We start from the raw sequence: 57,671 nt of genomic DNA, 5'->3' as shown, positions 1-57,671 counted from the left end.
TGTTAGAAAATTATAATTCGGACCCAGACATTAAACAAATAGTTGATAATACAGAACTATATTTTATACCTGTATTAAATCCCGATGGATATCTATATAACCAAGTCACCAATCCAAATGGTGGCGGACTTTGGAGAAAAAACAGGTTTAATACACATGGAGTTGATAACAATCGTAACTATGATCACTATCCTAACGGAAATGCTGCTAATGCAACTTGGGGTGGTCCTGGTTCATCGAGCAGTACAAATGATCAAACATATCACGGGACCAGCGCTTTTTCTGAAGTAGAAAATCAAGCAATGAAATGGTTTATAGAACAACATAATTTTGTTATTGCATTAAACAATCACACTTTTGGTGAGTTGTTATATTTCCCATACTCTTATGCTAACAATACTCCTACTCCTGATGAAGATATCTTTGTAGCAATTGGAGCTGAGCTCACATCTCAAAATGGATATAATCCTCTAAGAGATGCACCTTTTGCAGGTGACAGTGACGATTTTATGTACGGAGGAACTACACAACCTCATAACAAAATATTTTCCTTCACTCCTGAGGTTGGCACTGCATTCTGGCCAGCTTCCAATCAAATAGATGGAATTTGCAAAGGTATGATGTACTTAAACCTTACTGCAGCAAAAATGACTAATAATTATGCTCAAGTGGGAAGTTTGGGTAATTTGTTTATCGGAAATAATCTATCTTTTAATGCAGATTACGCTTTAAAGAGATTAGGTGTAACAGGAACAGGTAACTTTACCGTAAGTATCGTGCCTATATCTCCAAATATTACAAGTGTAGGAACTCCAAAAACCTATATGAATACTCAAATAGGAACTGATGTATCTGATAATATTGTTATAAACCTTAATAATTCTGTACAGATAGGTGATGATATCTCTTATACAATTCAAGTAGATGGAGGTGAAATCACCGAGTCCATTAACGTAACTAAAAAATATGGATCTCTTCAAAGCATAGTAGCCAATAATGCCAATAGTATATCTGGCTATACTCAATCAGGTTGGTCCACAACAACATCCACATTTGTATCATCAACAGCCTCTATTACAGAATCGCCTACAGGAAATTACGGCGCGAATCAAAATAAAACTATTGAATTAACGCAAAGCATAGATTTAAGCACCGCCGCATTCGCAAATGTTCAATTCTATGCAAAATGGGATATAGAAAACAACTGGGATTATGCACAATTTGAAGTTTCTATAAATAATGGCGCATCTTGGATTCCACAATGCGGGAATTTCACAAATGCTGGAAGCGCAAATGCAGGTCAACCTACTGGAGAACCATTATTTGATGGAACACAAACAGATTGGGTATTAGAAGTAATTGACCTTAGTGATTATTTAGGAGAAACGATTAAGATTCGCTTTCAATTCGTCTCGGATGGTAATACACAAGCTGATGGCTTCTATTTTGACGATATAACAATAAATGCTATTAGTCAAACGGTATTAGACATCCAAGACAATATATTTTCAGAATTTAACGTTTTTCCTAATCCCGTTAAAGATATTATAACAATATCACCTTCTTCTTCTCAAATTTTTAATTTAAGTATAAGAAATGTTATTGGTAAAGAAATCTATATAAAAAACAACATCTCTGGTATTCAAGAATTTAACATCTCACAGTTTAATTCGGGCTTATATTTTCTTACCGTAGAAATAGATGGAAACACCAAAACTTTTAAAATTTTGAAACAATAAATATTCAATTTTATTCCATAAATCTTGAGGAGTTATTAAAAGATAGCTCGTTTTTTTATATATTAGGGTTGTGTATTGTGAGATTTTTTATAATTTGCGAAACTATGCATGCATAGTAATTTTTTAAAACTCTCCAATAGCTAAAAAAGTTGGTGAGATTTAATAAAGCTAATTAAGTTTTTACTATGCAGTATTAAGACAATATTTAAGGATTATGTTTCTAAAACAGAATACTTAACTTGAAGGTTTTTAAAAACAGAGAAAAATATCTGAAGACAACTTATGAATACAATTACTAGATTATTTGATTTTCCACATTATCAACTAGAGAAATACAACTTAGACAAAGCTTTAATAACTAAATATGATGGTAAATGGGTAGCTACTTCTACCAAAGAATATGTAGAAAAAGCGAACCAGATTAGTCGTGGTTTATTACGATTAGGTGTAAAACCAAATGATAAAGTTGCCATAATATCTTCTAACAACAGAACAGAATGGAATATTGTTGATATCGGAGTTTTACAAATTGGAGCTCAGGATGTACCAATCTATCCAACCATTTCTCAAGAAGATTATGAGTATGTATTAAATCATTCTGAATCGGTATACTGTTTTGTTTCTGATGATGAAGTACTACAAAAAGTAAAAAATATAAAAGACAATGTTCCTTCTTTAAAAGAAGTATATTCCTTTAATGACTTAGAAGGTTGTGACAGTTGGAACAAAGTTTTAGATTTAGGTAAAGATGATAGTAATCAAGACGAGGTCGAAAAATTAATGGCTGCTGTAAAAGAAGATGATCTTGCTACGCTTATCTATACCTCAGGAACAACAGGAAGACCAAAAGGAGTAATGCTTAGTCATAAAAATGTAGTTTCAAATTCATTACACAGTTCTACTCGATTTCCTATTGTAGATGGAGAAACTAAAGCATTAAGTTTCTTACCTGTATGTCATATCTATGAGAGAATGTTGATGTACTTATATCAATATAGAGGTGTAAGTATTTATTTTGCAGAATCCTTAGAAACAATAAGTGATAATCTAAAAGAGGTACATCCAGATGTTATGACGGCTGTTCCTAGATTGTTAGAAAAAGTATATGATAAGATTATTGCAAAAGGAACAGACCTTACTGGAATAAAAAAGAAATTATTTTTCTGGGCTGTTGAACTTGGATTACAATATGAACCATACGGCGCTAATGGATGGTGGTATGAGAAAAAATTAGGAATCGCTAGAAAATTAATTTTTAGCAAATGGCAAGAAGCATTAGGTGGTAACCTAAAGGTAATTGCTTCGGGAAGTGCTGCACTGCAATCCAGACTAGCAAGAGTATTTAATGCTGCTGGAATTAATGTAATGGAAGGATACGGACTTACTGAAACCTCACCTGTAGTTTCTGTAAATGATATTAGAGATAAAGGATTTAAAATCGGCACAGTAGGTAAGATGATTCCTGACACTGAAGTAAAAATTGCAGAAGATGGAGAAATTCTTGTAAAAGGTCCTCAAGTAATGATAGGATACTATAAGGATGAAGAAAAAAGTAAAGAAGTATTAAAAAATGGATATTTCCATACAGGAGATATTGGAGAAATTGATAGTGAAGGTTTCTTACGTATTACAGATCGTAAGAAGGAAATGTTCAAAACTTCTGGAGGTAAATATGTAGCTCCTCAGGTAATAGAAAATGCAATGAAACAGTCTCGTTTTATTGAGCAAATAATGGTAATCGGAGATGGAGAAAAAATGCCAGCTGCTTTTATTCAACCAAATTTCGAATTCGTAAAGGATTGGGCAACTAGAAAAAATATTGCTATCGGAAGCTCAAATGAAGAAATTGTGAATAATCAAACTGTGATTGATCGTTTTCAGGAAGAAGTAGACGAACATAATGAAAAATTCGGAAAATGGGAACGTATTAAAAGATTCGAACTCACTTCTGACGAGTGGAGTATTGAGGCAGAGCACCTTACCCCTACTATGAAATTAAAAAGACGTGTGATCAAAGCAAAATATCAAGATTTATACAGTAAAATTTATGGCTAATTCAATTCACTGATTACAAATGTATAGTGTAAACTTTAACTTTAAATCAGTAAACTCCTCATTTTATGAGGAGTTTTTTTATTAATTCAGCAGAAAAATGTAAATTACTTTCTCTTTTCACAATTTTTTATACAATTTATTATGCACGCATAATAAATTTTTCTTACCTTTACGTCATAATAAATTTTCTGAATGAGAGAAAAAACGATTGATTATGCACTTCGTGCTACGTGGATGGCAGTTGCCAAAATGTATAATGAAGAAGCAGGAAAAAAAGGTAGCACAATGGCTACAGGATTTGCACTAATTAGTATTGATCCTGAAAACGGAACCCCATCTACCTCATTAGGCCCTAAAATGGGTATGGAGGCAACTAGTTTATCACGTACATTAAAAACCATGGAAGAAAAAGGATTGATCTTTAGAAAGAAGAATCCTCAGGATGGCCGTGGCGTATTAATATATCTAACCCCTTTCGGAGTAGAAATGAGGAATTTTTCAAAAGACGTAGTTTTTACTTTTGATCATGCCGTAAGAAAGCATGTTTCTAAAGAAAAATTAGATACTTTTTTAGAAGTATTTCAATTGATTAATGATCTCATAGCAACAAAGAAAATTTACACAAAAAAAGAATCTATAACATCTTAACAACCAGAAGTTAAAAAATGAAAAGAGTCATTAAAAAAGTTGCAGTCGTTGGTTCAGGAATTATGGGCTCCGGTATTGCATGTCATTTCGCTAACATCGGCGTCGAAGTACTATTATTAGATATAGTTCCTCGAGAATTAAACGACAAAGAAAAGGCTAAAGGCCTTACACTAGAAAGTAAAGTGGTTCGTAACAGGTTAGTAAATGATTCACTAACCGCCGCTCTTAAATCCAAACCCTCTCCTATCTATAGTCAAAAATTTGCAAATCGTATCACTACAGGAAACCTGGAAGATGATATCGCAAAAGTAGCAGACGTAGATTGGATTATCGAAGTTGTAGTAGAAAGACTGGATATTAAAAAACTAGTTTTCGAAAACTTAGAAAAGCACAGAACACCAGGAACATTAATCACTTCTAATACTTCTGGTATACCTATCAAATTTATGAATGAAGGAAGAAGCGAAGATTTCCAGAAGCATTTCTGCGGAACTCACTTCTTTAACCCTGCTAGATATCTTAAATTATTTGAAATCATACCTGGACCAAATACTTCTACAGAGGTACTTGACTTCCTTAATGGGTATGGAGAACAATTTTTAGGAAAAACTTCGGTAGTAGCTAAAGATACTCCTGCTTTCATTGGAAACAGAATAGGAATTTTTAGTATTATGAGCTTATTCCATATGGTAAAAGATATGGGCTTGACTATTGAAGAGGTTGATAAACTATCTGGTCCTGTAATCGGTCGTCCTAAATCTGCTACTTTTCGTACAGTTGATGTAGTAGGATTAGATACTTTAGTACATGTTGCTAATGGTATTGCCGATAATTGCCCTGATGATGAACGTCATGAGTTATTTAAGCTTCCTGCTTTTATTAACACAATGATGGAGAATAAATGGTTAGGAAGTAAAACAAAGCAAGGTTTTTATAAAAAGAATGTATCTGCAGAAGGGAAAAAAGAAATTCTTTCTCTTGACTTAGATACCTTAGAATATAGAGCTGGTAAAAGAGCTTCTTTTGCTACTCTAGAAATGACCAAAACTATTGATAAGGTAGTAGATCGTTTTAAAGTATTAGTTGCTGGAAAAGATAGAGCAGGTGAATTTTATCGTAAAAGTTTTGCTGCGTTATTCGCATATGTTTCGAATCGTATTCCAGAAATCACAGATGATCTCTATAAGATAGATGATGCAATGAAAGCTGGTTTTGGTTGGGAACACGGTCCTTTCCAGATTTGGGATGCTATTGGTGTAGAAAAAGGAATAGAAATGATGAAGGCAGAAGGACTTGAACCTGCTGCTTGGGTTAATGATATGATTGCTTCAGGAAGCACTTCGTTCTACACAGTAAAAAATGGAGCTACTAATTACTATGATATTCCTAAAAAAGAACAAGTAAAAGTTCCTGGACAGGATGCATTTATCATCTTAGATAACATCCGTAAATCCTCTGAAGTTTTCAAAAACAGTGGTGTTGTTGTAGAAGACCTTGGTGATGGTATCCTTAATGTAGAGTTCCAAAGTAAAATGAACACCATCGGTGGAGATGTACTTGCGGGATTAAACACAGCTATTGATATGGCTGAGAAAAATTTCCAGGGATTAGTTGTAGGTAATCAAGCCGCTAATTTCTCTGTAGGAGCAAATATCGGGATGATTTTTATGATGGCTGTAGAGCAAGAATACGATGAATTGAATATGGCTGTTAAATACTTCCAGGATTCTATGATGCGTATGCGCTATTCATCAATTCCAACTATTGTTGCACCTCACGGTATGGCATTAGGTGGTGGATGTGAAATTTCACTACACGCTGATAAAGTAGTAGCCGCAGCAGAAACATACATGGGATTAGTAGAATTCGGTGTTGGTGTAATTCCTGGTGGAGGTGGATCCAAAGAAATGGCATTAAGAGCTGCAGACCTTTTCAAAAAAGATGATGTAGAGCTTAATGTTCTTCAGGAACATTTCTTAACCATCGGTATGGCCAAAGTATCAACTTCTGCATATGAAGCATTTGATACTAATTTGTTACAGAAAGGAAAAGATATTGTTGTAGTAAACAAAGATCGCCAGATTGCTACTGCCAAAGCATATGCAAAATTAATGGCAGAACAAGGATATACGCAACCAGTAAGACGCAAAGATGTAAAAGTACTTGGTAAACAAGCACTAGGAATGTTCTTAGTAGGTACTGACTCTATGGAAGCTAGTAAGTATATCTCAGAACACGATCATAAAATAGCTAATAAGTTAGGATATGTTATGGCTGGTGGAGATTTATCAGAACCAACCTTAGTTACAGAGCAATATTTATTAGACCTAGAACGAGAAGCTTTCTTGTCTTTATGTACAGAACGCAAAACTCTAGAGCGTATTGAACATATGCTTAAGAAAGGTAAACCGTTAAGAAACTAGAAAAAGAAAAAGAAATGAAAACTGCATATATAGTAAAAGCATATAGAACAGCTGTAGGAAAAGCACCTCGCGGCGTGTTCAGATTTAAAAGAACCGATGAGTTAGCAGCTGAAACTATTCAGCATATGATGAAAGAGCTACCTCAACTTGATAAAAGTCGAATTGATGATGTTATTGTTGGTAATGCAATGCCAGAAGGATCTCAAGGTCTAAATATGGCACGTTTAATCTCATTAATGGGATTAGAGTCGATCGATGTACCTGGTGTAACTGTAAATAGGTTTTGTTCTTCAGGAATCGAAACTATAGGTATGGCTACTGCAAAAATACAAGCTGGAATGGCAGATTGTATTATTGCTGGTGGTGCAGAAAGCATGAGTTCCGTTCCTATGACAGGTTATAAAACAGAATTAAATTATGATTTAGCTAAGTCTGGTCACGAAGATTATTATTGGGGAATGGGTAATACCGCAGAAGCTGTAGCACACCAATTCAACGTATCTAGAGAAGATCAAGATGAGTTTGCTTATAATTCTCATATGAAAGCGTTAAAAGCACAAGCTGAAAATCGTTTTCAGGATCAAATCGTTCCTATTAATGTAGAACAAATTTATGTTGATGAGAACGGAAAAAAAGCTTCTAAATCCTATACTGTCACTAAAGATGAAGGTCCTCGTGCAGGAACCAGTAAACAAGTACTAGGAAAACTAAGACCTGTTTTTGAAGCTGGTGGAAGTGTAACCGCAGGTAATTCATCTCAAATGAGTGATGGTGCTGCTTTTGTAATGGTTATGAGTGAAGATATGGTAAAAGAACTAAATCTTGAACCTATTGCGCGATTAGTGAACTATGCAGCTGCTGGTGTAGAACCTAGAATTATGGGTATTGGACCCGTAAAAGCGATTCCTAAAGCACTAAAACAAGCAGGATTAAAACAAGATGATATTGAACTTATAGAGCTTAATGAAGCTTTTGCTTCTCAATCTCTGGCAGTAATGCGAGAACTAAATATCAATCAAGATATTGTAAATGTTAATGGTGGAGCCATTGCATTAGGACACCCACTAGGATGTACTGGAGCCAAACTTTCTGTTCAATTGTTTGATGAGATGCGCAAACGTGATATGAAAGGCAAGTATGGTATGGTAACCATGTGTGTAGGTACAGGTCAAGGTGCTGCTGGTATTTTTGAATTTTTGAATTAAGAAGAAACGATAGAGATAATATAAAAAAATGAGTACAGAAACTATAAACAAAGACATTCTTAGAGGAGGACAGTTCCTTGTCAAAGAAACGAAGGCTGAAGATGTGTTTACTCCAGAAGATTTTTCTGAGGAGCAAAAAATGATGCGTGATAGTACCAAAGAGTTCGTAGATCGTGAGCTTTGGGCGCATTGGGAAAAATTCGAATCAAAAGACTATGATTATACAGAAGCATGTATGAAAAAAGCTGGAGAGCTTGGATTATTAGGTGTTGCTGTACCAGAAGCTTATGATGGACTAGGAATGGGATTTGTTTCTACTATGCTAGTATGTGATTATATTTCTGGAGCAACTGGGTCTTTTAGTACTGCTTTTGGAGCTCATACAGGTATTGGTACGATGCCAATCTCTTTATATGGTAATGAAGAACAAAAGAAAAAATATGTTTCTAAATTAGCTACTGGTGAGTGGATGGGTGCATATTGTTTAACAGAACCTGGTGCTGGATCTGATGCCAATTCTGGTAAAACTAAAGCTGTTTTATCTGACGACGGAACACATTATTTGATCTCTGGTCAAAAGATGTGGATCTCTAATGCTGGATTCTGTAATGTAATGATTGTTTTTGCTCGTATCGAGGATGATAAAAATATTACAGGATTTATTGTAGAGCACGATCCTTCTAATGGTATTACTTTAGGTGATGAAGAAAAGAAATTAGGTATCCACTCCTCTTCTACTCGTCAGGTATTCTTTAGTGATACTAAAGTCCCTGTAGAAAATATGTTATCAGAAAGAGGTAACGGATTTAAGATTGCAATGAATGCATTAAATGTTGGACGTATTAAACTAGCAGCTGCTTGTTTGGATGCACAACGTAGAGTAATTGGCGAAGCTACTAAATATGCTAATGAGCGTATTCAGTTTAAAACTCCAATTATGAATTTTGGAGCTATCAAATCTAAGATTGCAGAGATGGCTACAAATACATATGCTGATGAGTCTGCAAGTTATAGAGCAGCAAAAAATATCGAAGATAGAATCGCTATCCGTCAAGCGGAAGGAAACTCTCATCAGGAAGCTGAACTTAAAGGAGTTGAAGAATACGCGATTGAGTGTTCTATCCTTAAAGTAGCTGTTTCTGAAGATGTACAAAACACTGCAGATGAAGGATTACAAATCTTTGGTGGAATGGGATTCTCTGCAGATACTCCGATGGAATCTGCTTGGAGAGATGCACGTATTTCTCGTATCTATGAAGGTACTAATGAAATCAACCGTATGTTAGCGGTAGGTATGCTTGTTAAAAAAGCAATGAAAGGTCACGTAGATCTTTTAGGTCCCGCTATGAAAGTTGCTGATGAGTTAACAGGTATCCCTTCTTTCGACACTCCTGATTACTCTGCTTTATTTGCAGAAGAAAAAGAGATCGTTGCAAAAATGAAGAAAGTATTCTTAATGGTTGCAGGAGCTGCAATGCAGAAATTTGGTCCTAAACTAGAAGAGCACCAACAATTATTAATGGCTGCTTCTGATATTTTAATAGAGATCTATATGGCAGAATCTGCGATTCTACGTACAGAAAAAAATGCGAAGCGTTTTGGAGAAGATTCTCAGGAAATTCAGATTGCTATGTCTCAATTATACTTATACAATGCTGTAGATATTGTGATCAAAAAAGGAAAAGAAGGAATCGTTTCTTTTGCTGAAGGTGATGAGCAACGTATGATGCTAATGGGACTTAAGCGTTTCACTAAATATGCAAACCAACCAAATGTTGTTGCATTAAGAAACAAGATTGCTGATAAAGTATCTGCAGAAAACGGATACTGCTTCTCATAATGATTATGCCCTTTCTATGGCATTAAACTAGAAAGTTGTTTAATTTTGATTTAAGAAACCGTCTTTCTGTTGGGGAAAGACGGTTTTTTTGGGGCAAAAAACAAATTTAGAGGTTATCTAATATATATTATTTTAAAAATCATTTCTGTATCTGTTTTACTTTATAATGCTTTTAATTGGGTATCTACTTCTAAAGGATTGTCATAAATTGTGGCAAATGCAGGTATCAAGAAATATGAGTTGATACTACTTTTAATAAAGTGAGGCTAACGTATTTAGTTCACATTATACTACCATTCCCTTACGTAAAACTTCTTCTATTTCTAAAATAGTAGGAGTTTATTTCTTTGATTACGTTTCTGTTTTCATATGCATAATATAGTTTAGTTACTTACTTTTTTTGATGTATTATATGTCTTTATGTCATGAAGTAGGACGGGCTAAAAAATTGACACTAATGAGTTATTGGTAATAGCCATTCTAAAAAAACAGGTTGTAGATTAAGCTCCATTTCCGAAAGGAAACCTAATGGTTAAAAATTAATACATCCCCTTATTTAAGTTTTTTAATTCCATAAATAACATTTTTGTGTAACGCTATTTTAGGACGGGACAATTGACTCATAAAAACCGCCTTTTCTAAAATAAATGGAAAAGACGGTTTTTTTATTCTAATATCCTAAAGAATGAAATTATTAAAAATTACAATAATCAATTCTATAAGAGGATATCTTATCCTCCATATTATTTTCATTCATACGATCATCCCAATGCACAAGATCAGCATTATGATTATAATCAAATCGATGAAAATAATGTCTACCTCTACCATCTCTATGCTCATGAAGAAACATATTAATGCGACTATGTTTACCATCATGTGGTGATGCAGCTGCTACCATGCTAGAAATTTTATCATTTAATTTTGGAATTTGACTTTTTTTATCCTCTTCACATTGTCCTTCATAAGAACTCTCTGTACGAATTACATGGTAAAACTCACCGTCCCAATCTCTTCTCTCAAATAATATTATACCAATCGCAGCTCTCTCTTTGGCTAACTTAACTTCAGGTTTTAGCAGATTTCTATAGGCAAGATTTTTATTTCTCTTAACTTTTGATCTATATGTATCTGCTTGATCGTCATCTAAAATAGTCAATACAAATTGGCTATTTCCGTTCTCATCAATTATTTCTTCATCAATGGTACCTGTAGTAGATTCATATATTTCAAATAATTTAGCATCCGTTAAAACTTCTCTCATTGTATATTCATTATCTTGATATATGACTTTCGAATATTCATCTAATAAGTAGCTGTAAGAGTTATCTATTAAATCAGCTGTTTCAGTAGTATCTAGTTCTAGATCTTCTTTACTACATGAAGTGAATACTAGTAACGAGATAAACAATATTATACCTGTTTTTTTTATAAAATTCATGACTTATTATTTTTTAGCAACTTTCTCAATTACGATTTATGTTAAATTATGTAATCAAGTAGTTTTATTATTTAATTAGATTTTAACTTTGTTAATCTATTCTATTATCCACCTATGAATGTGGGTCAGAACAGCGAGCCAACAATTTGGAACATTCTATTTGCAAAAATTGAGATTCAGATAATACAACAGCCGCTCCTACTGTGCAGGCAAAAGCTAAACCAGGACCTCCTACTGCAAAACAAACTGCATATTCCAGCCCTTCGATAGCCGCTGTAGAAACAAAAATACAACCATAATAAGCAGCTGTACACTTGCCAATAGAAGAGAAACTCCACTTACTATGTCCATACAATTCTTGTAATTGATGGTTACTAACAGATTGAAGTTTATCATTAAAGCTTTCACTTTGGTTTAGTAAGTTGCCCAATTCAATCTTTTGATCACCATTTAATTTCTCATACCAAAGCCCCTCTTCCGTTTCTAACCATGCACTATATTTTTTATATACTTCTTCATTTAATTCTTCCAGAGCGATTTCATTAACACCTAGTGCTTTTGATATGGATGACATATCATCAGAATCAGCATTTTTTTCAATTGCTTCATTTACCCTATCCGAAAGAGATGTTACATTTTTACTCGCTTCTCCATTAAATTGGGGATTTACCAACGTGAATATTGTACTTGAGTAAGCTTTTATCTCCATAAAATTTTCATTTTGGATCATTTTCGAAGCAAATTCCTGAATTTCTTCTTTACTAACTTGAGAAGTATACTCTTCTTCTTTACTACAGCTAACAGTACCTATTGCTATGCAAAAAATTACAATTAATGTTAATATGTTTTTCATTTTAAAAAATTTTAAGTTTAATTATTAAAAATATTCATGCGTTGCTACTATTTATTATTTAAGTAGTCTTTCATTTTTTTTTAATCATAAATTCACTTTTTTTAGAGTTAAACAATAGTTAATTATTACCCTCTAAAACTATAAAAAGCCCTTTGTAAGCCTTGAAAAATAAGGTTTGTAAAAGGTTTGAATCTGAAAAAAACAGGTTTGCAAAAGGTTTGTTAACATCACTAAACCACTATAAATCAAAACAATAATACATATCCTTGTTCCATAAAAATTGCTGATTCTTAATTTCCTTGTATAACTAAAAAATATTTTACTAAGAATTTCTCCGAGAATACTTCAGAAGATAAAACCGTCTTATTTTTATAACAGGAAATAGGTTATAAGAAACTGTTTAAAAAAATTAGTATTAGTGATGAGTTATGATTTCAGAAATAAGAAATTATATACACTGGATAATTATAATACTCAAGGGTAATTCGTTTAGAAAAATTATCAAAACACTTGAATCAAATATTTTCAAACCATCTCTTTCTCTTCAAAAAGTTGTTGAAGATAGTTTTTAAGAGAAAGTTCTTTAGAAAATCCAATTTTCTTTTTTATCATACTCTTTGCATGCTTTACTGTGGTAGGTGCCACATGTAATATCTCTGCAGTATCTTTTATGGATAAATTAAGCTTTGTAAGCAAGCAATACTTAATTTCGGTATCTGTTAATGTTGGATGCAATTTTCGCAACATCCTCACAATTCCTGGATATTGCTTTACTAATCGATCTCTAACTTCTTCTATATGCTCTCCTGATTTAATTAATTCATTAAGTTGTTGATTTAGATATATTATGTTAGGATCGGATGTATTTATATTAGCTACTTTGTACTTTAGTTCTTTAAGTCTGGTTATTCTATCAGCTATTTTTATGGTTACCAGTTGCAATTCATCTTCTCGTCGCTGTATTTCTTTCTTCCATTCTTCAGACTTTGTTGATATAATATCAGATGATATTAATCTTTCCTGCTTTCCCTTTTTATAAAAACAAAAACCAACTATCAACAGGATTAAAATTAAGAAAATCAAGGCGTTTTGTTTTAGGTTTTTGTTTTTGATTTGATACACTAGGGATGCATTAGATATTCTCATATCTTTTTCATTCTTTTTTAAAACAAAAAACTCTCCATTATTAAGAATATCTACTTTTGCGAACGTAGCGAATAATTCTTGTTTTTCAACTTCATACTTTTGTGCTTTTTTAAGCTGATTTAATTCCCGCAAAAAGATTATTAATTCATCAATATATCTAATTTGTTTTACCAATGATAAAGAAGAATCAATAGCTTTTTTAATAGATATGATTGCATTGATATTTTCTTTTTTTGATTTTAGATATATAAAATTATAATAATAAGCCTCTCCCAAAGTATCTTTATAAGCGATAGAATCTTGTAGGCAAATTATGGCTTCTTTTATAAGTTGTAGTGCCCTATCTTCATAACCCTTTTGAAAATAAACTTTACTTAATGAAATAATGCCTAATCCATTTCTATAACTATTAAAAGGATCTAATGATTTTAGGCCCCATTCTTCCGCCTTCTTATAGTCATTTTGGGCTAGAAAAATTCTGGACATGATTCGATACATTGTATGATGATGGATATTATCCTCCCAATGCTCCTGCATTAATAATTCTATATCTTCTAATTCTTTATTTAGCTCTTCTTTAGTTGGGTTATTTTCCAGAATCAAATCAGTTTTTCTTAACTGCGTCCAAATCATACCTCGACAGTATTTTTTTTGCAATGATAATTCATATCCTTTTTCATAAAATTCTATGACTGTTGGCGTATATCCATAATATGAACTCATAACATAAGAAAGATTAAGATACCATCTTATTCTTTTCTCGGACACACTTTCTTCTTTATTTTCTATGTCTTGAAGTTTGTTCTTAATAACACGAATGTATTTAAATACGCTGTCTCTTTCTTTTAATTCATAATAATGGAACATTAATGCTCCATTTATATCTACTTCTTGATCACTCAGTCCTGCTTTTTTAGATAATCTCGATATCATTCTGTATTTATCCGCTGTAGCATTGCTGTGATCATCTATTATGGAGTTCTTAATCTTTACAATTGAATCTTTAATTCGTTCTATTTGTTTTTTAAAAAGAGGCTCTTTCTTACTACTATTCGGTTGTTGTAAACTATCTCTTAAAATAGTATGAGATTCCAAAAAAAGTAATTTTTCCGAAGCTAGAACATCAATTGTGTTTGTCGCAATGCTCACGAATAAGAAAAAAACTCGAAGTCTTTGTATGGTAATTGTACTAATCAGAGTTTTGTTAATATACATACTACTTTTAGGGTTTTAAAAAGTATCATTAAGTTGGTTACTTCAAGGTATAAAAAAATCCTCCTCATAACACCTATCCATACTATTAGGTCTTAACAAAAAAATCGTATATATATAAATATCAATGATTTACCAAAACCCTGTATACCATTTATTAACCTAAGAAATTATATTTTGGCTAAAGAAAGGCCGTTTATTTTAAACTAAAATTTCTTCTAAATAGCCTTTAAAGGAAATACCATTTGGAATTTCCATTTTCTTTTTAATTCGGCTTCTGCTAGTTTTTACTGTATTTGCGGTTACTCCAAGGATATTAGCAGTCTCCTTGAGTGATAAGTTTAATTTCGTTAATAAACAATATTTAATTTCGGTATCAGATAACCAATCATGTCTTTCTTTAAGGTTAAAAACTGCATTAGGATATTGGGATTCTATCCGCTCTGTAATCATCGAAATGTGGTCTCCAGACGACTCTAATTTCCTTAACTTATGCCTTAAAATACCTAAGGTTTCAAGAGAACCGTTAACATTTTTAATATCTCTGTTAATATCCGTCAACATTTTTTGACGATCTGTTATGGTCATCGCAAGGGTATTCAACTCATTCTCCCTTAATCTTACCTTGTCTTCCAACAACTTCTTCTCTTTTTCCTTCAATATCTTTACTTCCCTATTGGTTTTTATATTTTTGAATAGCAGAAACATACAACAAATACCAATTAATGAAAGAACAATAGCACCGATAACGACATATTTTTGTTGCCTATTTGTAGCCTGTAATAATTCATTTTCAGTCTTTAATTTACTGCTCGTAAGTTCTTCTTCGACCAACTTATAAGCTGCCTCATTATTACTAATGATTACCTTATTACTTTGGATAGTTAAACTGTCAGTAATTTTGTAATATCGATCTTTATAGTCTATTGCTTTTTTAAACATATCCTTTGTAAGATATATCTCTGATAATTCCCAAATGGCTTCCTTTGTAATTTTAATATCATTACTATTCGCTATAGATTTAACAAATTCTATTTCAGCCTTATCCATCGTATTAAGGCCAGCATAAATTTTTCCTAAATAGAAATTTTTATTCCATTGTTTAAAATTCTCATCCACCTTATCATATATCTTTTTTGCTTCTTGATATTCTTTATTTTGTATTAAAAAATCACATAAATCCACTAACATTACATTTCCTAAACGTTTATGATTATACATATCAGCTAAATGCAATGATTTCCGAATCCATTGAATTGCTTCACTAATTTTTTCTTGTCTTTCGTAGTTCAAAGCAACACTTCTATGAATATTCGCAAAACCTTCTGTAGAGGGATTCAGATTTATCTCTTCAATAATTTCCATATAATATTGATGGGCTAACTCATAATCCCCAAGATTGCTATACACTTTGGCGATGTTAAGCATACTTGTCCTGATCATTGGAATAAACTTCTCCTGATCTTGTTTCTTACAAAACGTATATACCTTCTGGTAATAGTCCAATGCTTTTTTATATTGACGCATTTCTAAATAGATATTACCTTTTGCATTATAGTGATTATGTAATTCAATATCTTTATTATATTCTTCGGAAAGCGCTATCAAATTGATCCTGCTTTCTATAATGAATACTCAAAAAACTGTTTGCTCTACTCTGACCATACAGATAATTACTATTCACGCTTTTTTTAAGAATAGTATGCAAAGGTTTAGGGGTATCAAAATGTCTATCAACATTACGAATTAAACTATCTATCTCTTTTTTATGTTGTTCTATTGGTTTGGTTTGTGCTATAAATAGGATAGGAAACAAAAAAATAATGATAACAAGATATTTTCGTTTATAGGTTACAAAACAAGGCATAGAAGATAATGTTCTTAGTATTTTTTTTGCTAATTATTTCACTTTAGTTTTTAAAACAAGAAATCCTTTAGACTAGTAATTTTAGAATAACTAAACATTCTATTAAAAGATACAATTATAATAACAATAATTTTCAAGAACTCCTCTAAAACACATATTTCTATTAACAATAGCGTTTGTATACCTTTTGTTGACCTACAAAATCTCATTTTTAGAGTGAATTACTCGATATTGAAGAGTAATAAATACTATAAGCATATGATTAACCAAAATAAATTATTGAAAACCGTACAAGGAATTATAATTTTAGTCATTATCTTTTTGTGTTTTCTAATATTTCAGCTTATTCAAGATAATAAAGAAATACAAAAAAACATTTCGAATAGTACTGTAGATATTGAGTCTTCACTCTAAAACTCCATTATAGCCACATACTAAAAAGTTTTCGTTCATATACTTAACTAAAACGTTTTGTAGCTCACAAAAAAATCCAAATAACATTTATCTATACACTAAATAATGTCTAAAAACTATAAACAACTGTTAATTATATCCTGTTTTTCAATATATTATGTGAAATCTTAAGAATTTATCAACACGAAAACGTTGTAGTAACATCTTAAAACAGCAAAATTGAATATTTCGTAATAACTTAGTAGAAATTTAACACAGGAAACACTTTTACAAACTAAAACTTATGAATTATGAAATCAATTTCACCTCCTCCGAAAATTTCAACATTGTTTGAGCTACATTAGTTACACCTTATTTATTATGTAATCTTATCTCTTAATAGGAGAAATTAATTTTGAAACTAAATTTTCTGAAAAAATTATACACGTATTTATAGTCGTCATCACCTTATCATTGTAATCATGTAATACTAAAATCAGTACTTACAATCCGTTTACAACAAAAAATAGTCAGTTTTAATTCTTTGTCAGTAGAATTACTTCTTCATTATTATCCATGGCTTCTCATAATTTCTACACTGTTTTCTTCAGATTCTTATGATTTCTTGTAAACGAAAATTTGCGAGGACACAAACTCACTTAATACATAAAATTGTTCTTGACAGAACTAAAAATTTATCACAATGAAAAAAGAAAACTTTTTACGAATCTTAGTAAGCTTATTATTTTGTTTGCCATTTATTGGATTGCAGGCTCAAGATGAGGATGTCATGTTTCAGGCATTTGACTGGAACGTACAAAATCAACCAGCTGGGCAAACTTGGTATAACGTTGTTTCTAGTGTAAGAAACACCATAGATGATGCAGGCATAGATGTTATCTGGATGCCACCACCAAGTAATTCAGCTGCTCCACAAGGGTATTTACCTAGAGAATTAAACAATCTAAACAGTGCGTATGGTACTCAAAACCAATTGATAACATTAATTAATCAATATCACGGTTTAGGTATGAAAGTAATCAGTGATATCGTAATCAATCATAGAGTTGGTTCTAATGACGCAGTCACTTTTACAAATCCTGCCTGGCCTACATTTTATATCACTGCAGATGATGAAGGAAGAGATTTTGTTAATGGACCAGTAGAGTTTAGTATTAATGGAGATTTTGTTCCAGGTTTTGATCTTAAGTCTGATGGTTCTAGCGGAGGGTTTGCCGCTGCAAGGGATCTAGATCATAAAAATCCAGCTGTTAGAGCCGAAATCATCAATTGGATGCTCTTCTTAAAAAATGATATAGGTTTTGACGGATGGAGATACGATTTTGTTCATGGGTATGATCCTATTTACAACAAAGAATATAATGATGCTACTAATCCTTATTTTGCAGTAGGAGAATTATTAGAAAGTAGTAGAGTACAGACCAATAATTTTGTAAATAGAACACAACAATCTTCTTCTGCTTTTGATTTTAACACCAAAGTAAGTTTGCAAAATGCAATTAGAGATAATAACCTTTCATATCTAAGAGATGGACAAGGAAGACCTTCTGGAATGATCGGGATTAATCCATCTAAATCGGTTACTTTTTTAGACAATCACGATACTGGTTTTGCACAACAATGTTGTGGATCTAATTATGTATTTCCTGGTGGAGAAACCAATCTTAGAAAAGGATATGCATATATCTTAACACATCCAGGTAATCCAATGGTATTCTGGACACACTTTTTTGATGGAGGATCAGGAGTGCAAAACGCAATTAAAGATCTTATTACAGCAAGAAAAAGTGTAAGAGTACATTCTGGATCAACGATTAGTATTGCCGAAGCTCGTGGAGATTTATATGCAGCATATATAGATGGAAAATCAGGAACATTAGCCATGAAATTAGGATCTGGAAACTGGTCTCCAAATGGTAGTGGATGGACATTACAAACCTCAGGTACAGATTATGCGGTATGGACACAAGGTGGAAATACAGGTGGTGGAGAAACAGTACCTCCATATACTGTTAATTTCTTTAAACCGTCTGGTTGGGGATCCAATATCAATGCCTATGTATTTGATGCTGGAGCTAATGCAACACTTCCTGGAACTAGTGGATGGCCAGGAAACAATATGACCAATATTTCTGGAACAGATTGGTATTCATTTACTATTACTCCTTCTGCTGGTATATCTGCCAATAATCTTAGAGTTATCTTTAATGATGGAAATAATCAAACCGATGATTTATCCAGAAGCACAAATGGCTGGTATCGAAATAATACCTGGACAGATAATTGCCCTAGTGATTGTGACGGTTCTGGAACATCTAATGATGTAACACTTAATTTTCAAAAGCCTGGTGGCGGATGGGGTAATAATACAAATATGTATTTGTATAACAAATCCACCAATCAAACCCTATCAGGTACTGCAGGATGGCCTGGAGTAAGCATGAATAATTTGAGTGGTACTTCTTGGTGTAGAAAATCGTTTACATTACCTAGCGGAGTATCTGCTAACAATGTTGGTGTAGTTTTTAATAACGGAAATGGTCAACAAACGGTTGATCTAACCAGAGGTACTGATGGGTGGTTTAGAGTTACTGGCAGCAGTAACGGCAAAAGAACAGGAACCTGGTCTAACGACTGTACTAACAATTGCCCTTCGAATAGAGCAATGCAATTAGCCGATAACCTAGATAAAGAGAGTACTCCAGCAATAGAAAGTAATATCGCTATTTGGCCAAATCCGATTAAAGATCGAGGTACACTTTCTTTAACAACACCTGAAAATGGAGTCTTAGAAGTATCGATCTCTAATATTTTAGGGCAGACCAAAACCATATACAGCGAAAATACACAAGCTGGAAATCAAACTATTGATATTCAGGGGAACGATATGGGTGAACAAGGTATTTATTTTTACACGATAAAATTAAATGGAACGAAACTAAAGAGATTAAAAATTATAAAACAATAATTAATTTTTGTCCCTAATTATTTTAATTATATCATAAATTGATATGTTAGTCAACAAAAGCGGTCGTTTAGCACAAAACGACCGCTTTTATTTTTAAGCTATTTTATGTTGGTAACACTTCCTTATTAACTTTACAAAATCTTAACTTTAGCATATGGTTCAAAAAAAGGTAGTTGTTTTTAATATCTTACCAACCTTTTAGAAAGTAAAATTAATAATCCCACAAGTACCATGTGTATAAAAAATTTGATCTTAATAGCATTAGTAAGCTTCACAATTGGCTGTAAAAAAGAAGAGAAAACAAAATCTCAAAAACTAGTCGCAGATATCTCAGAACAAAAAGTTGATAAGCAACAAGAAAAAAAAGATCACCAAATCCGTGAAATAAAAAAAGCGGAAATAACACCAAACGTTGACGGAAATATGGATGATCCAATTTGGAAAGAAACTCAATGGTATCCTATGGATCAAAACTGGATTGGCGAATTTCCTGATTTTAAGGATTTTTTAGGTCGGTATAAAATGACCTGGACTCCAGAGGCGTTGTATATTCTTGTAGAAATAAAAGATGATATATTATATGACCAACATAAAGATCCTTTAAAATTATGGTGGGATGATGATTGTGTAGAAATATTTATAGATGCAGATAATTCTGGAGGTGAACATCAATACAATAACAATGCGTTTGCATATCATGTTGCTTTAGATGGTAATGTAGTCGATCTTGATGCAGAAAAGAAACCTGTGCTCTATAATAATCATGTAACCACAAAACGTATTACAAATGGAGATGTTACTGTATGGGAATTTGAGTTAATTGTATATGATGACACATATCAAGAAGGAAAAACTAATGATGCTGTGGTACTTTCTGAAAATCAAAAAATAGGATTCGCTATTGCATACAACGACAATGACACCAGTAAAGAAAGAGAAAATTTCATGGGATCTGTTTTCGTTCCTGGAGAGGATAAAAATCAAGGTTGGATCAATGCAGACATTTTTGGTACAATCGTACTAAAAGAATAACCTACACAAAATATGTCGAGGTTTTTTTTCCAAACCTAGCTTCATAGAGATTATTAAAACGAGTAACATTAGACATCCCTACGGATAAGGCTACTGCCTTAACGCTTTCATAGGTTTCATTTTCTAATAATGTTCTCGCTTTTTGAAGTACAATTTCTTGTTGAAACTTTTTAGGGCTAAGTCCTGTGATCAATTTTATTTTTCTTCTAAGTTGTCTTTCTCCCAAATACAATTCTTTAGTAAGGTCTGTTAATTTAAAATTTGGGTCCTCAATATTGGTTTCAATAATCCCTGCAATTTTTTCGATTAATTCGATATCAACTTTACTATGCTTACGACTAGTCAAAGGCGTCGATTGTATTTTTTCATCAGTATATGCTACATGCGATACTAAAACCTCATCATCAGTTATTAAAGGATCTTTTCTTAACTCCTTTCGACTATCATATCTATCCATTAAGTTATGCGCTCTTGCCAAAAGTTCTTCTGCAACAAAAGGTTTAGTAAGGTAGTCATCTGCTCCTATCGTCAATACTTTTAATTTATGATTTATTTCGGATAAGGCGGTAAGCATAATAACTGGTATATCAAAGTACACGTCCGATTGTTTAATAGTTTCTAGCAGCGTATATCCATCCATTACGGGCATCATAATATCAGATATGATCAAATCTACCTTCGTGTTTTTGAGTTTATCTAAAGCCTCTTCTCCATGATTAGCAAAAACTAAATTGTAACGTTTTTCTAAAATGGATGCGATGTATTGTTGCATACCCAAATGATCCTCTACAATTAGAATAATATGTTCTTTTTTGCTACATACTGTGGATAGTTCTAGGTGATCAAGAGATATGATTTCTTCTTCGACGGCTACGTTGGTTTCTTTTAATTGTATCTGGCTATTAACTTCTTTTACTGGTATTTTTAATTTAAAAGTGCTCCCAGCTCCTTGCCTACTTTGCACTCCAATTTCTCCTTCCATTAAATCTACTAATTCCTTAACCAGCGATAATCCTATACCCGAACCTGCATCAACTGGTTTATCAGGATCATTACTTTGAAAATAACGGTCGAAAATTTGGGATACATCTTTCTCTGAAATCCCTCTCCCAGTATCCGTAATCACAATTTTTAAAGCTTGCTTTTCTAAAGATGCATTCAGGCTAATGGATCCTTTAGCTGGTGTATACCTAAATGCATTCGATAGTATATTATTGAGTATTTTTTCTAACTTAGGAGCATCAATTGATGCTTGATATTCTTTTAATTCCCCAAAATCAACATCAAATTTTATATCATTTCGTTCGGCTAATACTGCAAATTTGTTGGAAATCTTGCTTATGAAATTTTGCAAATTAACAGGATGTACATGTAATGTTAGCTTCTTTGCCTCAAGTTTAGATAAATCTAAAATATCATTAATAAGTATTCTCAAAGAGTCTGCATTATCCTTAACTATCTGAAGTTTAGACTTGGTATCGGGATCATCAGCTATGTTAGATGTACTCAACACTTGCTCTATAGGACCGCCTATTAAGGTAAGTGGAGTTCGCAATTCGTGCGAAATATTGGCAAAAAAACGAGATTTTGCAAGATCTAATTCTTTAAGTTGTTCGTTTTTTTCCTTAATTACTGCAGCTAGGTTAATTTTTTTTCTTCTATCCCTCAGAATAAAAAATGTAGCAATAGCCGCCATTACTAAAAACAACATTGCCACACTTATAATAATGCTTTTTATATTACTTTTGGCCTGTTCTAATTCTGTTTGTTTACGTTCAAATTCAATTTTGTTGTCTCTTCTTTGAATTTCTAACAACGAACTTCTTCTAATTTCTTCATTATTAGTAATCTTTTTTTCAAGAGCTACTGTGTTTTCATATACTTCAAAAGCTTTTTCAAAATTATCCAATTTTCTATACGCTTCTGATAATAGCTTTCCTATTATAATTTGTTCTGAAGAAAACTCTCGATTTTTTAATAAATCAAAAGCTTTCTCAGCATAGAGTGCCTGTTTAGGAATATCATCATACTTAGCAGCCAGCGATGATTTAAGTCTATAATATTTAGAAAGTAAAGATGTATAGTCTGGACTACTTATGAGTATTTCATATGCATCCTCCAAAAACATTTCAGTTACTTTATATTCTCCACACTTCAATTTTATAGATGCAATTTCTAAATACGCCATAGCAGCTCTAAAAGGTAATTTATTAGTATATGCTACCTCTACTGCTTTATGAGCATATTCCAGTGCTATATCTACGTTATTGGTTTCTTTGTAGAAACTAGCTAATTTCATATACACTATAGAAGATATCTTCTTTTTGTCAATTGAATTTTTAGCAACATGTGTCAATAAGGACTGATATTTCTTAATTGCCAATTTAAAGTTTTCTTGAGCCGCATAAATAATTGCCGTTTCTGTTGTAGCCGCTTGCCTTATCTTGTAGAAATCTGAAGGATTAGACAAATTTTCGGTCATACTTAAAACCTTATTAAAATAATCCAACGCTTTAGAAATATTTCCTAAATCAGAATAAGTAGTGCCTAATCGATTTAATGCTAAAAAAAAATGTTGACGGGCTACTGTACTGGTATCATTTTTAGTTAAAGAAACAACATTGTTAGCATAATAATGTACACTATCATACCTAGGTGTAGTTAGATAATAGGATGCTTTCATATAAGTTTCGGCAATATCGTTGCTGATTTCAGCACGATCTATACGATTAGTAGCAGTATCCAATTTCTGCATATAGGTCATCAATTCTACACGATGCTTGACAGATAAACCTCTCTTTAGCTTTAATTGATTAGTATCAGAAGTATTATGTTTTTGACCAAAAACACCAGTTATAAAAAATAACATCCATATGGCTACTATCCTTTTGGTTAAAACACTATTTTCTATCATATCTAATTACTAATATAGTATACGTGGTAGGTAAAATTGAAAAAACACCTACAGCTTTATTGTTTCACTTTTCTCACAATTTAGCATTAAAATGCAAATATTTTTGTGAATTTTTCAAAAAAAACAAAGCAATCCTCTTTTTAACACAACATAAAACTACTCCCCAAATTATTTTCATATTGCTTCTAAGTAATCCTCAAACCCAATATTTGTTACAGTTAATGATTGATGCGGTTATCTAGATAATACCATTTTTGATCAAAATGTCCGATTTCGTAAACATCTGTCTGGTTTTGCATGGAACTAAAAAAAATATGAAAATCATAATAACGTTAACCCAATCATACAATAATTTAAAAAATGAAAACTATGAACAAAATGAAAATGGTTTGTCTACCATTATTAGTTACTATGATCGCAACTCTTATTATTAGTTGCGAAGAATGCGAAGAGTTAGATATCGCAAGTAATCTTACAAAGCATACCTATGAAAAAACAGAAGGTCCTGACAAGAATCCACTTAAAGGGTGGAATACTGGATGGTGGGAAGATCATGCACATGCTTCTGTTGGTTTTCAGTATCTAAAATGGAAAGATTTTGAACCAACAAATGGCACTTTTAAATTTGATGCCGTCGAAGAGGTACTAGCACGACCAGGAAGCAAAGGAAGACATCTAATTATAAGATTGTACTGTGATTGGTGGGGCATTCAAAACGATCCTAATAACGCAGGCCCAGAATGGTTATACAATCAATCAAAAGTGCCCAAATTACAAAGTGATAATGGTAAATACATGACCGATTTTAATCATCCTAATTATATAAAAGAAGCATCAGAAGCTATCAAAGCATTAGTAAATCATTATAAAAATGATCCTAGAATTTATGTATTTCAAATTGGTATGTTAGGATATTGGGGAGAATGGCATACGTTTGGGTATGAACCTTCATACGATTTTAGTGAGACAGCCACAACCAAGGTCATTGATGCTTATAAATCCAATGTTGGTGACAAAAAAATCATGGGACGTTATCCAATGCGAAATCCTTTAAAAGAAGAAATCGGAATCGGATATCATAACGATTATTTTGGTCCAGTAGATCATAGTTATGAATTTGATGAAGCAGTTTCCTCAAATGCAAAATGGTTACAAGGTCCAATTGGAGGAGAACTCCCTCCAGATGTTGAAAACAATCAACCGTTTCTTGATAAAATGTACACTACATCTAGTGGTATTGATATCATTGCGAATGGGCATTATTCTACAATGAAAGCTTCAGATAACCCTTGTGATAGTAATCCCAACAGTACCAATTGCAAAGGTTTTATGAAGATGCATCGAAAAATGGGATATAATTATCAAATCAATGAAGTAGCGTTTCCAGAAACAATCCTCCAAGAAGAAACTCTTGATGTACATATTAGTGCAAGTAATATTGGTGTAGCCGCTATGTATTATAATTGGGATATACAATTAGCACTTCTAGATGAAAACGATAACCCAGTGAATACGTATGATTTAAACTTTGATTTAACCAAATTTGTTGCAGAATGCTCAACGGTAGTAGAGTCTCTAAATAATTCATTAGATAATATCAATACAGGTACTTACAGATTAGGAATTAGAATCATTCAGCCAGAAGCAGATACAGTCAAAGACACTGCTTGGGGATTAGATGCCAGAAATACTTATATTCTATTTTCTAATAAACTTGAAGTCATCAATGGATATTGGGATGATCAAAATGTATTGCAAGGCGGTTGGTCCATTTTAGGTTCCTTGGATGTCAAATAAATTTTCATTCTAATATAGCATAACTAAACCAAAAATATACTACCCCTAGTTTTTAATTATATTATTATAAAACATAGAATTATTAAAACTGATACAATTAAGTGAGTTGGTCATCTTCATACTTATTTCTTCCTCTATTATCTTTATAGAAAAAGTAACCACATTTAAATAATGCGTATATTTCAGGAAATATCTTATACTCCTGAAAGCAAAATTTTATATACTTCCAGTAATTATTATAGCCCAATTTTTCTGTACCTCTTTATGGTTTGCAGGAAATGCTGTTATTGATGATTTTGCTTCTCAATTCAATGTTGGATTCAATATTCTGGGATACCTTTTATCTTCTGTACAGTTTGGTTTTATTGTCGGTACATTGACATTTGCTTTGTTAACTTTGGTAGACAGATTCCCTCCTTCGAGAGTGTTTTTTGTTTCTGCGATCTTAGGTGCTTTATGTAATATTGTTTTATTAATCCCTGATATTACAGTTGTTAACGTATTAACTGCGCGTTTTGGTACTGGTTTTTTTCTTGCAGGTATCTATCCTGTCGGAATGAAAATAGCTTCGGATTATTATAAAGACGGATTAGGAAAAGCTTTGGGATATCTTGTTGGTGCTTTGGTGCTGGGAACCGCACTACCTCACTTATTAAAAGAACTCTCGTGGAATAGTGATTATACAGTTGTTATACAATCCACAAGTTTTTTAGCATGTATTGGAGGGCTCTTGATTTTTTTATTAGTTCCTAATGGTCCCTATAGAAAGCCTGTTTCTAAACTTCAATTAGGAGTTATTACCGAACTCTTTGGCATTGCTAGCTTTAGAAAAGCTGCTATGGGTTATTTTGGACATATGTGGGAGTTGTATGCTTTTTGGGGATTCGTTCCAGTAATACTCAAAACATACGTAGAACAACATAAAGTCGGGCTCCCTATATCATTTTGGTCTTTTGTTATTATAGCAATTGGTTTTTTTTCGTGTATACTCGGTGGATATATCTCACTAAAAACTGGAAGTAGAAAAGTAGCCAGGTATTCATTAATTGTTTCTGCGCTTTTTTGTATTTCGTCTCCACTCCTTTTTCAATTATCACCTGTATTATTTTTAACACTACTTTGTATCTGGGGAATGGTCGTTATCGCAGATTCTCCGCAATTTTCTACCTTGGTTGCAGCGGCAGCACCCGCAGAATTAAGAGGAACAGGACTTACCATCGTAAACTGTATAGGATTTGCAATTACTATTGTAAGTATACAATTACTTTCTTATTTAGTTTCTAGAGTTGATACCACATTTTTATATGTATTTTTAAGCATTGGGCCTATTATTGGTTTGTATACCTCTAGAAAATAACCTCTTTACTACTCTTAACAAATACTTAAGAGAATCCTTGATATTTCAATGTATTTTAGAAAACAAAAAATATGCGAAACAGCATTATAATCATCATATTTCTCCATGTTGTAGTACTTTCAGCACAATCAAATTCCGAAGTTTATCTATTCGACATTATAGAAAAAGAAGGATCTCTTACCCTTAGTAATCAAAGAAACATTTCTAATAATGAAGGGTATGATAATCAGCCATCATTTTATAACGATAATATTGTTCTTTTTTCTTCGACCAGAAACAAACAAACCGACATTGCCATATATAATATAAGAGATGCCAAAGTAGATTGGATTTCTGACACAAAACAAGGCGGTGAATATTCTCCTACCAAACTCCAAATCAAAAAGCAATATCTGCTATCAGACTGGATACTAATGGCAAACAGCTATTGTATCAATATGATTATAAAACGGGTAATTCTCAAGTTCTTATTGAGGACCTTGTGATTGGTTATCATACTTGGTACACTAAAGACATAGTGGTTTCTGCAGTACTTGAAGAAGGAGGGTTATCATTGGTGGTTTCTAATATCAAAGAGAAAACAAATAACACTATTCAGAAAAAAATTGGAAGATCGCTACATAAAATTCCGAATTCTCAACTTATAAGCTATATCAGTAAAGAAAATGAAGTATGGGAAATAAAATCTTTAAATCCGAAAACTGGCGAAACCCGAAGAATAAAAGAAGTTATTCCCGAATCAGAAGATATATGTTGGCTTATTAATGGAGATATTCTAATGGCAAAAGGTAATACCATATACAAGTTCAACCCTAAAACGGATAATGACTGGAGCATTTTTCATACTTTTAAAAACCCAGAATTAGATAATATCACAAGAATGTCTAGCAATAATATTAGTACATTATTTACTTTGGTTGCTTCTAAATCACACAAATAAAAATCGCGCAAAACATATATTTAAATGAAGTATTTATTAACTCTTTTTGGTTTATTAATTCTTAGTCCTATTTCAACATTTTCTCAATCTACTTTGATAAAGAACATTAATGTAATAAACGTAGAATCAGGAAAAATTGAAACAAAAAAGAATATTCTAATCGAAGGAGAGAAAATCTCCAAGGTTTCATCAAAGCAAATACAAGTTGCTCAAAATACAACTACTATTGATGGATCTGATAAATTTATTATGCCAGGAATGGTAGACACTCATATTCATTTTTTTCAAACTGGTAGTTTATATACCCGACCTGATGCTATTGATATGAGGCATGTTTTTTCTTATGAAGATGAGATACAGTTCGCTAAGGATATTATTCCTGATAATTTCAAAAGGTATCTAAGACTAGGTATAACTTCTGTAATGGATGTTGGTGGCCCATTTTATAATTTTAAAGTTAGAGATAGTATTGCAAAAAATAATATCTCACCAAACGTATACCTTACGGGACCTTTATTTTCTCCCTATCAACCAGAAGCTTTTTCTAAACTGGAAGATATTCCTATTGAAAAAATAACATCCAAAGAAGAAGCCACAGTATTATTTAATAAAATGATTGCTTACAAACCTGATTTTATTAAGATCTGGTATATTGCCAGTAATGATATCCCTGCCGAAAAGACATTCCCAATTGTAGAGCATATCGCTCAATTGACTCATAAAAACAACCTTAAACTTACCGTACACGCTACACAACTTAATACAGCTAAACTAGCTATAAAAGCAGGTGCAGATATCCTTGTACATAGTGTAACAGATACTACGGTAGATAAAGAGTTTGTAAAACTATTGAAGGATAATAATGTTACTTACATTCCAACATTAATAGTATCCAGAAATTATGGAAAAGCGTTTCTTGCCAATCCAAGTAATCATCACCAAGATCTTACTTTTGCCAATCCTGCTGTATATAAAACACTGACGGATATCAATAAATTTTCTGACGATGAAATCCCTGAAAGAATTCTAAATCTAAGAAAAGATGGGCAATGGTTAGAGGATAGATATATCTTAAGCGATAGTATTTCTTCAGTAAATCTAAAAAAACTTTCTAAAGAAGGAGTTAATATAGCAACAGGAACAGATGCAGGTAATATTGGCACTATGCACGCTTCATCATATATACAAGAAATAGAAACCATGAAAAAAATGGGAATGTCTAATATCGATATTATAAAGGCATCAACGATTAATGCTGCAAAAGGATTTGGACTTGATACTAAAATAGGTTCTATAACTGAAGGGAAATTAGCAGATTTAGTCATTCTTAATAAAAATCCTATAGAAGATCTTCAAAACCTAAACACTATAAATGAAGTTATCAAAAGTGGAAAAGTTCTTGATATCCACAAATTAATAGAAGAAACTCCTGAACAAATTGTACAACGACAAGTAAATGCATATAATGCTAGAAACATTGATGCATTTATGGATACGTACGCCGATAATATTGAGATATTTAATTTTCCAAACGAACCCTCTATATCAGGTAAAGATCAAATGAAAAGTAGGTTTCAAAGTATGTTTGAAAGTGTGCCGAATTTATATTGTGAGATTAAGAATCGAATTGTATTAGGTAATAAAGTAGTAGATAGAGAGTATGTAAGGTTTGGAGAAAGGTATTCTAGTGTAATTGCAATTTATGAAATAACAGATGGAAAGATCTCTAAAGTTACTTTTCTAAGATAAATTGGTAGACCAAAATTGATATCGAATATTTTTTTCTCTTTTTTAACGTTATAGGTATAACTCACACCCTAAACCGTTATGAAAAACTTATGCGTCCTCCTATTTCCTTTTATCTTTTTTACAATATCTGCCCAAAACACCTATTATGTATCTGATATAAATGGTAATAACAATAATGACGGATCACAAGGGTTCCCATGGAAAACAATACAATATGCTGTAGACCAACTAAATGCTGGCGATGTACTAAATGTAGAAGCAGGGACTTACACAGAGATTGTAACATTTGATGGCAATGCAGACTCGGGCACATCTGGTAATCCAATTACTGTACAAGCTATCGGAAATGTAATTGTAGACGGAAGTTCTATAACTCCTAACGGAAGAAAAGGATTGATCACCATTTCTGGAGCAAGTTATCTCATCATAGATGGTTTCGAATTACAAAACTATCAAACACCAAATCCAGTAAATAATGACAATAGCACTCCCATAGGAATTTTAGTAGAAGGCACTTGTAGTAACTTGATTATACGAAACAATAAGATTCACGATATAAAGAACTTTTCTACATGTACTCAAAATAGTGGTTGTGGCCCTGGAGCAAATGGAATTGCAATTTATGGTGATACTACTGCAGGAATTCAAAATATAGAATTAATTGGTAATGAAGTATACGAATGTGTTACCTCATCAAGCGAATCTTTTACCATAAACGGAAACGTAAATGGATTTAAAGTAATAGACAACTATGTGCATGACAATAATAATATTGGTTTTGACTTCATTGGTTTTGAAGATGACGTATGTTCTGCTTGTGGCGATGATAATCAAGCCAGAAATGGTATTGTAAGTGGTAATCGATCTATCCGAAATACGATTTTCGGAAACCCTTCGTTAGGTGTACCTGCAAATCCATGGTATCAATCAGAAATCAATGCAGATGAAGGAAATGCTGGTGGATTCTATGTAGATGGTGGTCGTAATATCATTTTTGATAGCAATTTATCCGCAGAAAATGACTTAGGTTTTGAGTTTGGAAGTGAAAATCGTTTCCGAGAAACTTCAGATATCTTAATGATCAATAATTATGTGTATAATAATAAAGAAAATGGAGTCATTACTGGTGGATATTCTGAAACCGAAGATGATCCAAATGGAGGTGGCGGTGATGCAGTTAGGATCTATATTTACAATAATTCTTTTTATAAAAACAAAGGATGGGGAAGCGAAGTGGTTTTTCAAAGTCGGGTAAAAAACAGTCGTGTTGCCAATAATATTTTCTTTGGAGAAGCTTCTACCTCAGAATGTCATGAAAATTTTAATCCTAGTTCGAACACTAATAATTCTTGGGGAACAAATCTATGGTGGGGAAGTTCTATTTCGGGATCAGCTCCTGGCACATCCATAACTCAAAATCCGAATTATACAGATCCTGACATAGGCAATTTGGATATCCAAGCAGTATCTACTGCTGTGATTGATGCTGGCAGTAACCAAACCGACATCACAACCTGGACAGATGCTTTTTGGGATACAAATTTTCCTCCAAACGGAACAATTACGACACATGGGACTACTGACTATAATGGAAATAATCGTTTTGTAAATACTATCGATCTTGGTGCTTCAGAATTTAGTAGCACCTTGGGAATTGAAGATATCGAAGACCAACCTACACCAATGACATATCCTAATCCAGTACGAGAAGTTATTAATTTCTCTACATCCAATGGAAATTACACGTTTACAATTTATGACCTAAGTGGTAAGAAATTATCTCAAGGCAAAGAATCGAACAAGATTATGGTTGCTGATCTAAGCCCAGGAATCTATATTTTATCACTTACAGATGAAACCAGTTCGTGGTCTTATAAATTTGTCAAAGTAGAATGACTTTAGTCTACACTCCCAAATAATAAATCAGCAATGGTATATTTTACCTAATCATATGCTAATTTCTAATTACAATCATTCCATAATTACTTACAACACAACTAAATACCCAAAGTGATTTTACGTAAAACCAAAATCACCAAAAACCGTTAGTTCAAGTTTTTATTCTGAAGATATTTTTGCACCCATCTAACAGAAAAAAACAAAAATGAAAAAAGTAATTGTACTGATTGCCTTGTGTGTTTCCAGTATGCTGACAGGGCAAACAAATTCCAACAAAAATTATTTCAAACTAGATTTTCAATGTGGACTCGGATTTGGGTTTAAAAACATTGATCTCTTTTTTGATCAGAATAATGACGCATCTACCATTAGTGGCGGTGGCGGATGGAGTCTTAGTATTGGTGGTAGTTATGTATTAAATAATCAATTCGAATTAGGCGCTAATATTGGATACCAGTTTAGTCAACTCCGACCAAGGTTAACAAATGTTTCTACATCATTTGATAGAATAACAATTTTACCCACATTCAAATATCTTATTGCATTAAATGCCAATCGCGATCATAGCATCAATATTGGTACAGGTTATGGTTTTTATCTTAATGGTACCATAAAATTTGACGCCGAAAGCATTGGATTAGGCGAAGGTGATTTTAAATATGAAAACGCTTCTGGAATACATTTTTTAACAGAATACGAATTCAGAGGAGGAAATAGAGTTGGTTATGTTATTGGCTTAAAATATTACAATGTTAGTTATGAAAGTAAGTCACAAACAACAGAAAGAGATGTTAATGATTTCAACGGAACTGGTATAGATCTATATGTTGGAGCAACGATACGATTATAATTGTACAAAAGATGAAATAGATTTTCTTCAACATTTTAAACATAGTATTCACCATCACGATACTATACTTATAATCAAATAAAAAAATAATCACCAAAAAATTAAATTTTAAAACATGAAAACTAAACTTACATTGTTTATTTTAGTTACCATACTGTTATCAAGTTGCGCTGCAAAAATTCCATTAAGCAGTAATTATTATGAGTCAAATTCTAAAGTAGGATTATTATTAAACATAAACGAAATTAATGCAAGTAGAACTGGTAATCAAGGTATTATAGACCTTGCCTTGACACAAGGAATCAAATACAAAGAACCACTTAAAATTGTAGATCAACAGCTGAATGCAAAACAAAGAATTCAGGATTTATACAAAAACACTTATAGTACTAAAGGGAAAGATTTAATCCTGATAAAGGATAGTATCAATTTTAATAACTTCAAAAAGTTCGAAGTTCCAAAAGATAAAAAAGCTAACAAATATGCTAAACATGATATAAGAGAGTTAAAAACTAAATACAATATTGACGAATTATTAATAATAAACGTTAACTATGGTTTATTAGTCTCTTATTACAGTATGATTGAAACTGGAAGATCAGGAAATTGTACGATCCATTCTACTATAGTAAATCTCAACGATAATTCACTGTTATATAAAGACTTTTCCTTTTCATTGGAAAAAATAAATGGAAAATGGAAAACTCCACCTAAATACGAGAACCTTTTCTCTTCGATAAATGCAGCAATCACAGAAACTTTATCCAAGGAAAAAACAAAATTCAACAAATAGTAAAAAGGTAAAACCTGATGCTTTGATAAAGCATTAGATTTTTTTCTTAGAAATCTTAATTATCTCCTTGATCTTATAAATTTGTTAAGAAGCAGTACCTAATGTTCTCTTTTAATTAAATTAGGCGATCAAATTAACTCACATGAAGACACTGCTTACCTCAACATTACTTTTATTTACTACCATTTTAATAGCGCAAACCGATCAAAGAATCTATGATATTATTAATGCCGTTTCAGCGGATAGAATTGAAACAGATATCAAAAAACTAGCTGGTTTTGGAACACGTCATACGTTAAGTGATACAGTTTCTAACACCAGAGGAATTGGAGCTGCAAGAAGATGGATTAAATCTGAGTTTGATAAAGTATCTAAAGAATGTAATAGTTGTTTAGAAGTTTTTTATCAAAAAGACTTAGTAAAAAAAGGAACCAATCAACGTATAGTGAACGATGTTATGGTCGTAAATGTAGTAGCGATACAGAGAGGTACTAAATATCCTAATCGATTTATTATGATGAGCGGAGATATTGATTCTCGTATCACTGATCCTACTAATTATACAGATGATTCTCCAGGAGCCAATGATAATGCAAGTGGTATGGCTGGTGCCATAGAAGCTTCCAGAGTTTTATCTAAATACAAATTTGAAAATAGTATCATTTATGTTGGATTGTCTGGCGAAGAACAAGGCCTGTTTGGAGGAAAAGGATTAGCTAACTATGCCAAAGAAAATAATTGGGAAATCATTGGAATCATGAATAATGATATGATTGGTAATATCAAAGGAGTTGATGGTGTGATTGATAACAGAACATTTAGAATTTTTTCTGAACCTACCAATCTCACCGATGATAAAAAAGCTGTGAATCAAAGGCGTTTTTATGGAGGAGAAGTGGATGGCATCTCTCGCCAACTGGCAAGATATATTCATAAAACCACTAAAACGTATATGCCAGAGATGAATCCAATGATGATCTATCGTCTGGATAGATTTGGTCGTGGAGGTCATCATAGACCCTTTAACGATGCTGGTTTTGCTGGAATTCGAATTATGGAAGCTCATGAAAATTATACACAGCAACATCAGGATATAAGAGAAGAAAATGGAATCAAATATGGTGATGTAGTCGAGCACGTTAATTTTGATTATGCCGCTAAACTTACAGCTGTAAATGCAATTAATTTAGCTAGTATGGCGTGGGCTCCTCCAGCTCCTACAGAAGTTAAAATAGGCGGTATTGTAGAACCTTCAGCTAAATTTAAATGGAAAAAAATCAATGACTCCAACATAAAAGGGTATAAAATCTATTGGAGAGATACTACTTCACCAACTTGGGATCATAGTCGCTTTGTTGGAGATGTAGATGGTTTCACATTAGATGGTATCGTTATTGATAATTACTTTTTTGGAATAGCTACTGTTGGAAAAAATGGTCACGAGAGCCCCGTTGTATTTCCTTCTGGAGTATTTAGACGATAACTTATATTTTTATTAACCATAATAACCAAACCTATATATCAAATGAAAGCTTTAAAAACAGTAGTATTCTTTGTTCTTCTATGTATTATTTCTTGTAAAGAAAAATCAGTTTCTGAAAAAAAATTAGTTGCAGAAGTTTTTAATAACCATATGCTTAACCCAGAAAGTGAAATTATAATTCATGAAAATTTCAAATCACAATATGTAATTCCAAGAAACGTAGAAGTGTTTCTTCCCAAAGGGTATAATGCTACTGCAACGACTAAATATAAAGTATTGTATATGCATGATGGGCAAAATGTTTTTAATCCAAAAACATCTTATACTGGTATTGATTGGGGTGTAGATGAAGCTATTGATAGTTTGATCAAAATCGGAAAAATTAAAAACACAATCGTTGTTGCTCCTTGGAATACAGTAAAAAAACGTTTTTCGGAATATATGCCCGAAACTCCTGCCGAACTTACCAGTAGTCCCGAAGTAAAGGCTGCTTTAAAACAAAACACTGGTTTTGATGATTTGTACTCTGATGAGTATCTAAAATTCTTAGTAGAAGAATTAAAACCTTTTATTGACAAAACCTATAACGTATCTACAAAATTGGAAGATACTTCAATAATGGGTTCCTCAATGGGTGGATTAATTTCCTTATACGCAATATGTAAATATCCAGATGTATTTGGCGCTGCAGGATGTGTTTCTACACATTGGCCCATTCCCGTTTTAGGAGAAGCATATATGAAAACATTACCTTCTACCCTACCAGATCCCAAATCGCATAAGATATACTTTGATTTTGGGACAGAAACCTTAGATGCTCAATATGAACCATTTCAGAAACAAGTGGATCAAATGATGATCGATAAGGGATATACAGAAGGCAAAAACTGGATAACTAAAAAGTTTGAAGGTGCTGCTCACAATGAAAAAAGCTGGAACGCAAGAGTTCATATTCCATTAGGGTTTTTATTACAATAATTTTAAATTAAAAAAATGAATAGATTTTTCTTAACAATAGGTTTAGTTTGTGCATTATCACCGTTATTTTCACAAACATCTCTTTTTGATCAGCAACCACAATTTACAAGACAAGATACATTAAGAGGTTCTATTACAGAAGAACGTGCCTGGTGGGACCTCACATATTATCATTTAGATATCTCAGTAGACCCAGATGATAAATCTATCCAGGGAAAAAACACGATTCAATATAAAGTGCTAGAAAATCACAATTTATTACAAATAGATCTTCAATCACCTCTAGTTATTGAAAAAGTAATACAAGATGGAAAAAAATTAAAAGTTACTTCAGACGGAAATGCACATTTTATAACCTTAGATAAAAAGCAAAAAAAAGGAACTGTTAATTCCTTAGATGTATATTATAGTGGAAAACCGAAAGTAGCAGTTCGAGCACCTTGGGATGGTGGAATTTCATGGAAAAAAGATGCCAATGGTAAACATTTTGTAGCATCTTCTTGTCAGGGATTAGGAGCCAGTGTTTGGTGGCCTAATAAAGATCATATGTATGATGAAGTGGATAGTATGTTAGTAAGCGTTACTGTGCCTAAAGATCTAATGAATATTTCTAATGGACGTCTTCGCAACATTGAAGAACGTGATGATAAGACTAAAACATTTCATTGGTTTGTACAAAACCCGATTAACAACTACGGAGTAAATATTAATATCGGAGATTATGTTCATTTTGGTGAAAAATATGCTGGAGAAAAAGGAACGTTAGATATGGATTATTATGTGTTACGTGATAATTTAGAAGCAGCTAAAGAACAGTTTAAGGATGCACCAAAAATGATGAAATCTTTCGAACATTGGTTTGGCCCTTATCCTTTTTATGAAGATAGTTTTAAATTAGTTGAAGCTCCATATTTAGGAATGGAACATCAAAGTTCTGTAACTTATGGTAACAAATACGTAAATGGATATTTAGGAAATGATCTTTCGGGAACAGGATGGGGATTAAAATTCGACTTTATTATTATTCACGAATCAGGTCATGAGTGGTTTGCAAACAACATAACTTATAAAGATATTGCTGATATGTGGATTCATGAGAGTTTTACAGCATATTCAGAAAACTTATTTCTTGATTATCATTATGGTAAGAAAGCTTCTTCTGAATATGTAATTGGTACACGTAGAGGTATTAGAAATGATAAAACTATTATCGGTACATATGATGTGAACCATGAAGGTTCGAGTGATATGTATTACAAAGGTGCTAATATGTTACATACCTTACGACAATTAATAGAAGATGATGAGAAATGGAGAGCTATATTAAGAGGACTAAATAAAGATTTTTACCATCAAACAGTTACAACGAAACAAATTGAAGATTATCTAAGTACCAAAGCAAATATTGATCTAAGTGCTTTCTTTAATCAATATCTAAGAGATACTAGAATACCAACATTAGAGTATGGCTTTGATGATCAGGGATTAAAATATAGGTATGTGGATATTGTTGATGGTTTTGATATGCCTGTTCGACTAAAAATTGATGGAAAAGACAAATGGGTAAAACCTAATGCTGCATGGCAGACATTAAATGTTAAAGCCAAAGAAATCGATGTCGATCCAAACTTTTATGTGAAATCAAAATCAATATAATGAAAATCTACTTTCCGCAATGGCAAGGATCTGGTAATGGAGAGATTATTAAAGATGGTGCAAAAACCATATTGGATTATCTAAATGATCCAGAATTTGTGCATATTGACTTATCCGATATCCCCGCTGGGAAAAATGGTGTCAAAAAACATGATATCAATAATTATGATGCCATTACGGAACAACTTACAAGATTAAAAAAGAATCTAGAAGAAAAACAACCCATGACCACTACTACAATTGGTGGAGATTGTGGATTAGAAATTGTTCCTGTATCATATCTAAATAAGAAATATCCCAATCTGGGTGTTATATGGTTTGATGCACATGCAGATATTAACAAGCCTTGTGATTCGCCTAGTTGTAATTTTCATGGGATGCCTCTGCGAACCCTTTTAGGTGAAGGGTCTGATCATATGGATTCGCTACTATTTTCTACGATTAAAAGCTCACAAATTCATTATGTAGGTGTTCGAGATATTGATGATACAGAGCAAATTCGAATTAATGAAGATGAAATTTACGCCCCAAAAAAAACCAATATCGAAAGGCTGGTAAACACTTTACAATCTAAAAAAATCACCAACCTATATGTACATTTTGACTTTGATTGTCTGGAACCAAATGATTATGACAAAACGTATTATCAAGTACCCGATGGAGTGACAATATCAAAAGCAGAAGAATGTATTAAAGCATTACAAGAAAACTTTACTGTTGTAGGCAGTAGTGTGTTAGAATCTATAACTGCAAATATTTCAGAATTACAACCGATAGAAGGAATTATTAATTTATTGATGAAAAACGAACAATGAGCTCAAATCTAAAACACCTAGTTTTATTATTTTCTTTGTTTCTTATAGTAGGTTGTAATGAATCTTTTAATACTAAAAATACCACTACACAAGAAAAACAAAAAAACGAAGTATTGGTTTTGGGTACTATTCATGGAGGTCATCGCACAGATAGTATTTACAATATATCTTATTTAGAAAAATTGATCAGAAAGATTAATCCAGATTACATATTAGCCGAAATCCCTCCAGATCGTTTTCAAGAAGCTATGTTGGGATTCAAAAGAGATGATAGTATTTCTGAACCACGTGTTATGCGTTTTCCCGAATATGTGGATGTTGTTTTTCCATTAACCAAAGAAATGGATTTTGAAATTATTCCTACTGCTGGATGGACCTTACCAATGGCTCAGGAACGTAGTCAAAAACTTAGAGCAATTAGTAAAGATACTGCCAGAACAGATGATTGGAAAACATATCAAAATGCAAACAAACATTCCGATTCTGTTTATAAAATGACTGGTAAAGTCAATAATCCTTATTTTATTCATACAAATACCTATGATAGCATTCAGGATATTAGTTTACAGGTTTATAATAAATTGTTTAATGTAGAGCTTGGTTTAGGTGGTTGGGAAAATATCAATATAGCTCACTATTGGAATATTGAGAAAGCATTAGAAAAATACCGTTATCAAGGAAAAAGAATGTTAATTATTTATGGAGCTGGTCATAAAGGATGGTTTCTGAGAGAATTGCGCAAACACGATGATATTGATCTTCTGGAAATGAAACCATTTCTGGATTCCTTACAAATAAATTAAGTATGCGAGCTATTGTTTATGAATCATTTAAAGGCCCCTTAACGATCCAAAATATAAAAGATCCTACTCCATCGAAAAATGGAGTTGTTATTCAAGTAAAAGCTACTGGTTTATGTCGCAGTGATTGGCACGGATGGATGGGACATGATCAGGATATCGAACTACCACACGTTCCAGGACATGAATTAGCTGGAGTTGTAACAGATATAGGAAAAGATGTTCATAATTTTAAAGTTGGTGATCGGGTTACCGTACCATTCGTTTGTGGATGTGGTATTTGTCTACAATGTACTTCTGGCAACCACCAGATATGTGATCATCAATCACAACCAGGATTCACACATTGGGGATCTTTTGCAGAATATGTAGCTATCGATTATGCAGATACAAACTTGGTAAAACTACCTGAGGAAATAAGTGACGTTACCGCAGCAACACTAGGATGTAGATTTATCACTTCATTTAGGGCAATTGTAGAACAAGGAAAAGTAACTGCTGGTCAATATGTAGCAATCCATGGATGTGGAGGTGTTGGATTATCGGCTATTATGATTGCTAATGCACTTGGTGCTCAGGTAATAGCAATTGATATCAATGAAGAAACTTTGAGTTTTGCTAAAGAACTTGGTGCTGCACAAACTATCAATGCTGCCAATGAAACAGATATTGTTACACACATAAAATCTATAACCCATGGAGGAGCACATGTATCTGTTGATGCATTAGGGAGTGCAACTACCTGTTTTAATTCTATTTCCAATCTAAGAAAACAAGGCAAACATATTCAAGTAGGTTTAATGACAGACGATCATCAACATCCAAAAATTCCTATGGATAAAGTATTAGCTGATGAATTAGAAATTATAGGTAGCCATGGCATGCAAGCATATAAATATCCCGAAATGTTAAGTATGATCAAGAATGGTAAGCTTCATCCTGAGAAGTTAATACAACAAACCATTACTTTAGAACAAGCAATTATAGCATTACCGAATATGAATAAATTCGATACAAAAGGTATTCAGGTGATTAACTCATTTTAAACAAATATGTACAATAATCCATTACCAATGATATAAATTAATCCTTATTTTTATAAATGAAGACATACAAGAATACATTGTGTGTTATCCCTAATTAATAACAATAGTATTTCCTGAGATATAGATATTAAAAGATATAAATATTGTATCTAACTATCTTGATAAAGACTATGGTTATGTGATAAGTCTTAAATCAAAATAATAGTAAAACCGAGTCAATTGAAAAATAACATCGTATTACTTCACGGAGCACTAGGAAGTGAAACCCAGTTTGAAAAACTAGTAACAATTCTTGAAAAAGAGTTTAATGTTTATACATTTAATTTTGATGGACATGGTGGAATTCCAATAAAAAATGATTTTAGTATTGATCTATTTACAAAAAACACAAAAACGTTTATTGAACAACATCAGCTAGAAAATCCTATAGTTTTTGGGTATAGTATGGGAGGTTATGTTGGCATCAATGTCGCTAGAAAATATCCAGATATTGTTCATAAAATAATTACTCTAGGCACAAAATTTGATTGGACACCAGATTTTTCTAGACAAGAGGTACGTATGCTAAATCCTGATAAAATAGCTCAAAAAGTTCCAAAATTCGCTCAATATTTAAAAGCTTTACATTCTGACACTTATTGGAAAGAAGTAGTACTTCAGACAGCCAAAATGATGAATAACTTAGGAGATACACCTACATTAAAGGATGAAGAAATTGAGAAGATACAGCATAAAGCATTAGTTTGTTTAGGTGCATTGGATAACATGGTAACTCTAGAAGAATCAAAGAGAATTAGTAATACTTTTCCCAATGGCCAATTTCAAATTCTCGAGAATTGTCCGCATCAAATAGAACGGGCAAACATTCCAGATTTAGCAAAAACAATACAAGATTTTATTAAAAACTAAGGAAAAACAAAAACTATCAATATGCCTGTAAAAGTGTGTTTAATACAAGATAGTCCCGTTTTCTTTGATAAAGAAAAAACGATAGACAAGATAGAAACGTTAACAAAAAAATACAGCCAAGAAGGTTGTGAACTTATCGTTTTTCCTGAATCTTTTATTCCTGGATATCCAAGAGGATTTGATTTTGGCGCTACTGTTGGTCGTAGAACATCAGAAGGAAGAGACTTATATGCTGAATATTATAAAAACAGTATTGATTTACAAAGTAATGACCTAAAGAGATTAGAAGAATTATCTGCTTCGCAAAATATCTATATGGTAATTGGTGCAACCGAAAAACAAGAAACTAATGGTAGCCTATATTGTTCTATGATTTATATTTCTCCTACACTTGGATTATTAGGTGTACATAGAAAAATAAAACCTACAGGAACTGAAAGACTCATTTGGGCAGAAGCTGGTTCAGAATCTTTAGTTACCTTTAAAACTAATATCGGAAAGCTAGGAGGACTTATTTGTTGGGAAAACTATATGCCACTAGCCCGAATGTCTATGTACCAGAAAGGAGTAGAAGTTTATATCGCACCTACTGCGGATTCAAGATCAGTTTGGACAGCTACAATGAAACATATTGCATTAGAAGGAAGATGTTTTGTGCTTGGTTGCAATCAATATTACACCAAATCGATGTATCCTGAAAAGTATCAGTCTTTAGTAGAAAATGAACAAGAAGATATTTGTCCAGGCGGCAGCATCATTGTTTCACCTCTTGGAGAAGTAATTGCGGGACCACTATTTGGAGAAAATGGTACTTTGATAGCTACTTTAGATCTGGATGAAATTAATCAAAGTAAATTGGATTTTGATGTAATAGGACATTATGCCCGAAATGATCTGTTTGATTTTAGAGTAAATGGACAACCAGACATACAGAATGAAATCGATAACCTATAAAATCACATAAAGATTGAGCATATCTTTATAAAACATTTTAAAAGGCAACACAAAATAAAACCGTTTATGAAGACAGTAAAAGCATATGCCGCGCAAGAAGCAGGAGCTTCTTTAAAACCTTTTCAATATAAGTTATCAGATGTAGGTATTGAAGAAGTAGATATCAAAGTACACTATTGTGGTATTTGCCACTCTGATCTAAGTATGCTTAACAATGAATGGAGAAATACACAATTTCCATTCGTTCCAGGTCATGAAATAGTCGGTGAAGTAATTGCTGCAGGATCTAATGTAAAGAATATTAAGACTGGAGATCTTGTAGGATTAGGATGGTTTTCAGAATCTTGTATGCATTGCAATCAGTGCATGTCTGGAAGTCATAATCTATGTGCTACTAAAGAAGAAACCATTGTAGGTCGTCACGGAGGTTTTGCGGATCACGTGCGCTGTCATTGGTCATGGGCGATTCCGTTACCAAAAGGAATCGACATGAGTAAAGCTGGTCCATTATTGTGTGGAGGAATTACTGTTTTTAATCCTATTTTGATGAACAATGTAAAACCAACAGACAAAGTAGGTGTAATTGGCATTGGTGGGTTAGGTCATCTTGCAATCAAATTCTTGAATAAATGGGGTTGTGAGGTAACTGCATTTAGCTCTAATCCGTCAAAGAAAAAAGACATCCTAAAAATGGGTGCTCATAATGTAGTCAATTCCAGAGATCTTGCAGAAATAAAGGAGATCAACGGTACCCTTGATTTTATTTTAAATACGACCAACGTTACCCTTAATTGGTCAGGATATCTAAGAGCTCTGGCTCCAAAAGGTACTTTTCATAATGTGGGAGCTGTATTAGAACCTATGGCCATACCTGCTTTTGGATTAACTGGTGGAGAAAAGTCGATATCAGGAAGCCCTTTAGGAAGTCCTGCTCTCACCCGAAAAATGTTGGAGTTTTGTATCAGACATAATATCTATCCGATTACAGAAGAGTTTCCTTTGGCTAATGTTAATGAGGCTTTAAAACATCTTGAAGACGGAAAAGCACGGTATAGAATTGTATTAAAAATTTAGAGAAATACCTCTATGCTTTTAAATCTATTTCTTTCAAGTTTTCGATTCGATTTCGAACTAAGAAATCGTCTATGGTTTCAAAATGTTCTATAACTCTTTTTTCTTTGAACTCAAATACCTTATTTGATAACCCTCTTAAGAAATCTCGATCGTGAGATACTAGTATCAAGGTACCATCAAAAGCTAATAATGCTTCTTTTAGTACATCCTTAGATCTTATATCTAAATGATTGGTAGGCTCATCTAAGATTAACACATTAACAGGTTCTAGAAGTAATTTCACCATCGCTAATCGTGTTCTTTCTCCTCCAGAAAGCACACCTACCTTCTTATCAATATTATCTCCTCCAAACATAAACTGACTTAGAATGTTTTTGATCTGCGTTCTCACATCTCCTTTCGCTACCTCATCAACTGTCTGAAAAACCGTTAGATCAGGATCTAATAATGAAGCTTGATTTTGTGCAAAGTACCCCACTTTTGCGTTATGCCCCAAATTACATTCTCCTTCAAAATCAATCTCTCCCATAATCGCTTTAATCATAGTGGATTTTCCTTCTCCGTTTCTTCCCACAAAAGAAACTTTTTCTCCTCTAGCGATAGACAGATTGGCATTTTTAAAAACAATATGTTCATCATATTGTTTAGACAAATCTTTGGCAATTACTGGGTAATCTCCAGAGCGAGCAGCTGGTGGAAATTTTAGTTTTAAAGAAGAAGTGTCTACCTCATCGATCTCTATAATATCTAACTTCTCCAGCATACGTTCACGAGAATTAACCTGATTCGTTTTAGAATAGGTCCCTTTAAATCTTTCAATAAAACTTTTAGTATCTGCAATAAACTTTTGCTGCTCTTGATACGCTTTTATCTGGTGTGTTCTTCTCTCTTCTCTAAGTTGCAAGTAATGGGTATAATTCGCTTTATAATCATAGATTCTACCCATAGTAACTTCAATCGTTCTATTCGTAATATTGTCTATAAATGCTTTATCATGAGATATTACAATAACGGCCTTTGCTTTATTAAGTAAAAAATCTTCTAACCATATTACAGATTCTATATCTACGTGATTAGTAGGCTCATCCAAAAGAATCAAATCTGGTTTTTGTAATAAAATTTTGGCAAGTTCAATTCGCATTCTCCAACCACCACTAAACTCACTAGTTGGTCTTGTAAAATCTTCTCTTTTAAAACCTAACCCTTGTAATGCTTTCTCTACTTCGGCATCATAGTTTACCTCTTCTATGGCGTAGAATTTTTCTCCTAGATCGGTAACCTTCTGAATAATGCCCATATACTCATTAGAATCATAATCTGTACGAGTTTCTAACTCCTTATTAAGACGATCCATTTCTTGCTGCATTTCCTGAATCTGAACAAATGCTTTCGAAGCTTCTTCAAATACAGTACAGTCATCATCAGTAAGTAAATGTTGCGGTAGATATGCGATCACTGCTTCTTTGGGATAACGTATATTTCCTCTGGTTGCTTTTTGTACACCTGCAATAATCTTCATCATTGTAGATTTTCCTGCACCATTCTTACCCATAAGGGCAATTTTATCATTTTCATTAATCACAAAAGAAACATTATTAAACAATGTTTCACCACTAAACTCTACTGCAATTCCATCTACAGAAATCATATTATTTTTCTTTAAAAATGCAAAACTATAAAAAAGCAGATCACTGCAAAGGAATAATTACATAATAGACATTAAATCTTCTAAAAACCAAAACAGTGGCAGTCCTTAATGTGATTATTCTTGGCATTCTTTTTAGTTTAAAAATCATTTTATAAGTTTTAAAACCATTTACAAAAAAAAACCTAATCCTCATATTTACAAATAGTTACATTGTTGTTTTTGAAAAAATTCGTATATTTAAAAACCCATAGGTTAACTCCCCTCATTTTTAATTGTAAACAAAGTGTATTGCTTCTCAAAATTAGCAATACAAATTACGTATACACAAAATTGTCGATTATGGGAGCACTTACTAAACTTACAGGTCAAAAGAAAATGGAAGCCAAATGGAGTTTTATCATTCCTGGCACACTACTAATTTTTGGGTTTATACTCTTAATACTTTATTCCATTATTTCTGAACCGCATTGGACAACAGTACTATCTACCCTATCCATGGTTATGCTAGCCAGTTTCTCTGTAGGAGCATTAATTGGGTTTATTTTCGGAATCCCAAGAACATTACAAGAAAACATCACAGAAGGTGTAAAATCTAATAGTAATTTAGAACAACTATCCGATTGGTTAACAAAAATAATTGTCGGGGTGGGATTAGTAGAATCCAAAGAAGTTTTTGAGCTAATTGGGGGCTTAGCAGAAAAACTATCTTCTGGATTCACTAATGCGCCCTTAGGATATTCTATCATTGCATCTACATTAATTTTTTATTTTTTCGGAGGTTTTTTTATTAGCTATTTGTGGAGTAGAATTTTATTAGAACGCATCTTTATGGAAAATATGGACACTGAACGGAGAATTGCCGCACTAGAAGAAACAAAGGATATCCAAGATGAGATTAATGAATTACAATCTAATTATTCTAAAGAAAGTCTAAAATCTATTATCGACAAAAGTCTGGAGCAAACAAAAGATGCCAAAAAGCAGACCAATATATTCGGAAAAATCATTGGAGTCGCATACGACAAACTGGATTACTCATCTATTAACATTTTAGCGAATGAATATGATAGTAAGTTACAAATATCAGCAAATACATGGTCCGATATTGCTTTGGCTAATCTTAACCTCTATAATAGTTCTCATAATAAAATATACGCAGATGGTGTAAATCTGGCTTGCAATCGCTCTATAGAGTTATTACATAATTATGGTACCCCACAGATGATAAAAATATACCTCACGTTAGTTATATATAAAAAGGCAAAAGATGAAAATAATCCCGAAAAAATAGATCAAACCAGAAAGAGCGTAGAAAATATCATAAAAGAAATCAACGGATTAGACACAATTACGGCATATGAAGCATACGCATATATGCTTAAGAATGATACCACGATTTTTGGAAAATATAACGAGCTCTTTAGAACAGATTTTAAAGTTGCATGTGAGACGCTTAAGGATAGGTATCTGGAACATTTAAAAACTAGTAAAGCAGGAAAATAATGTTTCATATCTTTTAGCCATGAATCCTTATAAAAAGACATTCGAAACCTATAACAAGATAGCCTCATTATATGAGGAAGTATTCAGGGATATAGACTTATATAATGATACATATACTCTTTTTTGTAATGAATTAAGCCATACAAATCCATTTATTCTCGAAATAGGTTGCGGTCCTGGTAATATTACTAAGCACTTAGTATTAAAAAGACCCGATGCTCATATTATTGGAATCGACATTGCTCCTAACATGGTAAAACTAGCACAAAAGAACAATCCTTCTGTTAGTTTTAAAGTTATGGATGGCAGGCGAATTAACACACTAAAATCCAAATTTAATGGTATTATTTGTGGCTTTTATTTGCCTTATATATCTATATCAGATCGTATAGGTTTTATAAAAGATTGTGCAAATCTATTACTTGATCAAGGAATTCTATATATAAGTTTTGTAGAAGGAGATCATAGAGATTCTGGTTATCAAACTGGTAGCAGTGGTGATCAAGTGTATTTTAATTATCACAATATAAACCATCTAAAAAAAGAACTAACTACATTTCAATTCTCTACAATACATATAATACACAAAGACTACCCTAAAAAAGATGGAACCATCGAAATACATACTATTCTTATAGCAAGAAAAAACGATAGCGGTTAAAAGAATTAGGTCACAATGCAATGTAAAAGGATAAAGAAAATATAATTATCTTAGTATCAGATCTGTTTTTTTTCAATCTGTAAAAATCATTTGTCATGAAATTCAAAGGATACAAAGACATCAATAAACCACAATCTCTAGTTGCTGAGTTATTCGCTAACCCTAAATACTTAGGTGAATACCAAGAAGGCTTTATTAGAAAAGAATTGATTAGTGGAACTGAAAGTCAAGATGGAGCCGTTTCTAAAATGTATTATACCCATGGTTCACATGAGATGGAATTAACAGAAACTATAACCGTAAATAATCTTCCTGATACGTTCGAGGCTCATTATCATCATATTCATATGGATAATACGATGAAATGTTCCTTTATTGCTCTAGATGCCAATACAACTAGATATGAGTATGAATTTGAATATACCAGAATCAATTGGATCATGCCAAAACTTATGGCAATCCTATTTCCTAGTGCATATAAAAAACCAGCAGAAAAGTGGATGAATAATTTTAAAGAATTTGTAGAAAAGCAGTAAAAAACGCATACATCTTAATTAATAAACTCAAACAAATGTGGAAAGAAAAACTAGCAATCTATGATCAATTAGTTGACAAATGTCCTAGATTCGAAAGAAAGGGTAAAACAATGCCTTATACATCTGCTAATGGATACATGTTTTCTTTGTTTAATAAAGCGGGCGAAATAGGAATTAGATTTTCTAAAGAAATACAACAAAAATATATAGAAGAATTTCCTACTACCTTATACAAATCATATGGAGCTACCATGAAAGGATATATTTTGATTCCAGAAAATATGTGGGATGATCTGGATACGCTGGCAGTATATCTTAATGAAAGCTATGATTATGTAATGTCGTTAGAACCTAAATAATGATCATCTAGCCTTTTTTTAACATAAATAACTGTTACTAAGCTAATATTACATATGAGTATAGATCAACAAGAATATTTAATAAGAGATGCAAAACCCGATGAATTTCTCCAAATCGGAAAATTAATGGTACAAGTGTATTCTCAGTTAGAAGGGTTTCCTGATCAAAAAGAACAGCCTGAGTATTATAAAACACTTTATAATATAGGAAGTTTAACAAAAAAACCGAAAACCAGATTATTAATTGCTGTTTCTGCAACGGGAAAAATTGTAGGCGGAGTAGTTTATTTTAGCGACATGCAGTATTATGGTTCTGGCGGTATTGCTACACAAGAAAAGAACGCTGCTGGTTTTAGACTGCTGGCCGTTGACCCAACTATCAGAGGAAAAGGTATTGGTAAATTGCTAACAACCTATTGTATTGATCGTGCAAAAGAAGAAAAGCAAAAACAGTTAATAATACATTCTACAGTATCTATGCAAGTGGCATGGAAAATGTATGAGAATCTTGGCTTTAAAAGATCTAAAGACCTAGATTTCAAACAAGGAGAACTTGCAGTTTTTGGTTTTAGACTATCATTATGATAAAAACCATCAATTGATTATTTACTGCTTCACTTTTTTGAGTATTAGTAATATTTATAGGATAACCTCTACTTTTTAGCATTTAACTTATAATAGAAGGTATATTTTTAGACTATACAACCTCTCTACACATATTCTAAATCTTTAAATCAGGGAAAAAAACCCTTTCACTATCCGTCATACACCTATACACAAACCGTTATTTACTTCTTGATTAACAGTAACTTACGCTGTAGATTTGTTCCCACAAAGGTAAAGTTCCGGAATACCTGATTAAATTATTACATACTTTTAAAACCATTAATTATGAAAAAATCAATTTTTAAAACACTTGCCATTACCATGGCTCTTGGAGTAGTATTTGTAGCTTGTGAAGACAGAGAAGAAGAGTTACCAGATGAGCAATTGCAAGAAGTAAACCCTTCACCTACAAAAAATGCAGCCTATGTAGATGAACTGAGTCAAACTTCTTTTGATGTAGCCAAAATTCAAAAAAACGGACACGAATATCGCTTTATCGCATTGGGTGACGAAGACGAAATGATCATTGCAGAATCCTTATATGGTGATGCTGCTAAAAATGTAGAGGAAAGCCTACACAGTATTGATCAGTCACCTTTTAATCTTTTTGTTTCTTTAACAAAATCTTCAATACCAGTTCCAGAACGTATAGCAAAAACTGCAAAAGATTCTGAGATACAACAATCTGGCAGAGATATTGAAAGAAACGGGAACTTATTTGAGATCAATGATCCTAATTATTCAGGTTTCTCTACTCAAAAAGCTTGTTATGATATCGGTGCTACCAACTTTATGAATTCATATTGTGGAGGTGTTCCTGTTACCTCTACTCCAACAGATATTAGATTCTGTGATAATGGATTATGGAATTCATTAACCAGAAGCTCTTACTATGGTGGTGATTGGAAAGAACTTGATGACACCTATACACGTACCAATGTAGTATGCGGATTAACCAGGTTACAATTCTATGCTTGGGAAAACACAGCCTCTTGGCCATTTAGTAATTGGAAATGGGTATTAAAGTACCAATATGATTTACCAAATGGATACTGGTATTACTATTACTATACCTCTACAAACACAGAGCGACAAGTAAAAAGAACTCGACCATATAACACAGGTAATTTCAGAGCTTATACAAGGTTCTACTAATAGAGCATATTACACAAAAATTCATTACCCATTGTATCACTATTCATGATACAATGGGTTTATTTATTTTATCAAAAATTTGTAACTTGATCTTACATAAATATTTAAGTTTTTCTGATGGTTCCTAAACCCGAATTGTACTTCAAAAATGATAAAGAATGGCGTGTTTGGCTTCATGAAAATCATGCTTCATCCGATGGAGTATATTTGATTTTTTATAAGGTAGAAAGTAAACAACCTAGTATGCGGTGGGAAGAAGCTGTTAAAGTAGCTCTTTGTTATGGTTGGATAGACTCAACCGTTAAGAAATTAGATGAAGAAAAGAGAAGGCAATATTTCTGTCCACGTAAACCTAAAAGTGTATGGAGTAAACTAAACAAAACTTATATTGTTGACCTCAATAAAGAAGGACTAATCCATCAAAGTGGAATTGATGTTATCGCAAATGCAAAAAATAATGGCTCCTGGACAGCGTTGGATGATGTAGAAAATGGAGTCATTCCAGAAGATCTCAAAAAAGCTTTTAATAAAAATCCAATAGCTTTTAACAATTACAACAATTTCAGTCCTAGCTACCGTAAAAGCTATCTTTATTGGCTTAATCAAGCAAAACGTCAAGAAACAAGAGATAAAAGAATTACCGAAATCATACGGCTTTGTAAAGCAAACATTAAAAGTAGAGAAAACGGCAGGTAAAATTCATCTAAAAAAACGGTAGAAAAGTAGCATCTTTCACCATTAAAAAAAACAGTAAACACCTCCCTTAACAACACTTTAAGACATTTTATTATTGAATTCATTATTTTCGGTTTAGATAAACTGAATATCATGCGCAAACACATCTTTACTACTCTATTTTTAGGAGTATCTCTACTATGGAACATTCAAGCACAAAAAGACAAAAAAGACGATAAAAAAGAGGCGAAATGGGATGTTTCTAACCCCACAGGAGAATTTAATTATAAAAAACACGCATTTACCACTGATGAAGGTACTTGGATGAATCTCGATGTAAGTCCAGATGGAAAAACAATAGTTTTTGATCTTCTGGGAGACATTTATAGTATTCCTGTTTCAGGAGGAAAAGCCAAAACCTTACGAACAGGTATTCCTTTTGAAGTACAACCTCGTTTTAGTCCTGATGGTAATAAAATATCATTTACCAGTGATGCTGGTGGTGGAGATAACATTTGGATTATGGATACCGATGGAAGTAATGCTACACAAATTACCAAAGAAAAATTCAGGTTACTTAATAATGCGACTTGGATGCCCGATAATAATTATTTAATTGCCAGAAAACATTTTACTTCTCAACGCTCATTAGGTGCTGGAGAAATGTGGCAATTTCATATTACTGGAGGTTCTGGGATACAATTAACCAAAAGAAAAAATGATCAACAAGATGTAAATGAACCTAATGTTTCTCCTGATGGAAAGTTCATGTACTATAGCGAAGATATGTATCCAGGAGGGTTCTTTCAATACAATAAAGACCCAAACAAACAGATCTATGTAATTAAAAGATATAATTTTGAAACTGGAAAAACGACTACAATAACTGGTGGACCTGGAGGAGCAGCAAGACCGCAAGTATCTAGGGATGGAAAAAAATTGGCTTTTGTAAAAAGAGTACGTACCAGAACCGTTTTATATATTCATGACCTGGAAACTGGTGAAGAATGGCCAATTTATGACCAACTGAATAAAGATCAACAAGAAGCTTGGGCTATTTTTGGAGTCTATCCTAATTTTAGTTGGATGCCTGATAATAAAGAAATTGTATTCTGGTCTGCAGGAAAGATTCATAAAATCAATATCGAAAACTCCAGTGTAACCAATATTCCTTTCACGGTAGATGCTAACATAAATATTGCAGAAACGGTACATTTTGATTCGCCTGTTTCTCCAAAAGAATTTACCGCTAAAGTAATTCGTAATGCAGTAACTTCTCCTGATGGTAAAACGATTGTGTTTAGCGCACTTGGTCATATTTGGAGTAAAAAACTACCAAAAGGAGCGCCACAGCGATTAACAACACAAACCACAGATTTTGAGTTTGAACCTAGTTTTTCTCCAGATGGTCAACATATAGTTTTTGTAACCTGGAATGATGAAACTCTTGGTTCTATCTGTAAAACACCTATCACTGGAGGAAGTGTTACCAAATTAACTTCAGAAAAAGGGATTTATAGAACACCAGTGTATAATCCTGCTAACAATATGATCGCCTATAGAAAAGAAGCAGGTAATAGTGATCAAGGTAGAAGTTTTGATAAAAAAACAGGGATTTATACAATGTCTGCTACAGGAGCTAATGGGAAACTCATTTCAAAAGAAGGAGCATATCCTGTTTTTACTAAAGATGGAAAACGTATTTTCTATCAAACAGGGGGAACCTATTTTGGCAATCTAACCAAAGAATTAAAATCTGTAGATCTTAACGGAAAAGATAAAAAGACACATGTAAAATCTAAATATGCTAATAGATTGGTGCCAAGTCCAGATAACCAATGGATTGCTTTCACTCATTTACATAAAGCATATGTTGCACCTCTTATTATTAATGGAAAAGAAATAGATCTGGATAACAAATCTAAGTCTGTACCTGTATCTCAATTATCTAAGGATGCAGGAATTAATTTACATTGGTCTAGAGATAGTAAAAAAGTGTTTTGGACATTGGGAGATGAATATTTTTCTAACAATATCAAAGACCGATTCACTTTCTTACCAAACTCTCCCGAAAAAGTAGGAGATGTTAGTACTGAAGGTATCAAAATTAATTTAATCGCTAACACAGATACTCCATCAGGGAAAATCGCTTTTACCAATGCCCGAATCATTACTATGGAAAATGATCAGGTGATTGAAGAAGGAACCATTATTATCAATGGTAATATCATAGAAAAAATAGGAAAAACAAGTGAGATTACAGTTTCTGATGATGTAACGGTATTTGATATAAAAGGCAAGACAATTATGCCTGGTATTATAGATGCACATGCACATGTAGGTGCATTTAGATATGGTTTAACAACTCAAAAACACTGGCAATTGTATGCCAATCTAGCATTCGGAGTTACCACAGCACACGATCCCTCAGCAAATACCGAAACTGTATTTACCATTTCTGAATTAATAAAAAGTGGAAAAATGGTAGGACCACGCCTCTACTCTACTGGTTTTATATTATATGGAGCAGATGGAGACTTTAAGGCAGTGGTAAACAATTTGGAAGATGCAAGATCATCTATAAGACGAACAAAAGCATTTGGTGCTAAATCTGTAAAAAGTTATAACCAACCTCGTAGAGACCAGAGGCAACAAGTAATGCAGGCCGCACGAGAACTAAAAATAAATGTAGTTCCTGAAGGAGGTTCTACATTTTATCACAATATGACAATGATTATGGATGGTCATACTGGTATAGAACATAATATCCCTGTTGCTCCCGTATATAAAGATGTGAATGAATTATGGAAGACCAGTAAAACAGGATATACTCCTACCCTAATTGTAAATTACGGAGGAATGAACGGTGAATATTATTTCTATCAAAAAGATAATGTTTGGGAAAATGAAAAACTATTAAAATATACTCCCAGAAGTATTGTTGATGCTCGTTCACGTCATAGAACTATGGTTCCTGATGAAGAATATAAAAATGGTCATATTTTAGTTTCTAAAACAGCTACCTCTTTAACCAATCAAGGTGTGAAAGTAAATCTAGGAGCTCATGGTCAATTACAAGGTCTTGGCGCTCATTGGGAATTGTGGATGTTACAGCAAGGAGGCATGACCAATATGCAAGCATTACAGGCCGCTACGATCAATGGAGCTAATTATATTGGAGCAGGAAACGATATTGGATCTCTGAAAGAAGGGAAATTAGCAGATTTAATCGTTTTGGATAAAAATCCGCTTGAAAATATCCGAAACACAGAAACCGTAAAATACACTATGGTGAATGGTCGATTATACGACACAGATACAATGAATGAGATTGGTAATACTACTACCAAAAGAACCAAATTCTGGTGGGAACATACCAAATCCAACACTGCATTCCCTTGGCATGAAGAATCTCAAAGCTTCACACGTGCAGGATGTGGATGTCATTTAGGACATAATTAAAACATAAAATAATGAAAAATCTAGTTCCGTTTTTAGTAATTTTTACAATGCTAATTCAAAGTTGCACGAACACTAATAATGAAGAAAAAGTGATTGTTGAAAAAGTGCAAAAAGAAACAACTAATTATTTTGATTATACCAATCGTGATGATCAGTTTATGGGCGGTATTAAAATGATACCCATTACTACTCCCAAAGGAACGTTTAAAGTTTGGACAAAACGAGTAGGTAGTAATCCAAAAATCAAAGTATTACTGCTTCACGGAGGTCCAGGAATGACCCATGAAATTTATGAATGTTTTGACGGTTTTTTTCCTCAAGAAGGTATTGAATACTACTACTATGACCAACTTGGATCATATTATAGCGATCAACCTAAAGATAAAAGCTTATGGGATCTTGATCGATTTGTAGAAGAAGTAGAACAAGTACGTATTGCTTTAGGATTAAACAAAGATAATTTTTACCTCTACGGACAATCTTGGGGAGGAATTTTGGGCATGCAATACGCTTTAAAATATCAAAAAAACCTGAAAGGACTTGTGATCTCTAATATGGTTGCTTCTATTCCAGAATATCAAAAGTATTCTGATGAAGTGTTAGCTCCACAATTAGACCCAGAAGTATTAAAAGAAATTATGAGCTATGAGGATAAAGAAGATTATTCTAATGAAAGGTATTTGGATTTAATTGTGCAACACTATTATACGAAACATATTATAAGAATGCCAGTTGACCAATGGCCTGATCCAATTAATAGAGGGTTTAAGCACCTCAATCCAGACGTATATGTTACCATGCAGGGACCAAGTGAATTTGGAATCAAAGGAGATGCTACTCTTAAAAATTGGGATGTAAAGGATCAATTATCCCAAATTACAGTTCCTACATTAGCCATTGGAGCAACATATGATACCATGGATCCTAAGGAAATGGAATGGATTGCCAATGAAGTACAAAATGGTAGATACCTGCATTGTCCTAATGGAAGTCACTTATCACAATTTGATGATCAAAAAAACTTCTTTAATGGTTTGATTAAGTTTATTAAAGATGTAGATAATGGAACATTTGACAATAAATAATCTATGCAACTAGCTCAAGTTAATATTGCCGAAATGCTTGCTCCAATTAATGACCCTATCATGGAAGACTTTGTCAATAATCTGGATAGGATTAATGAATTGGCAGAACAAAGTCAAGGTTTTATATGGAGGCTTAAAGGTGATGAAGGTAATGCAACCGCTATCACTGTATTTGATAATCTTTTTCTAATTATTAATATGTCTGTTTGGGAAAACATAGAAACTCTATTTGATTTCGTCTATAAAACAGCACATTCAGATATTTTAAAACGGAAAAAGGAATGGTTTCATAAAATGCCCCGAATGCATATGGCTTTTTGGTATGTAGAAGATGGTCACGAACCTACTCCTGAAGAAGCTAAGGAACGTTTATATTATTTACAAGAGCATGGCGAAACTCCTTATGCTTTCTCATTTAAAAGTAAATTCACAATCGATGATGCAATCAATTATGAAAAGTGATATCATAATAATATTTACTTTACTATGCCTTAGTATTTTAGGTTGTTCTAAAAAAGAAAAGAAGCAATATGATATTGTAATTTCTAATGTTAACCTGATTGAGATTGAAAATGGTAATATTTCTAAAAAGACCATGTATATCAACGATGGAAAAATTGTAAAGCTTGAAAATAATGATAGCACTAACAACTATATAACTAAAAATAAAATAGACGGTACAGAAAAATTTCTTCTTCCAGGATTTTGGGATAATCATATTCATCTTAGAGGTGGAGATGCATTGATAGATGAAAACAAAAACTTACTTCCCCTATTTATAGCAAACGGAATTACCACGATAAGAGATGCTGGAGGTGATCTTACTACTGAGGTAATAAAGTGGAAAAAAGAAATAGAGGGCAATAAACTTATTGGGCCAACCATTTATACTTCGGGCCCTAAACTGGATGGAGCAAATGCAACTTGGGCAGGTTCTTTAGTTATTGAGTCTTCTGAAGATGTAACCAAAGCTTTGGACTCATTAGCGCGAATACCTTCTGATTTTGTAAAAATATATGATAGTAGAATTTCTAGAGAAAATTATTTAGAAATTCTAAAACAAGCAACAAATAGAGGTGTAATCTCTTCTGGCCATATGCCTTTTACTGTGGAACTAAACGAGGCTATCGATGCAGGAATTGGAGCTATTGAACACTTATATTATATTTTGAAAGGATGTTCTTCTGAAGAAGCTAGTATTACACAAGCTATTATTAGTAAGGAATTAAGTTTTTGGGATGCTATGGATAGTTTGATTACTACCTATAATGATAGTACTGCTCAAAAAACATTTTCCCAATTAAAAGATAATAACACTTATGTGGTACCTACCTTGCATATTGGAAACATCCTAAGTTATCTTGATGAAGTAGATCATAGTAATGATCCTTACTTAAAAATCATCGGAAAAGGAATTATAAAAACCTATGATGGCCGTATCAAGCGAGCACTTTCAGCTTCTGATGAAGCTAAAAAATCAAGAAAAGAACTCAACGCTTTCTTTAAAAAACTTACTAAATATTTACAAGAGGCAGATGTTAAACTTCTGGCGGGATCAGACAGTGGCGCGTATAATTCATATACTTATTCGGGAATTTCTTTACATAAAGAATTAGAAGCAATGGTATCTGTTGGATTGACACCACTAGAAGCGATACAGACCTCAGCATATCACGGATCTAAGTACCTTAAAAAGAATAAAACCTCAGGTACCATAGAGATTGGTAAAGATTCGGATCTTGTAATTCTTCATGAGAATCCACTATTAAACATTAAGAATACCCAAAATATTTTTCGGGTAGTCAAAGGGCAAAAAATATACGATCCTTTAGAGATAACAAAACAATACAATTGTCAAGAGTGCTTTTCTTTTGAAAATTAAATCACGTTATAATGAAAAAACATTTTTTTTTGCTCTTTGCTATATCACTTATAGCTTGTGCACAACAACCATCAGAACCTAAAATTAAATCAGGAACGCTAATCACTAATATCAATATTATTGATGTCGTTAGTGGTTCAGTTAAAGAAAAACAACAGATTGTTATCGATTCTGGAAAAATTAAAAGCATTTCTGAAACTATAGAAAATATTGGGAATTATACAACTATAATTGATGGTAATGGAAAATATGCAATCCCTGGATTAGCAGAGATGCACGCACATATTCCACAGCCTTCTACTAACCAAAAACGTATTGAAGAAGTTCTATTTCTATATCTTTCTAATGGAATCACAACTATCAGAGGGATGCTAGGTCATTCTTCTCATCTTGTATTAAGAGAAAAAGCAGCGAAAGGAGAAATTCTAAGTCCAAGAATATTTACTTCGAGTCCTTCGCTAAACGGTAATTCAGTTCAAACTAAAGAAGAAGCTATTTCCAAAGTCACAACATATAAAAAAGAAGGATATGATTTTCTTAAGATTCATCCAGGAATTAAACTAGAAGTTTTTGATCAAGTAGTAACAACAGCTAATGACGTTGGGATCACTTTTTCTGGTCACATTCCCACAGATGTTGGTATTCGTCACGCTATAGAAAGTAATTACGCTTCAATTGATCATGTAGATGGTTTTCTAGAAGGTTTAGTTCCCGCTTCAGCAAATGTTAATCCCTCAGACAATGGATTTTTTGGATATAATTTTACTCCATTAGCTGATGAATCTAAAATCGATGAACTGGTAAAACTTTCTAAAAAAAACCAAGTTTGGATTGTTCCTACTCAAAGTTTATTCGAACGATGGTTTGCTCCAGTATCTGCCGACGTATTATTACAAGATCCAGAAATGAAGTATATGCCAGCCTCTACATTAGTTAATTGGAAACAGAGAAAAGGACAATACACTGAAAACAACCCTAATTTTAATGAAGAACAATGGAAGCAATTTAATTCCATCAGAAGAAAATTAATCAAAGCCTTACAAGATCAAGGTCACGGAATGTTATTAGGATCTGATGCTCCTCAACTATTTAATGTACCAGGCTTCTCAATTCATCATGAAATCAACGGAATGAAACAAGCGGGTTTAACTCCTTTGCAAATTATACAATCTGGAACTATCAATCCTGCAAAATTCTTTAATCAGCAAAATATTTTTGGACAAGTTAAAGAAGGGCTTGAAG

43 protein-coding genes (2 of these 43 only partly in view) are annotated in these 57,671 nt (G+C 32.8%); 37 read left to right on the top strand and 6 right to left on the bottom strand.

Annotation, left to right across the window (positions count from 1 at the left end; genetic code table 11):
* From QBK95_RS16285 to QBK95_RS16260, 6 genes are all read left to right on the top strand, one after another.
* Window positions 1-1,739, top strand: partial view of a M14 family metallopeptidase gene (locus tag QBK95_RS16285; RefSeq protein ID WP_280935609.1) — the 3' portion only. The gene continues 661 nt to the left of window position 1, outside the view; 1,739 of the gene's 2,400 nt are visible here — the last part of the coding sequence; the start codon falls outside the window, past its left edge; it ends in the stop codon at window positions 1,737-1,739.
* A gap of 282 nt (window positions 1,740-2,021) precedes the next feature.
* Window positions 2,022-3,794: an AMP-dependent synthetase/ligase gene (locus QBK95_RS16280; protein ID WP_280935608.1), complete on the top strand. Its 1,773-nt coding sequence runs from the start codon at window positions 2,022-2,024 to the stop codon at window positions 3,792-3,794.
* A gap of 192 nt (window positions 3,795-3,986) precedes the next feature.
* Window positions 3,987-4,442, top strand: a complete 456-nt coding sequence (locus QBK95_RS16275) for a MarR family winged helix-turn-helix transcriptional regulator (RefSeq protein WP_091408787.1) — start codon at window positions 3,987-3,989, stop codon at window positions 4,440-4,442.
* 17 nt (window positions 4,443-4,459) lie between these two features.
* Entirely contained in the window at window positions 4,460-6,865 is a 2,406-nt protein-coding gene (locus QBK95_RS16270) for a 3-hydroxyacyl-CoA dehydrogenase/enoyl-CoA hydratase family protein (RefSeq protein ID WP_280935607.1), read from the top strand.
* 14 nt (window positions 6,866-6,879) lie between these two features.
* Window positions 6,880-8,070: an acetyl-CoA C-acyltransferase gene (locus QBK95_RS16265; RefSeq protein ID WP_280935606.1), complete on the top strand. Its 1,191-nt coding sequence runs from the start codon at window positions 6,880-6,882 to the stop codon at window positions 8,068-8,070.
* 28 nt (window positions 8,071-8,098) lie between these two features.
* Complete coding sequence (locus tag QBK95_RS16260; protein ID WP_280935605.1) at window positions 8,099-9,910, top strand: acyl-CoA dehydrogenase FadE; 1,812 nt, start codon at window positions 8,099-8,101, stop codon at window positions 9,908-9,910.
* 694 nt (window positions 9,911-10,604) lie between these two features.
* On the opposite strand, the gene QBK95_RS16255 is transcribed toward QBK95_RS16260, so the two are convergent.
* The 4 genes from QBK95_RS16255 to QBK95_RS16240 form a co-directional block, all read right to left on the bottom strand.
* Entirely contained in the window at window positions 10,605-11,351 is a 747-nt protein-coding gene (locus QBK95_RS16255; RefSeq protein WP_280935604.1) for a hypothetical protein, read from the bottom strand.
* Window positions 11,352-11,463: 112 nt separating this feature from the next.
* A complete protein-coding gene (locus QBK95_RS16250) occupies window positions 11,464-12,204 on the bottom strand; it encodes a hypothetical protein (protein WP_280935603.1) in 741 nt (246 codons plus the stop codon).
* 525 nt (window positions 12,205-12,729) lie between these two features.
* Entirely contained in the window at window positions 12,730-14,565 is a 1,836-nt protein-coding gene (locus QBK95_RS16245; protein ID WP_280935602.1) for a helix-turn-helix transcriptional regulator, read from the bottom strand.
* Window positions 14,566-14,763: 198 nt separating this feature from the next.
* Window positions 14,764-16,170, bottom strand: a complete 1,407-nt coding sequence (locus QBK95_RS16240; RefSeq protein ID WP_280935601.1) for a tetratricopeptide repeat protein — start codon at window positions 16,168-16,170, stop codon at window positions 14,764-14,766.
* Window positions 16,171-17,525: 1,355 nt separating this feature from the next.
* Here QBK95_RS16240 and QBK95_RS16235 point away from each other — a divergent pair.
* Both QBK95_RS16235 and QBK95_RS16230 read left to right on the top strand, forming a co-directional pair.
* Entirely contained in the window at window positions 17,526-19,811 is a 2,286-nt protein-coding gene (locus tag QBK95_RS16235; RefSeq protein WP_280935600.1) for a starch-binding protein, read from the top strand.
* A 246-nt stretch (window positions 19,812-20,057) separates the two neighbouring features.
* Complete coding sequence (locus QBK95_RS16230) at window positions 20,058-20,843, top strand: sugar-binding protein (RefSeq protein WP_280935599.1); 786 nt, start codon at window positions 20,058-20,060, stop codon at window positions 20,841-20,843.
* Between the two features lies 1 nt (window position 20,844).
* Here the strand turns inward: QBK95_RS16230 and QBK95_RS16225 are convergent, their stop codons facing one another.
* On the bottom strand, window positions 20,845-23,757 hold the full coding sequence (locus tag QBK95_RS16225) for a response regulator (protein WP_280935598.1): 2,913 nt from the start codon (window positions 23,755-23,757) through the stop codon (window positions 20,845-20,847).
* Between the two features lie 369 nt (window positions 23,758-24,126).
* On the opposite strand from QBK95_RS16225, the gene QBK95_RS16220 reads away from it, so the two are divergent.
* The 17 genes from QBK95_RS16220 (at window position 24,127) to ahr (ending at window position 42,857) form a co-directional block, all read left to right on the top strand.
* The gene (locus QBK95_RS16220; protein WP_280935597.1) at window positions 24,127-25,554 is read left to right on the top strand and encodes a DUF4832 domain-containing protein; all 1,428 of its coding nucleotides are present in this window, start codon (window positions 24,127-24,129) and stop codon (window positions 25,552-25,554) included.
* A 196-nt stretch (window positions 25,555-25,750) separates the two neighbouring features.
* Window positions 25,751-26,911, top strand: a complete 1,161-nt coding sequence (locus tag QBK95_RS16215; RefSeq protein WP_348637345.1) for an MFS transporter — start codon at window positions 25,751-25,753, stop codon at window positions 26,909-26,911.
* Between the two features lie 71 nt (window positions 26,912-26,982).
* On the top strand, window positions 26,983-27,396 hold the full coding sequence (locus QBK95_RS16210; RefSeq protein WP_280935596.1) for a TolB-like translocation protein: 414 nt from the start codon (window positions 26,983-26,985) through the stop codon (window positions 27,394-27,396).
* Entirely contained in the window at window positions 27,339-27,851 is a 513-nt protein-coding gene (locus tag QBK95_RS16205; protein WP_280935595.1) for a hypothetical protein, read from the top strand. Before QBK95_RS16210 ends, QBK95_RS16205 begins: the two co-directional genes overlap by 58 nt.
* A 24-nt stretch (window positions 27,852-27,875) precedes the next feature.
* Entirely contained in the window at window positions 27,876-29,600 is a 1,725-nt protein-coding gene (locus QBK95_RS16200) for an amidohydrolase family protein (protein ID WP_280935594.1), read from the top strand.
* A 78-nt stretch (window positions 29,601-29,678) separates the two neighbouring features.
* Window positions 29,679-31,496: a T9SS type A sorting domain-containing protein gene (locus QBK95_RS16195; protein WP_280935593.1), complete on the top strand. Its 1,818-nt coding sequence runs from the start codon at window positions 29,679-29,681 to the stop codon at window positions 31,494-31,496.
* Window positions 31,497-31,704: 208 nt separating this feature from the next.
* On the top strand, window positions 31,705-32,349 hold the full coding sequence (locus tag QBK95_RS16190) for a hypothetical protein (protein ID WP_280935592.1): 645 nt from the start codon (window positions 31,705-31,707) through the stop codon (window positions 32,347-32,349).
* A gap of 115 nt (window positions 32,350-32,464) precedes the next feature.
* Entirely contained in the window at window positions 32,465-33,142 is a 678-nt protein-coding gene (locus tag QBK95_RS16185; RefSeq protein WP_280935591.1) for a hypothetical protein, read from the top strand.
* A gap of 142 nt (window positions 33,143-33,284) precedes the next feature.
* Window positions 33,285-34,625 carry a M28 family peptidase gene (locus QBK95_RS16180; protein WP_280935590.1) on the top strand — a complete coding sequence of 447 codons (1,341 nt, stop codon included), beginning with the start codon at window positions 33,285-33,287 and terminating at the stop codon, window positions 34,623-34,625.
* A gap of 42 nt (window positions 34,626-34,667) precedes the next feature.
* Window positions 34,668-35,603 carry an alpha/beta hydrolase gene (locus QBK95_RS16175; protein ID WP_280935589.1) on the top strand — a complete coding sequence of 312 codons (936 nt, stop codon included), beginning with the start codon at window positions 34,668-34,670 and terminating at the stop codon, window positions 35,601-35,603.
* Window positions 35,604-35,618: 15 nt separating this feature from the next.
* Window positions 35,619-37,259: a M1 family metallopeptidase gene (locus tag QBK95_RS16170; RefSeq protein ID WP_280935588.1), complete on the top strand. Its 1,641-nt coding sequence runs from the start codon at window positions 35,619-35,621 to the stop codon at window positions 37,257-37,259.
* On the top strand, window positions 37,259-38,074 hold the full coding sequence (locus QBK95_RS16165; protein ID WP_280935587.1) for an arginase family protein: 816 nt from the start codon (window positions 37,259-37,261) through the stop codon (window positions 38,072-38,074). The genes QBK95_RS16170 and QBK95_RS16165 overlap by 1 nt, the downstream gene beginning before the upstream one ends.
* On the top strand, window positions 38,071-38,877 hold the full coding sequence (locus tag QBK95_RS16160) for a hypothetical protein (protein ID WP_280935586.1): 807 nt from the start codon (window positions 38,071-38,073) through the stop codon (window positions 38,875-38,877). The genes QBK95_RS16165 and QBK95_RS16160 overlap by 4 nt, the downstream gene beginning before the upstream one ends.
* Before the next feature lie 2 nt (window positions 38,878-38,879).
* A complete protein-coding gene (locus QBK95_RS16155; protein WP_280935585.1) occupies window positions 38,880-39,920 on the top strand; it encodes a zinc-dependent alcohol dehydrogenase family protein in 1,041 nt (346 codons plus the stop codon).
* Window positions 39,921-40,139: 219 nt separating this feature from the next.
* Entirely contained in the window at window positions 40,140-40,829 is a 690-nt protein-coding gene (locus QBK95_RS16150; protein ID WP_280935584.1) for an alpha/beta fold hydrolase, read from the top strand.
* Window positions 40,830-40,850: 21 nt separating this feature from the next.
* Window positions 40,851-41,783: a carbon-nitrogen hydrolase family protein gene (locus QBK95_RS16145; protein ID WP_280935583.1), complete on the top strand. Its 933-nt coding sequence runs from the start codon at window positions 40,851-40,853 to the stop codon at window positions 41,781-41,783.
* A 66-nt stretch (window positions 41,784-41,849) separates the two neighbouring features.
* Window positions 41,850-42,857 carry an NADPH-dependent aldehyde reductase Ahr gene (ahr, locus tag QBK95_RS16140; RefSeq protein WP_280935582.1) on the top strand — a complete coding sequence of 336 codons (1,008 nt, stop codon included), beginning with the start codon at window positions 41,850-41,852 and terminating at the stop codon, window positions 42,855-42,857.
* Between the two features lie 10 nt (window positions 42,858-42,867).
* Here ahr and QBK95_RS16135 read toward each other — a convergent pair whose 3' ends face one another.
* A complete protein-coding gene (locus tag QBK95_RS16135; RefSeq protein WP_280935581.1) occupies window positions 42,868-44,505 on the bottom strand; it encodes an ABC-F family ATP-binding cassette domain-containing protein in 1,638 nt (545 codons plus the stop codon).
* A 339-nt stretch (window positions 44,506-44,844) separates the two neighbouring features.
* Between QBK95_RS16135 and QBK95_RS16130 the strand changes: the two genes are divergently transcribed.
* From QBK95_RS16130 to QBK95_RS16075, 12 genes are all read left to right on the top strand, one after another.
* The gene (locus QBK95_RS16130; protein WP_280935580.1) at window positions 44,845-46,008 is read left to right on the top strand and encodes a LapA family protein; all 1,164 of its coding nucleotides are present in this window, start codon (window positions 44,845-44,847) and stop codon (window positions 46,006-46,008) included.
* 19 nt (window positions 46,009-46,027) lie between these two features.
* Window positions 46,028-46,669: a class I SAM-dependent methyltransferase gene (locus tag QBK95_RS16125; protein ID WP_280935579.1), complete on the top strand. Its 642-nt coding sequence runs from the start codon at window positions 46,028-46,030 to the stop codon at window positions 46,667-46,669.
* A gap of 95 nt (window positions 46,670-46,764) precedes the next feature.
* Entirely contained in the window at window positions 46,765-47,205 is a 441-nt protein-coding gene (locus QBK95_RS16120) for an SRPBCC family protein (protein ID WP_280935578.1), read from the top strand.
* Between the two features lie 35 nt (window positions 47,206-47,240).
* On the top strand, window positions 47,241-47,564 hold the full coding sequence (locus QBK95_RS16115; protein WP_280935577.1) for a hypothetical protein: 324 nt from the start codon (window positions 47,241-47,243) through the stop codon (window positions 47,562-47,564).
* 54 nt (window positions 47,565-47,618) lie between these two features.
* Entirely contained in the window at window positions 47,619-48,149 is a 531-nt protein-coding gene (locus tag QBK95_RS16110; RefSeq protein ID WP_280935576.1) for a GNAT family N-acetyltransferase, read from the top strand.
* A 306-nt stretch (window positions 48,150-48,455) separates the two neighbouring features.
* A complete protein-coding gene (locus QBK95_RS16105; RefSeq protein ID WP_280935575.1) occupies window positions 48,456-49,325 on the top strand; it encodes a hypothetical protein in 870 nt (289 codons plus the stop codon).
* Between the two features lie 117 nt (window positions 49,326-49,442).
* Window positions 49,443-50,021 (top strand): YdeI/OmpD-associated family protein, encoded by a 579-nt coding sequence (locus QBK95_RS16100; protein WP_280935574.1) that lies wholly within the window; start codon window positions 49,443-49,445, stop codon window positions 50,019-50,021.
* Window positions 50,022-50,153: 132 nt separating this feature from the next.
* A complete protein-coding gene (locus QBK95_RS16095; protein WP_280935573.1) occupies window positions 50,154-53,462 on the top strand; it encodes an amidohydrolase family protein in 3,309 nt (1,102 codons plus the stop codon).
* An 11-nt stretch (window positions 53,463-53,473) separates the two neighbouring features.
* On the top strand, window positions 53,474-54,547 hold the full coding sequence (locus tag QBK95_RS16090) for a proline iminopeptidase-family hydrolase (RefSeq protein ID WP_280935572.1): 1,074 nt from the start codon (window positions 53,474-53,476) through the stop codon (window positions 54,545-54,547).
* Between the two features lie 3 nt (window positions 54,548-54,550).
* Entirely contained in the window at window positions 54,551-55,009 is a 459-nt protein-coding gene (locus tag QBK95_RS16085; protein ID WP_280935571.1) for a DUF3291 domain-containing protein, read from the top strand.
* Window positions 54,984-56,429 carry an amidohydrolase family protein gene (locus QBK95_RS16080; RefSeq protein WP_280935570.1) on the top strand — a complete coding sequence of 482 codons (1,446 nt, stop codon included), beginning with the start codon at window positions 54,984-54,986 and terminating at the stop codon, window positions 56,427-56,429. Before QBK95_RS16085 ends, QBK95_RS16080 begins: the two co-directional genes overlap by 26 nt.
* An 11-nt stretch (window positions 56,430-56,440) precedes the next feature.
* On the top strand, window positions 56,441-57,671 hold the 5' portion of the coding sequence (locus QBK95_RS16075) for an amidohydrolase family protein (protein ID WP_280935569.1). 149 nt of this gene lie beyond the right edge of the window; the window shows 1,231 of its 1,380 coding nt (coding positions 1-1,231); it begins with the start codon at window positions 56,441-56,443; its stop codon lies beyond the right edge, outside the window.

The organism is Aquimarina mycalae, from assembly GCF_029906345.1.
Classification (GTDB): domain Bacteria; phylum Bacteroidota; class Bacteroidia; order Flavobacteriales; family Flavobacteriaceae; genus Aquimarina.
This window is presented reverse-complemented; position numbering and strand designations above follow the sequence as displayed.

Bases quoted from the DNA above. Each gene is read 5' to 3' on its own strand.
- ahr (WP_280935582.1), top strand. From the start codon at position 41,850: ATGAAGACAGTAAAAGCATATGCCGCGCAAGAAGCAGGAGCTTCTTTA.
- QBK95_RS16110 (WP_280935576.1), top strand. From the start codon at position 47,619: ATGAGTATAGATCAACAAGAATATTTAATAAGAGATGCAAAACCCGAT.
- QBK95_RS16225 (WP_280935598.1), bottom strand. From the start codon at position 23,757: ATGATAGAAAATAGTGTTTTAACCAAAAGGATAGTAGCCATATGGATG.
- QBK95_RS16175 (WP_280935589.1), top strand. From the start codon at position 34,668: ATGAAAGCTTTAAAAACAGTAGTATTCTTTGTTCTTCTATGTATTATT.
- QBK95_RS16265 (WP_280935606.1), top strand. From the start codon at position 6,880: ATGAAAACTGCATATATAGTAAAAGCATATAGAACAGCTGTAGGAAAA.
- QBK95_RS16195 (WP_280935593.1), top strand. From the start codon at position 29,679: ATGAAAAACTTATGCGTCCTCCTATTTCCTTTTATCTTTTTTACAATA.
- QBK95_RS16255 (WP_280935604.1), bottom strand. From the start codon at position 11,351: ATGAATTTTATAAAAAAAACAGGTATAATATTGTTTATCTCGTTACTA.
- QBK95_RS16185 (WP_280935591.1), top strand. From the start codon at position 32,465: ATGAAAACTAAACTTACATTGTTTATTTTAGTTACCATACTGTTATCA.
- QBK95_RS16115 (WP_280935577.1), top strand. From the start codon at position 47,241: ATGTGGAAAGAAAAACTAGCAATCTATGATCAATTAGTTGACAAATGT.
- QBK95_RS16145 (WP_280935583.1), top strand. From the start codon at position 40,851: ATGCCTGTAAAAGTGTGTTTAATACAAGATAGTCCCGTTTTCTTTGAT.
- QBK95_RS16105 (WP_280935575.1), top strand. From the start codon at position 48,456: ATGAAAAAATCAATTTTTAAAACACTTGCCATTACCATGGCTCTTGGA.
- QBK95_RS16090 (WP_280935572.1), top strand. From the start codon at position 53,474: ATGAAAAATCTAGTTCCGTTTTTAGTAATTTTTACAATGCTAATTCAA.
- QBK95_RS16170 (WP_280935588.1), top strand. From the start codon at position 35,619: ATGAATAGATTTTTCTTAACAATAGGTTTAGTTTGTGCATTATCACCG.
- QBK95_RS16080 (WP_280935570.1), top strand. From the start codon at position 54,984: ATGATGCAATCAATTATGAAAAGTGATATCATAATAATATTTACTTTA.
- QBK95_RS16165 (WP_280935587.1), top strand. From the start codon at position 37,259: ATGAAAATCTACTTTCCGCAATGGCAAGGATCTGGTAATGGAGAGATT.
- QBK95_RS16180 (WP_280935590.1), top strand. From the start codon at position 33,285: ATGAAGACACTGCTTACCTCAACATTACTTTTATTTACTACCATTTTA.
- QBK95_RS16100 (WP_280935574.1), top strand. From the start codon at position 49,443: ATGGTTCCTAAACCCGAATTGTACTTCAAAAATGATAAAGAATGGCGT.
- QBK95_RS16270 (WP_280935607.1), top strand. From the start codon at position 4,460: ATGAAAAGAGTCATTAAAAAAGTTGCAGTCGTTGGTTCAGGAATTATG.
- QBK95_RS16095 (WP_280935573.1), top strand. From the start codon at position 50,154: ATGCGCAAACACATCTTTACTACTCTATTTTTAGGAGTATCTCTACTA.
- QBK95_RS16125 (WP_280935579.1), top strand. From the start codon at position 46,028: ATGAATCCTTATAAAAAGACATTCGAAACCTATAACAAGATAGCCTCA.
- QBK95_RS16260 (WP_280935605.1), top strand. From the start codon at position 8,099: ATGAGTACAGAAACTATAAACAAAGACATTCTTAGAGGAGGACAGTTC.
- QBK95_RS16280 (WP_280935608.1), top strand. From the start codon at position 2,022: ATGAATACAATTACTAGATTATTTGATTTTCCACATTATCAACTAGAG.
- QBK95_RS16155 (WP_280935585.1), top strand. From the start codon at position 38,880: ATGCGAGCTATTGTTTATGAATCATTTAAAGGCCCCTTAACGATCCAA.
- QBK95_RS16135 (WP_280935581.1), bottom strand. From the start codon at position 44,505: ATGATTTCTGTAGATGGAATTGCAGTAGAGTTTAGTGGTGAAACATTG.
- QBK95_RS16250 (WP_280935603.1), bottom strand. From the start codon at position 12,204: ATGAAAAACATATTAACATTAATTGTAATTTTTTGCATAGCAATAGGT.
- QBK95_RS16160 (WP_280935586.1), top strand. From the start codon at position 38,071: ATGAGCTCAAATCTAAAACACCTAGTTTTATTATTTTCTTTGTTTCTT.
- QBK95_RS16120 (WP_280935578.1), top strand. From the start codon at position 46,765: ATGAAATTCAAAGGATACAAAGACATCAATAAACCACAATCTCTAGTT.
- QBK95_RS16275 (WP_091408787.1), top strand. From the start codon at position 3,987: ATGAGAGAAAAAACGATTGATTATGCACTTCGTGCTACGTGGATGGCA.
- QBK95_RS16190 (WP_280935592.1), top strand. From the start codon at position 31,705: ATGAAAAAAGTAATTGTACTGATTGCCTTGTGTGTTTCCAGTATGCTG.
- QBK95_RS16245 (WP_280935602.1), bottom strand. From the start codon at position 14,565: ATGTATATTAACAAAACTCTGATTAGTACAATTACCATACAAAGACTT.
- QBK95_RS16235 (WP_280935600.1), top strand. From the start codon at position 17,526: ATGAAAAAAGAAAACTTTTTACGAATCTTAGTAAGCTTATTATTTTGT.
- QBK95_RS16210 (WP_280935596.1), top strand. From the start codon at position 26,983: ATGCGAAACAGCATTATAATCATCATATTTCTCCATGTTGTAGTACTT.
- QBK95_RS16085 (WP_280935571.1), top strand. From the start codon at position 54,551: ATGCAACTAGCTCAAGTTAATATTGCCGAAATGCTTGCTCCAATTAAT.
- QBK95_RS16220 (WP_280935597.1), top strand. From the start codon at position 24,127: ATGAACAAAATGAAAATGGTTTGTCTACCATTATTAGTTACTATGATC.
- QBK95_RS16130 (WP_280935580.1), top strand. From the start codon at position 44,845: ATGGGAGCACTTACTAAACTTACAGGTCAAAAGAAAATGGAAGCCAAA.
- QBK95_RS16200 (WP_280935594.1), top strand. From the start codon at position 27,876: ATGAAGTATTTATTAACTCTTTTTGGTTTATTAATTCTTAGTCCTATT.